Genomic DNA, 57,671 nt, shown 5'->3' with positions numbered 1-57,671 from the left:
CGAGTTCACCTGGGCCAACCTGGACGCCAGCCAGAAGGCCGCGCTGAACCGCACGCTCTCCGGCGACAAGGACACGCTCGGCGAGGCGCGCCTGGGCTTCCTGCGCGGCAAGCGCGACCTGGAGGGCGGGACCTTCCGCACGCGCGGCGCTCTGCTCGGCGACATCGTCAACTCGGCGCCGCTGCTGGTCGCGGCGCCCTCCCGGCCGGCCCACGCGCGGGACAGCCTGGAAGCCCCCGGCGCCTACAGCGAGTTCAAGGCGGCCCGGGCCGCGCGCGAGGCGGTGGTCTACGTCGGCGCCAACGACGGCATGCTGCACGCCTTCGATGCGGAGGCGGGCGAGGAGCTCTTCGCCTTCGTGCCCTCGGCGGTGGTGGGCAACCTGCACCGCCTGGCCGACCCGCGCTACGGCAGCACGGAGCACCGCTACTTCGTCGACGGCCCGCTGGTGGCCGAGGACGTGTTCTTCGACGGCGCCTGGCGCACGGTGCTGGTCGGCGGCCTCGGCGCCGGTGGCCGGGCGCTGTTCGCCCTGGACGTCACCGAGCCGCGGGCGCCGAAACTGCTCTGGGAAATCGAAGGCGGCGCCGGCCCGTTCGCCCGTCTGGGCCACAGCCTGCCGCGCCCGGCCATCGTGCGCCTGGCCAGCGGCCGCTGGGCGGTGCTGGCGGCCAACGGCTACGACAGCGTGCAGGACATGGCGGTGCTCTACCTGATCGACATCGGCAGCGGCGAGCTGATCCGCGAGCTCAACGTGAGCAAGGGCGGCGATGCCGCCAACGGCCTGTCCAGCCCGCGCGCGGCGGACATGGATGGCGACGGCATCGTCGACTATGCCTATGCCGGTGACCTGCTCGGCAACCTCTGGCGCTTCGACTTGCACGGCGCCGGCGGCGAGGCGGTGGGCCTGGCCGGCCGGCCGCTGTTCCAGGCCCGGGATGCCAGGCAGAAGGTGCAGCCGATCAGCGCGACGCCCTGGCTGGTCCGGCACCCGTCCGGCCAGGGGGTGCTGGCGCTGCTGGGGACCGGCAAGTACTTCGAGGTGAACGATGCCCAGGCCGACACCAGCAAGGCCATGAGCCTGTACGGCATCTGGGACCGGCAGGTCGCCGGGGAGCCGGCCGACGGCGCCTCGACGGTGCAGCGCGGCCACCTGCAGGTCCAGCAGATCGAAGATGACGGCGATGGCTACCGGACGCTCAGTGACGAGCCGCTGGCCTGGGCACCCGCCACGCAGAAGCCGGGCGCTTCCGGCACGGGTAGGCATGGCTGGCTGCTGGACCTGCCGATGACCGGCGAACGCGTCGTCGCTGACCCGGCCGGCAGTGGCCGGCTGGCATTGTTCTCCACCCTGACGCCGAACGTCGATCCTTGCAGCGATGGCGTCAGCACCTGGCTGATGGCGCTGAACCCGCTGACCGGCGGGGCGCCGTTGGCCGATGCGCTGGACTACGACCGCAACGGCGTGATCGACGACCGTGACCGCGAGGGCGGCGAGAAGGTCGCCGGCCTGCAGTTCCCCGGCCTGGGCGGCACCACCATCGGTTTCGACCTCGACAGTGGCCTGGGCCTGGCCCATGGCAGCGAGGGTTCGCTGCGCTTCTTCGACGGCATCCGCCCGGGGCGGCAGAGCTGGCGGATGATGAGGGTCGAGCAATGAGGCGGCAGGTTCGGCCAGGCGGCTTCAGCTTGCTGGAGCTGCTGGTCGCGCTGGCGATCGTCGGCATACTCGCCGCCATCGCCTACCCCAGCTACATGGAACACGTCAACCGCGCCAAGCGCGCGGAGGGGCGGGCCTTGCTCCATGAGGTGGCGGCACGCCAGGAGCGCTTCTTCGCGCAGAATTTCCGCTATGTGGTGAGCGACGACCTGGTCGGCCAACTGGGCATGCAGGCCCTGTCACCCAATGGCCACTATCGGTTGGCGCTGGGGGAAGGGCCTGGCGGCTACCAATTGACCGCGGTGCCGCAGTGGAGCGACCCCCGCTGCGGCAACCTGACGCTCGACGCCACCGGGGTTCGCGGCCCGGCGGCGGTGGATTGCTGGCGCTAGGTCGGCGTGCGGTCGACCCACTTGGGCGCGGCCAGGGGCTTCCAGGCCTGCAGGGCGTCGACCAGCTCGGCCGGGGTGGCGCCGCGCTGCAGCATCTGGCGGTGTTCCGCGCGGACGAAGCGTTCCTGCACCAGGTGGTCGAGGAAGGTCAGCAGCGGGGCGTAGAAGCCGTCCACCTCCAGCACGCCCAGCGGCTTGGCGTGGTAGCCCAACTGGCCCCAGGTCCAGACCTCGAACAGCTCCTCCAGGGTACCCAGCCCGCCGGGCAGGGCGATGAAGGCGTCGCTCAGCTCGGCCATGCGCGCCTTGCGCGCGTGCATGCCGTCGACCACTTCCAGGCGGCTCAGGCCCTTGTGGCCGATTTCCGCCTCTTTCAGGCTCTGCGGGATGATCCCCACCACCTCGCCGCCGGCGGCCAGGGCGGCATCGGCCACCATGCCCATCAGGCCCACGGCGCCGCCGCCGTAGACCAGGCGCAGGCCGCGCTCGGCGATATGCCGGCCGAGGCTCTCGGCCGCTTCGCGGTAAATGGGGCTGGCACCGGGGCTGGCGCCGCAGAATACGCAGATGGAACGCAAGGTCATTGCCTGGAACTCCGTGACCGTCAAAACGGTCGTCAGAGTAACTGCTGCGTGTCCGCGCTCCAAGCCGCCATGGCCGACCTAGCCGCCGCAGGCGCCCTGGGCATAGCATGCGAGGACTTGCTGAAAAATTGTATACATGTTTGTATCCGATTTGTCGTGCATGGCGACGCTCTCCGTCAGGCATCCGTGACGGTCTATGCTGGACGGGGCGCGCTAATTTGCCTCGTTGAAAGTTCGTATCAGCCTGATAGAACTGCATGCTGGCAAGACCATGGCGCCGCCCGCACCGAATTGACCTGGATCAGCAGGCGCCGCCCGACTATCGGGCAGTCTGCCGTTCCGGATTCTCCGCCCAACCTGCCCAGGAGGCTCGTATGTTCCACAAACTCGCTGCTGTCACCCTGCTCGGTCTGTTCAGCGCCCCGCTGCTGGCTGCCGAATGCTCGGTGGACATTCAAGGCAACGACCAGATGCAGTTCAACACCAACGCCATCAGCGTGGACAAGAGCTGCAAGACCTTCACCGTGAACCTGTCCCACCCCGGCGCCCTGCCGAAGAACGTCATGGGCCACAACTGGGTGCTGACCACCGCCGCCGACATGCAGGGCGTGGTCGCCGACGGCATGGCCGCGGGCCTGGACAAGAACTACCTGAAGGACGGTGACACCCGCGTGATCGCCCACACCAAGATCATCGGTTCCGGCGAGAAGGATTCGGTGAGCTTCGACGTCTCCAAGCTCAAGGAAGGCGAGCAGTACATGTTCTTCTGCAGCTTCCCGGGCCACTCGGCGATGATGAAGGGCACCCTCGCGCTCAAGTGAGTTCGTCGGCCCGCACGAAAGCCCGGCTTGCAGCCGGGCTTTTTCGTTTTACCTTATCCCTGTACGCGGCGCCTCGTGTTGCGGTCGCCGCCAGGGGGAAGCATGTATCACGGTGAACGTTTCAATGCCTGGACCCACCTGCTCGGCGCCGTGGCGGCGCTGGTGGGCGGCACCTGGCTGGTGGTCGCCAGCAGCCTGCTCGGCGATGCCCTGAAGATAGTCGGCGTCTCGGTCTACAGCGGCAGCCTACTGCTGCTCTACAGCGTCTCCACCAGCTACCACAGCGTGCGCGGGCGGGCCAAGGCGGTCCTGCGCAAGCTCGACCACCTGTCGATCTACCTGCTGATCGCCGGTAGCTACACGCCCTTCTGCCTGGTCAGCCTCAAGGGCGCCTGGGGCTGGACGCTGTTCGGCATCGTCTGGGGCCTGGCCGTGCTGGGCATGCTGCAGGAACTCAAGCCGCGCTCCGAGGCGCGGGTGCTGTCCATCGTCATCTACGCGGTGATGGGCTGGATCGTACTGATCGCCCTGGGCCCGCTGTACCGCGCCCTCGGCCCGGACGGCGTGGCCTGGCTGGTGGCCGGCGGGGCCAGCTACACCATCGGCATCCTGTTCTTCGCCTACGACGAGCGCTTCCGCCACTGGCACGGCATCTGGCACCTGTTCGTGATCGCCGGCAGCCTGCTGCACTTCATCGCGGTGTGGCTCTACGTGCTGCCGGCGCGGGGGGCGTAGGAGCGGATCTCATCCGCGAAGCGCGCCGGTGGTGCCGGCCATCGCGGACAAGGCCCGCTCCTGCAATCGTGTTTCCCGGTGACGTAGGCGTTGGGTTCGAAAGCGCCCTCTCCCCAACCCTCTCCCGCAAGCGGGAGAGGGGGCTGTCCTCTGCTGGGGGAAAGACCGGAGCCACCCTCGTACCTTCGTCATTCCTGTGAACGCGGCAACCTATTAGACAGTTGCCTCTACAGGGGCGCGGGGTGGGTGGGGCGCCAAAGTCACTGGGTTCCCGCGTCCGGGGGAATGACGAGGGTAGCTGGGCGTATCAGGATGATGCCGGGCTCGCCGAGCGCTCCGAACGGCCCCCTCTCCCTTCAGGGAGAGGGTTGGGGAGAGGGGACGGCGTTGATCCAAACACCAACGGTGTCCGGGGTGCGCCATTCGCGAGCAAGCTCGCTCCTACAGGGAACGGCGTCGGGCCGGCTCACGGCGCCTTCGGCAACTGGCGCTTGTGGTGGGTCTTCTCGTAGGTGCGCTTGATGATCTCGAAGGCTTCCGGGCTGACCGGCTGGCCGTGCAGGAAGGCGTCGATCTCCTGGTAGGTCACGCCGTGGGCGTGCTCGTCGGGCTTGCCCGGCGCCAGGTCCTCGAGGTCGGCGGTCGGCACTTTTTCCACCAGGAACTCCGGGGCGCCCAGGCTGCGGGCGATGGCGCGCACCTGGTGCTTCACCAGGCCGGTCAGCGGGGCGATGTCGCAGGCGCCGTCGCCGAACTTGGTGAAGAAGCCCATCACCGCCTCGGCGCTGTGGTCGGTGCCCACCACCAGGCCCTGGCGGGCGTTGGCGATGGTGTACTGGGCGACCATGCGCATGCGCGCCTTGGTGTTGCCCAGGGCGAAGTCCACTGTGCCGGCGGGCAGGCCGTCGAGGGCGCGGGTCTGCTCGGCCAGGGCCTGGACCGCCGGGCCGATGTTCACCGTGTGGCGCTCGTCCGGGGCGATGCAGTCCACCGCCGCCTGGGCGTCGGACTCGTCGCCCTGCACGTTGTACGGCAGGCGCACGGCGATGAAGCGGTAGTCCGGGTTGCCGGTCTGCTCGCGCAGCTCTTCCACCGCGCGCTGGCAGAGCATGCCGGCGGTGAGGGAGTCGACGCCGCCGCTGATGCCCAGCACCAGGGTCCTGGTGCCCGACTCGCGCAGGCAATCCTGGATGAAGCGGACGCGCCGCTGGATTTCGGCCTGCACCTGGGCATCGGACTGGAAGGGCGGCTGCACGTTGAGGTCTTTGGCGATGGTGTCTTGGATGGTCTTCATGGGGCTCCTCGATCCGGCTGTGGACAGGACGCGCCTGTCGGATGCGGAAAAAATACCAGCCCGCGGCGCGCCGGGCGATGCCCGGATGGTCGCGGGACGCTGGGATCAGGTTCTGGCCAGGTGCTCGCCGATCCACTCGACGAAGGCGCGCACCTTGGGCACCGCCGCGGCGTGCTCGGGGTAGGCCAGGTAGTAGGCGCTGCGGCTGTGCAGGGCGTGGGGCCAGGCGACCACCAGCTTGCCTTCATGCAATTCCTCTTCCACCAGGAAGCGCGGCAGCAGGGCCACGCCGCAGCCGGCCTGGGCGGCGCGGATGCACATGTAGAAGGTGTCGAAGCGCGGCCCGTGGAAGCTGTGCTCGCTGCGCCGGTCGAGGCTGGCGAACCACTCGTGCCAGGCTTCCGGACGGGTGGCGTTCTGCAGCAGCACCAGCTCGTCCAGCTGCAGCGGGTCGTCCAGCGGCTGCGCCGGGAGGATCGCCGGCGAGCACACCGGCAGCATCTCCTCGCCGAACAGGTGCAGGCATTCGGCGCCGGGCAGGGTGCCGGGGCCGAAGAAGAAGGCCACGTCGCAGCGCTGCTGCAGCAGGTCGTCGGGCTCCAGTTCCTGGCGCAGGTCCAGGTGGATGTTCGGATGGCGGTGGCGCCAGCCGTTGAGCAGCGGGATCAGCCAGCGCGCACCGAAAGTGGGCGGGGTGGACACGCGCAGCACCTCGGTCTCGCCGCCGTAGGACAGCAGGTAGCGGGTGGACAGCTCCACCTGGCTGAGGATCTTGCGCACCTCCTGCAGGTACAGCTCGCCTGCCGGCGTCAGCTGCAGGCGCCGGCGCACGCGGCGGAACAGCAGGTGCTGGAGCATCTCCTCGAGCTGCGCCACCTGCTTGCTCACCGCGCTCTGGGTCAGCGCCAGCTCCTCCGAGGCGCGGGTGAAGCTCAGGTGCCGGGCCACGGCTTCGAAGCACTGCAGGGCGGTCATGGAGGGCAGGTGGCGTTTGTTGAGCATCGTCGTGATCGGCTCTGTGAAGGCCCCAGGGGCGCGCGAGCTAGAGCGGGGCAAGGCGCAAGCGGCGGTGGATGCGCAGTTTACTGAAGTAAATGAGCAATCCGCCGTCGCTTGCAACGCAGCTCCGCCGACGCGCAGCCGCCCCTGGCATGAATTTACGGAATGATGTGCATAGGAAACGTTGTTTGTTGGCCGCCCGCAAGCCGGTTATTACTGCTTGCATTCCAATGGCTTAACCGACCGGCTCAGGAGACGCGATGATTTCCGCACTGCTCGAGAAACTGGGGGTGGATTCCTCCCTCTACTCCAATGGCGACCATGTCATCCACAGCCCCATCGACGGCAGCCGCCTGGGCGCCGTGCGCCTGGAAAGCGCCGCCGAGGTGGAGCAGAAGATCGGCCGCGCGGCCCAGGCCTTCGGCGCCTGGCGCGCGGTGCCGGCGCCGCGCCGCGGCGAGCTGGTGCGCCTGTTCGGCGAAGAGCTGCGGGCGCACAAGGCCGAGTTGGGCGAGCTGGTGTCCTGGGAGGCCGGCAAGATCACCCAGGAAGGCCAGGGCGAGGTGCAGGAGATGATCGACATCTGCGACTTCGCCGTCGGCCTGTCGCGCCAGCTCTACGGCCTGACCATCGCCTCCGAGCGCCCCGGCCACCACATGCGCGAGACCTGGCAGCCGCTGGGCGTGGTCGGCGTCATCAGCGCCTTCAACTTCCCGGTCGCCGTGTGGTCGTGGAACACCGCGCTGGCCCTGGTGTGTGGCAACCCGGTGGTGTGGAAGCCGTCGGAGAAGACGCCGCTCACCGCGCTGGCCTGCCAGGCCCTGTTCGACAAGGCCCTGGCGCGCTTCGGCGACGCCCCGGCCTGCCTTGGGCAGGTGGTGATCGGCGACCGCGCCGCCGGCGAGGCCCTGGTGGACGACCCGCGCGTGGCCCTGGTCAGCGCCACCGGCAGCACCCGCATGGGCCGCGAAGTGGGCCCGCGCGTCGCCGCCCGCTTCGGCCGCAGCATCCTCGAACTGGGCGGCAACAACGCCATGATCCTGGCCCCCAGCGCCGACCTGGACATGGCCGTGCGGGCCATCCTGTTCAGCGCCGTGGGCACCGCCGGGCAGCGCTGCACCACCCTGCGCCGGCTGATCGCCCACGAATCGGTGAAGGACGAGATAGTCGCGCGCCTGAAGGCCGCGTACTCGAAGGTGCGCATCGGCCACCCGCTGCAGGGCAACCTGGTCGGCCCGCTGATCGACGAGCGCAGCTTCCTGGCCATGCAGGGCGCGCTGGAACAGGCGCGCGGCGAGGGCGGCGTGGTGTTCGGCGGCGAGCGTCAGCTGCAGCAGCAGTTCCCCGACGCCTTCTACGTCTCCCCGGCCATCGTCGAGATGCCCGAGCAGAGCGACGTGGTGCGCAGCGAGACCTTCGCCCCGATCCTCTACGTGATCCCCTACACGGACTTCGACGAGGCGCTGGCGCTGAACAACGCCGTGCCCCAGGGCCTGTCGTCCTGCGTGTTCACCACCGACGTGCGCGAGGCGGAAGCCTTCATGTCGGCCATCGGCAGCGACTGCGGCATCGCTAACGTCAACATCGGTCCCAGCGGCGCGGAGATCGGCGGCGCCTTCGGCGGCGAGAAGGAAACCGGCGGCGGCCGCGAATCCGGCTCCGACGCCTGGAAGGCCTACATGCGCCGGCAGACCAACACCGTGAACTGGTCGCGGGAGTTGCCGCTGGCGCAGGGGATAGTGTTTGACTGAGGCTACAGGCTACAGGCTACAGGCTACAGGCTACAGGCTGCAGGTGGGGGATCGGGCTCTTGCCTGCCGCCTGTAGCCTGCCGCCTGCCGCCCTTCGAAGAAGGATCACCGGATGTCGCTTCGCCAAGAGTGTCTGTGGGAACACCTGACCCCCGAGCGGCCGCAGGCGCCGTCGTTGCTGGGGGAGCACAAGGCCGACGTGTGCGTCGTCGGCGCCGGCTTCACCGGGCTTTCCGCGGCCCTGCACCTGCTGGAGGCGGGGCGCAGCGTCTGCGTGCTGGAGGCTCATCGCACCGGCCATGGCGGCGCCGGGCGCAACGTCGGGCTGGTCAACGCCGGCCTGTGGATTGCGCCGGACGAGATCGAGGCGGGTATGGGCGCGGGGGTCGGCGCGCGGCTCAACCGCATGCTGGGCGCGGCGCCCTCGCTGGTCTTCTCCCTGATCGACAGGTACGCCATCGATTGCCAGGCGCGCCGTGAAGGCACCCTGCACATGGCCCACAACCCGCGCGGCCTGGACGACCTGCGCAGCCGCTGCGAGCAGTGGCAGCGCCGCGGCGCACCGGTCGAGCTGCTGACCGGCGCGGCCTGTGCCCAGGCCTGCGGCACCGAGCGGATCGCCGGCGCGCTGCTCGACCGCCGCGCCGGCACCCTCAACCCCATGGCCTACGTCAGCGGCCTGGCACGCGCCGTGGTGGGCCTGGGCGGCGAGCTGTACCACCACTCGCCAGTGACCTCGCTGGAGCGCGAGGGCGATGCCTGGCGCGTTTCCACCGGCGACGGCAGCGTGCTGGCGCAGAAGGTGGTGATCGCCTCCAGCGCCTACACCGAGGGCGAGTGGACGCAGCTGCGCCGTACCTTCTTCCCCGGCTACTACTACCAGGTCGCCTCGCGCCCGCTGGAGGGCGCGGAGGCCGCGCGCATCCTGCCCGGCGGCCAGGGCTCCTGGGATACCCGCCAGGTGCTCAGCAGCATCCGCCGCGACGCCGACGGCCGCCTGCTGCTCGGCAGCCTGGGCAAGGGCACCGGCAAGCCGGAGTGGTTCATCCGCGGCTGGGCCGACCGCGTCCAGCAGCACTACTTCCCGCGGCTGGGCAAGGTGGACTGGGAATTCACCTGGACCGGCTGCATCGACTTCACCCCCGACCACCTGATGCGCCTGTTCGAGCCGGCGCCGGGGCTGCTCGCCATGAGCGGCTACAACGGCCGCGGGGTGACCACCGGCACGGTGGTCGGCAAGGCCTTCGCCGACTTCCTGCTGCGCGGCGAGGCCAGCGCCCTGCCCATGCCCCTGCGGCCGCTGGAGGAAATCTCCGCGGCGGGCCTGCGCAGCTGCCTGTACGAGGCGGGCTTCTCGCTCTACCACGCCGGCCAGTGCCTGCGCGTGGTGATCTAGCGGCCGCGCCCGGGGCGGGGCGCCCGGCCCCGTCCGCCTCCTCTGGCCCGTTCTGCACTTTGGTCTAGCCTTTTTGGTGCGTTACCTCGAAGGGCGCGCACCGAGAATGTGCAGTTAGGTGACAGTGAAGGTTACCGCTCGGGTTGCGCCCCGTGGCTGCTGGTTGTGCCAGCTCGCGGGATGGATGGTTGCACCCTTGGGATGTTTGGGTTGCACCTTTTGTTTTAGGGGGTTGCACACGCCAAAAGCTGTTTTCTGCCGGCCCTGGCCGGTTCTGCTGTCCGACTTTTCAAATAACAAAAACGGATGGCACGCGGCTTGCTGTTGGCTAGACGCCAACATCTGTTGTTTCGCGCGTCATCACAAAAACCTCAGGAGCAAAACTCCATGTCGCAGAAGATTTTCAGAAAAGGCTTTCTGGCCCTGGCGGTAACCGCCGCGATGGGCATGACTTCTCTCGCCCAGGCCGACGTCGTGATCGGCGTCGCCGGCCCGCACACCGGGGCCAACGCCTCCTTCGGCGAGCAATACTGGCGCGGAGCGACCCAGGCCGCCGAGGACATCAACGCCGCCGGCGGCGTCAACGGCGAGAAGATCAAGCTGGTGAAGGCGGACGACGCCTGCGAGCCGAAACAGGCCGTGGCCGTGGCCAACCGCCTGGTGGACGAAGACAAGGCGGTGGCGGTGGTCGGCCACTTCTGCTCCTCCTCCACCATCCCCGCCTCGGAGGTCTACGACGAGGCCGGCATCATCGCCATCACCCCCGGCTCGACCAACCCGCAGGTCACCGAGCGCGGCCTCTCCGGCATGTTCCGCATGTGCGGCCGCGACGACCAGCAGGGCATCGTCGCCGGCGACTACATCGTCGACGTGCTCAAGGCCAAGAAGGTCGCGGTCATCCACGACAAGGACACCTACGGCCAGGGCCTGGCCGACGCCACCCGCGCGCAGCTGAACAAGCGCGGCGTGAAGGAGGTGCTGTACGAAGGCCTGACCCGCGGCGAGAAGGACTTCAACGCCCTGGTCACCAAGATCCGCGCCTCCGGCGCCGAGGTCGTCTACTTCGGCGGCCTGCACCCCGAGGCCGGCCCGCTGGTACGGCAGATGCGCGAACAGGGCCTGACCGCCAAGTTCATGTCCGACGACGGCATCGTCACCGACGAACTGGTCACCACCGCCGGCGGCCCGCAGTACGTCAAGGGCGTGCTGATGACCTTCGGCGCCGACCCGCGGCTGATCCCCGACGGCAAGGCGGTGGTCGAGAAATTCCGCGCCGGCGGCTTCGAGCCCGAGGGCTACACCCTCTACGCCTACGCCTCGGTGCAGGCCCTGGCGGCCGGCTTCAACGGCGCCGGCAAGACCGACCCGGCGGCTGCCGCCAAGTGGCTGAAGTCGCACCCGGTACAGACTGTGATGGGCAAGAAGGAGTGGGACCAGAAGGGCGACCTGAAGGTCTCCGACTACGTGGTCTACGAGTGGGACGACAAGGGCAAGTACCACCAGCTGGACGCTTTCAAGAAGTGACCCCGGCCTGAAGCGCCGACTGCCGGCGCCGCCACGAGCGGCGCCGGCATCCCCCGCAGGTCGACGTCGCCCGCTGGCGGTCACGAGCCGCACCAGGGCGCCACGTCAGCCTTTTCCTGCCCCGCATGCGTGAGTACCCAATCGTGGACGGCATCTTTCTCCAGCAAATGATCAACGGTCTGACCCTCGGGTCGGTCTACGGCCTGATCGCCATCGGTTACACGATGGTCTACGGCATCATCGGCATGATCAACTTCGCCCACGGCGAGGTTTACATGGTCTCGGCCTACCTTTCCGCCATCGGCCTGGCGCTGCTGGCCTTCTTCGGCCTGCACTCCTTCCCGCTGCTGATCCTCGGCACGCTGATCTTCACCATCTTCGTCACCGGCGTGTACGGCTGGGCGATCGAGCGCATCGCCTACAAGCCGCTGCGCAACTCCACGCGCCTGGCGCCGCTGATCAGCGCCATCGGCATGTCGCTGATCCTGCAGAACTACGTGCAGCTGTCCCAGGGGCCGCGCCAGCAGGGCGTGCCGACGCTGCTCGAAGGCGCCTTCAAACTGCACATCGGCGACGGCTGGGTGCAGCTGACCTACACCAAGCTGTTCATCCTGCTGGCCTCCTTCGCCGGCATGGCCGTGCTCACCTACGTGATCCAGTACACCAAACTCGGGCGCATGTGCCGCGCCACCCAGCAGGACCGCAAGATGGCCTCGATCCTGGGCATCAACACCGACCGGGTGATCTCCTACGTGTTCGTCATCGGCGCCGCCATGGCCGCGCTGGCCGGCGTGCTGATCACCATGAACTACGGCACCTTCGACTTCTACGCCGGCTTCATCATCGGCATCAAGGCGTTCACCGCCGCGGTGCTCGGCGGCATCGGCTCGTTGCCCGGGGCCATGCTCGGCGGCCTGATCCTCGGCGTGGCCGAGGCGCAGTTCTCCGGCATGGTCAACACCGACTACAAGGACGTGTTCGCCTTCGGGCTGCTGGTGACCATCCTCATCTTCCGACCGCAGGGACTCCTGGGCCGGCCCCAGGTATCGAAGGTGTGAGCATGGCTACCGCAACCGCTTCCACCCCGCGCATCGACCTCAAGCAGAGCCTGGTGGACACCATCCTCGCCGGCCTGGTCGCCCTCATCGTGTTCGGCCCCATCGTCGGCATCGTGCTCGACGGCTACAGCTTCAACCTGCAACCCGTGCGCCTGGCCTGGATGGTCGGCGCGGTCATGGCCGGGCGCCTGCTGCTCAGCCTGTTCCTGCAGACCGCCGCCGGCAGCCGCGTCCTCGACCGTTTCGAGGGCTCCGACTCCGGCATCCAGGTGCTGCCGCCGGGCTACAAGACACGCCTGCGCTGGATAGTCCCGCTGCTGGTGGTGGCCGCAGTGGCCCTGCCGTTCTTCGCCAACAAGTACCTGCTCACGGTGGTCATCCTCGGCCTGATCTACGTGCTGCTGGGCCTGGGCCTGAACATAGTGGTGGGCCTGGCCGGGCTGCTCGACCTGGGCTACGTGGCCTTCTACGCCATCGGCGCCTACGGCCTGGCGTTGGGCTACCAGTACCTGGGCCTGGGCTTCTGGACGGTGCTGCCGCTGGCCGCCATCACCGCGGCGATGGCCGGGGCGCTACTGGGCTTCCCGGTGTTGCGCATGCATGGCGACTACCTGGCCATCGTGACCCTGGGCTTCGGCGAGATCATCCGCCTGATCCTCAACAACTGGCTGTCCTTCACCGGTGGCCCGAACGGCATGCAGGTGCCGGCGCCGACCTTCTTCGGCCTGGAGTTCGGCCGCCGGGCCAAGGAGGGTGGCACGCCCATCCACGAGTTCCTCGGCATCGACTACAACCAGAACCTCAAGTTCATCTTCATCTACGCCGTGCTGTTCCTGGTGGTGCTGTTGGTGCTGTACATCAAGCACCGGCTGACGCGCATGCCGGTGGGCCGCGCCTGGGAAGCGCTGCGCGAGGACGAGATCGCCTGCCGCTCGCTGGGCCTGAACCACGTGCTGGTCAAGCTCTCGGCGTTCATGCTGGGCGCCTCCACCGCGGGCCTGGCCGGGGTGTTCTTCGCCAGCTACCAGGGCTTCGTCAACCCGTCGTCGTTCACCTTCTTCGAGTCGGCGCTGATCCTCGCCATCGTGGTGCTCGGCGGTATGGGCTCGACCCTCGGGGTGGTGATCGCCGCCTTCGTGCTGACGGTGACGCCGGAGCTGCTGCGCAGCTTCGCCGACTACCGCGTGCTGCTGTTCGGCATGCTCATGGTGCTGATGATGATCTGGCGCCCGCGCGGGCTGATCCGCATCAACCGCAGGGGCTTCGCCGCACGCAAGGGGGTGGCGCCATGAGCGACAAGATTCTCAGCGTCGAGCACCTGATGATGCACTTCGGCGGCATCAAGGCGCTCAACGACGTCAACCTGGACGTGGAGCGCGGTTCCATCACCGCGCTGATCGGCCCCAACGGCGCCGGCAAGACCACGGTGTTCAACTGCCTGACCGGCTTCTACAAGGCCACCGGCGGGAAGATCCTGCTCAACACCCAGGGCGCCACCACCGACGTCATCAAGATCCTCGGCCAGCCGTTCCAGGGCGGTGACTTCGTCAACCCGGCGCAGTTCGGCAGCCGCCTGTACTACAAGATGTTCGGCGGCACCCACCTGGTGAACCGCGCGGGGCTGGCGCGCACCTTCCAGAACATCCGCCTGTTCCGCGAAATGTCGGTGGTGGAGAACCTGCTGGTGGCGCAGCACATGTACGCCAACCGCAACCTGGTCTCCGGCATCCTCAACACCCCCGGCTACCGCCGCGCCGAAAACGACGCCCTGGACCACGCCTTCTACTGGCTGGAGGTGGTCGACCTGGTGGACTGCGCCAACCGCCTGGCCGGCGAGATGTCCTACGGCCAGCAGCGCCGCCTGGAGATCGCCCGGGCCATGTGCACGCGCCCGGAAATCGTCTGCCTGGACGAACCGGCCGCCGGCCTCAACCCGCAGGAGACCCAGGCGCTGAGCCGCATCGTGCGCTTCCTGCGCGACCACCACGGGATCACCGTGCTGCTCATCGAGCACGACATGGGCATGGTGATGAACATCTCCGACCACATCATCGTGCTCGACCATGGCGATGTGATCGCCCGCGGCCTGCCGGCGGAGATCCGCAGCAACGACAAGGTGATCGCCGCCTACCTGGGCGCAGACGAAGAGGAGGTCGCATGACGGCGCCGATTCTGGAATTCCGTGATGTGGATGTGTTCTACGGGCCGATCCAGGCGCTGAAGAAGGTTTCCCTGACCGTTGGCGAAGGCGAGACGGTGGCGCTGATCGGCGCCAACGGCGCCGGCAAGTCCACCCTGCTGATGTCCATCTTCGGCCAGCCGCGCGCGGCCGCCGGGCAGATCCTCTACCGCGGCCAGGACATCGCCCGGCGCTCGGCGCACTACGTGGCCTCCAACGGCATCGCGCAGTCGCCGGAGGGGCGCCGGGTGTTCCCCGACATGAGCGTGGAGGAGAACCTGCTGATGGGCACCATCCCCGTCGGCATGGACCACGCCCAGGAAGACATGCAGCGCATGTTCGACCTCTTCCCGCGCCTGAAGGAGCGGCGCAACCAGCGCGCCATGACCATGTCCGGCGGCGAGCAGCAGATGCTCGCCATCGCCCGCGCGCTGATGAGCCGGCCCCGGCTATTGCTGCTCGACGAACCCTCCCTGGGCCTGGCGCCCATCGTGGTCAAGCAGATCTTCCAGACCCTGCGCGAACTGGCGCAGACCGGCATGACGCTGTTCCTCGTCGAGCAGAACGCCAACCACGCGCTCAAGCTCTCCGACCGCGGCTACGTGATGGTCAACGGCGAGATCCGCATGAGCGGCACGGGCCAGGAGCTGCTGGGCAACCAGGAGGTGCGGGACGCCTATCTGGGGGGGCACTGACGTGCCGGCGGCAGGCTACAGGCGGCAGGCTGCAGGCAAGAGCCCGCACTGCTTTAGGCCTGCAGCCTGCAGCCTGAAGCCTGCCGCCCGAAGGAGCTTTCATGCCAACTGTTCGTTTTCTGAGTAACGCCGACGTCGCCGAGCGCCTGGCTTATCCACAGCTGATCGAGGCCCTGCGCCAGGGCCTGGCCGGCAGCTGCGAGGCGCCGGTGCGTGGCTGCCATGCGCTGCCCGGCGACGCCACGCTGCTGACCATGCCGGTGTGGCGGCCAGGGCAGGACATCGGCGTCAAGCTGGTCACCGTGTTCCCCGGCAACGGCGCGCGCGGGTTGCCGGCGGTGGCCGCGCTGTTCTGCCTGTTCGACGGTGTCGACGGCCGCCCCCTGGCGCTGCTCGAAGCCTCCGAACTGACCGCCCGGCGTACCGCCTGCACCTCCGCGCTGGCGGCGGACCACCTGGCGCGGCGCGATGCCGAGCGCCTGCTCATCGTCGGCAGCGGCACCCTGGCGCCGCACATGGTGCGGGCCCACTGCACGGTGCGCGGGTACCGTGAGGTCGCCATCTGGGGGCGCCACCCGTCGAAGGTCGCCGCGCTGGTCAAGCGTCTGGCCGCCGAGGGCTACCCGGTGCGGGCCTGCGAAGACCTCGCATCAGGCGTGGCCGCGGCCGACACCGTCAGTTGCGTGACCACCTCCCGCGAGCCGCTGGTGCACGGCGAGTGGCTGAGCCCCGGCACCCACCTCGACCTGGTGGGCGCCTTCCTGCCGAGCATGCGCGAGACCGACAGCGAGGCCGTGCGCCGCGCGCGCATCGTCGTCGACACCCGCGAAGGCGCGCTGGAGGAAGCCGGCGACCTGTTGATTCCCCTGGCCGAGGGCGCCATCGCCGAATCGGCCATCCATACCCAGCTCAGCGACCTGCTGCAGGGCCGCGGGCTGCGCCGCGACGACCAGGAGATCACCCTGTTCAAGTCGGTCGGCTACGCCCTGGAAGACCTGATTGCCGCGCGCCTGCTGGTGGAGCAGGGGGGCTAGCGGGTTATCCAGCGAAACTGTGGAGGACGCTGTGGATAAGGTTGGGGCAGCTGCCGCAAAGCACCGCCCCGACCCGCCTGCGGGGCGTCGCCGGTTTTTTCGCCAGGTGGCGTAAAGCCCTGTATATACAGACAGTTGGGCGGCTTGCGTGGGCGTCGGCGGGCCGTGCGGGTTGTCCACGGAATCTGTTGGGCAATCTGTGGATAAGCTTGGGAAAGCCGGCGCCGGCCCATGCCCTGCGCGGGGTGTGCGGCATTGGCCGGTTTTTCGCCTGGCCCCCGACTGGGGAGTGCCGGCCAGGCCACCGCTGCGCTTGTCCCCGGCTGCTGTTGAAAAACCTGTGGAAAACCTGGGAGCAGACTTCCCTGCGGTCCAGCCCCGGGCGCTTGCCGAACTGTTTGGCCGTTGTTGGCGGCGGCTGTAGCGCAGGTCGGGCGGGGAGGGCTGCTATCCTGCCAGGTCCGACAGAACATCCCGCCAGCAGAGGAATTGGCCCATGACTCCCACCCTGTTCATCACCGGTGCCACATCCGGCTTCGGCGAAGCCTGCGCCCGTCGTTTCGCCCGCGACGGCTGGTCGCTGGTGATCACCGGCCGCCGCGAGGACCGCCTGCAGGCCCTGGCCAAGGAACTGTCCAGCCAGGCCGAAGTACTGCCGATCACCCTCGACGTGCGCGACCGCGCCGCCGTGGCCCATGCCGTGGACAACCTGCCGGCCGGCTTCGACAAGCTGCGCGCGCTGATCAACAACGCCGGCCTGGCCCTGGGCGCCGACCCCGCGCAGGAATGCGACCTGGACGACTGGGACACCATGGTCGACACCAACATCAAGGGCCTGATGTACTGCACCCGCCTGCTGCTGCCCCGGCTGATCGCCCACGGCCGCGGCGCCAGCATCCTCAACCTCGGCTCGGTGGCCGGCCAGTGGCCGTACCCGGGCAGCCACGTCTACGGCGCCACCAAGGCCTTCGTCGAACAGTTCTCCCTGAGCCTGCGCTGCGACCTGCAGGGCACCGGCGTGCGCGTCAGCAACCTGGAGCCGGGCCTGTGCGAAAGCGAGTTCTCCCTGGTGCGCTTCGGCGGCGACCAGGCCCGCTACGACAAGACCTACGCCGGCACCGAGGCGCTGCAGCCCGAGGACATCGCCGAGACCATCCACTGGATCGTCAACCAGCCGCCGCACATCAACATCAACAGCCTGGAGATCATGCCGGTGAGCCAGGCCTGGGCCGGCTTCTCGGTGCATCGCAAGGGGTGAGGGGTGGGTTGGGCCAGGACGTAGGGCGAATAACCGTTCGCGGTTATCCGCCGCTACACCTCGGCTCGAGCCGATCCCGTGACCAACCCTGGGCGACCTCCAGGGGCAGGCCAATCGGCGGATAACGCCGTAGGCGTTATGCGCCCTACGGTCGTCGCCCGCGCGTTATCATCCGCCAACTCCTCCCCGCCACAAGAGCCTCCTGATGAGCAAACCAGGCCAACGCGTGCTGGCTGAACTGCGCAAGATGATCGCCTCCGGCGAGCTGGCCGCCGGCGAGCGCATCGTCGAGATCCCCACCGCCGAGCGCCTGCAGGTGTCGCGCATGCCGGTGCGCATGGCGTTGCGCGTGCTGGAGCAGGAAGGGCTGCTGGTCAAGGCCGGCAACCGCGGCTACACGGTGCGCGAAGTCACCGAGGAGGACATCGCCGGCGCCGTCGAAGTGCGCGGCGTGCTGGAAGGGCTGGCAGCGCGCCAGGCCGCCGAGCGCGGCATCTCCGAGGACACCCGGGCGGTCCTGCAGACCTGCCTGGACGAAGGCGACCGCATCTTCGCCAAGGGCCACGTGCTGCCCGAGGACCTGGAGGCCTACCACAGCCTCAACATGCGCTTCCACCAGGCGATCATCGAGGCCAGCGGCAACCGCGCCATCGACGAGGCCCTGGCGCGCAACGACCACCTGCCGTTCGCCTCGGTCAGCTCGCTGGCGGTGGACCGCGACAACCTCCCGCGCGAATACCAGCGCTTCAACTTCGCCCACATGCAGCACCACGCCGCCTACGACGCCCTGGTCAACGGCCAGGGCGCGCGGGCCGAGGCGATCATGCGCGAGCACGCCAACGCCACCCTGCGCTACGCCGCGTACTTCCATCCGCCGCGGGAGGGGGTGGCGGTGCTGAAGAAATCCACGGCGACGGAAAAGGACCGGTCGTAGGACCAACCAGCTGTGCCGGGATGCTTTCGTAGGAGCGAGCTTGCTCGCGAACGGGCTTCACCATCGTGCCTGGCCCGAAGAGCGCCCTCTCCCTAGCCCTCGGCTGCGCGCCCCGCCCTGAAGGGAGAGGGGACCGTTCGGTGCGTCCAGGCATTCCCGAGTTAGCCGGTAAGCGTGGGGATATTCGGCGAGAACCATGTTTCCAGCCGGCACGGACAAGCCCCCTCTCCCTTCAGGGAGAGGGCTGGGGAGAGGGGACGGAGTCAAACCGAAACACCGAAGCCGCCTGGAAACTCCCTTCGCGAGCAAGCTCGCTCCTACAAATCACGCCTGCCCCCGATGGATCGCCTGGGGCGACATATCGCGGATAAATCCGCTCCTACAGATCCAACACCAACCGCGCACTCCGCGAGCGCGAGCAGCAGGGGGTGAACTGGTCGTTGGCAGCCTGCTCGTCCTCGGTCAGGTACTGGTCACGGTGCTCCGGCACACCTTCCAACACCCGCGTCAGGCAGGTGCCGCAGATGCCCTGCTCGCACGCCACCTGCACCTCCACACCGATGCCGCGCAGCGCTTCCACCACGCTCTGCCCATCCTCCACGCGCACCACCTGGCCGCTGCTCGCCAGCTGCACTTCGAAGGCTTCGCCGCCGACGTCCGGCTCGGCGCCGAAATACTCGCGGTGCAGGCGTGCCTCGTCCCAGCCCAGGGCGCGGGCACTGTCCAGCACGTGCGCCATGAAGCCCGCCGGGCCGCAGGTGTACAGCTGCGCATCGCCCGCCTGGGCGGCCAGCAGCGCGGCCACGTCCAGGTGCCGCGCCGCTTCGCCGCCGTCGAAATGGCAATGCACGCGGGTGGCGAAGGCGGACTGTGCCAGGTACTCGACGAAGGCTGCCTGCCGCGCCGAGCGGGCGCAGTAGTGCAGTTCGAAGTCGGCGCCGCTGCGGGCCAGGTGCTCGGCCATGCTCAGCAGCGGCGTGATGCCGATGCCGCCGGCCAGCAGCAGGCGCCGCCCCGGGCCTTCGGCGAGGGGGAAGAGGTTGCGCGGTTCGCCAATGCGCAGCGGCTGCCCGGCCTGCAACCCGTGCACCGTGCGCGAGCCGCCGCGGGAGTCGGCGCAGCGCAGCACGGCGATGCGGTAGCGGTGGGTTTCGCCCGGCGCATTGAACAGCGAGTACTGGCGCACCAGCCCGCCGGGCAGGTGCAGGTCGATGTGCGAGCCGGCGCTGAAGGCCGGCAGGGGGCCGGCGTCGGTGCGGGCCAGGTCGAGGCTGAGGATGTCCGGGGTTTCCCGCTGCACGCGGGTGATGACGACGTCTAGCACGGTGGTGGTCTCACGCTTGGCCGGCCACGCGGGCCGGCGCTGGAAGGGCGGTCAGGCGCTGGCGATCAGCGCGGCGGCAGGCTGGCGCTCGGCCTCGCAGAGGCGTTCGAGGATGCGCCGCGACTGCACGCCGCCGGCGTCGATGTTCAGCTTCAGCAGTGGCCGCTGCGGGTGGCGCAGCAGGTTCTGCTGCTGCTGTTCGAGCATCTCCAGGTCCTCGCCGAAGATCTTCCCCTGGCCCTCGCGGATGGTCGCGGTCAGCGCTTCGTCCCGGGGCTGGAAGTTGCGCGCCATGCCCCAGAAGTACCAGATGGAGGTCTCGGTCTCCGGGGTGATGAAGTCCACCACTATGCTCGACGCCTTGTGCTGCGCCGGCGCGTGGTAGCCACCGTGGCCGGCGTGGGCCACGCCCACCTCGATCAGCACGTGGCTGGGCGGGGTGAAGCGGCAGATCTGCCAGCGGTCCACCGGCACGTCGTCGGCCAGGCCGTTGCCGCGCAGGGCCATGCGCCAGAAGGGCGGGGCCATGACGTTTTCCATGTGCCGCTCGGTGATCACCTCGTCGCCCTCCACGCGGGTCTTCGGTGCGGCTTCGTCGATCTCCTTCTGGCCGATGCTGCTGGCGTGCACGTAGGTCTCGTGGGTGAGGTCCATGAGGTTGTCGATCATCAGCCGGTAGTCGCACTGGATGTGGTACAGGCCGCCGCCGTAGGCCCAGTCCGGGTTGTCGGCCCATTCCAGGTGGTGGATCAGCGCCGGGTCGGCCTCGGCGGCGTCGCCCGGCCACACCCAGACGAAGCCATAGCGCTCCTCCACGGCGAACCTGCGGATGGCCGGGAAGCCGCGTACGCGCTGGCCGGGCATGGACTCTGTGTGGCCCGAGCAGCCCATGGCCAGGCCGTGGTAGCCGCAGACCAGCTTGCCATCCTCGACGAAGCCCAGCGACAGCGGCGCGCCGCGGTGCGGGCAGAAGTCCTCCAGCGCCGCCACCCGGCCCTCGGGGCCGCGGTAGAAGACCATCTTCTCGCCGCAGACCTGCCGGCCCAGGGGCTTGTCGGCGATCTCGTCGGGGGTGCAGGCGACGTACCAGGCGTTCTTCGGGAACATGGGGTGATCCTCATCTTGTGGTTGTTATTGGATCCAATGGTTCGCTTCGAGGGCGAAGGCTGTCAACCCGCATGGTCGAAAAATAATCAGTTCGTTAATCGAACGATTTTCCGGGGTAGGCGAAAACTCCGATATTTGCTTGGTTTCTCCTGGGGCTGCGGTGCCGGAAAGGGGGGCGGCCAGCGATGCCTTGCCGATATTGGGATCCAATGAGGCTTGTTTTCGGGATCCACTGCTGCCAGGGTGTGCGCCACCGAGCCTCCACAAGAACAACAAGAGGAACCTGCCATGCCGGCCTTGCCTTGCCCGTGCTGCGTCCAGCCCCACGCCCCGTCGACCCAGGGGGTGCGCCCATGAACCGCGACCTGCGCGCCGCCCTCGACCAGGGCCCGATGAACCGCTTCCAGTGGACGGCCATCGGCATCTGCATCCTGCTCAACATGATCGACGGCTTCGACGTGCTGGTGATGGCCTTCACCGCCGCCTCGGTGTCCGCCGAATGGGGCCTGAACGGCGCCCAGGTCGGCCTGCTGCTCAGCGCCGGGCTGTTCGGCATGGCCGCCGGCTCGCTGTTCATCGCCCCGCGCGCCGACCGCTTCGGACGCCGCCCGCTGATCCTCTTCTGCCTGCTGCTGTGCGGCACCGGCATGCTGCTCTCGGCCTTCGCCCAGAGCCCGACGCAACTGGCCCTGCTGCGCGGCTTCACCGGCCTTGGCATCGGCGGCATCCTCGCCAGCAGCAACGTGATCGCTGCCGAGTACGCCAACCGTCGCTGGCGCCCGCTGGCGGTCAGCCTGCAGTCCACCGGCTATGCCCTGGGCGCCACCTTCGGCGGGCTGCTGGCGGTGTGGCTGATCGGCCACTGGGGCTGGCGCTCGGTGTTCCTCGCCGGCGGCGTCGTCTCCCTGGCGGCCATCCCGCTGGTGCTGGCGGGCCTGCCCGAGTCCCTCGACTTCCTGCTCGCCCGGCGCCCGGCCAACGCGCTGGCGCGGGTCAATGCCCTGGCCGCGCGCCTGGACCTGGGGCAGCTGGACGAACTGCCGGCGGCGCGGGTGCGCGGGGCAGGGGGCGTGGCCGCGCTGCAGCTGCTGGCCCCCGCGCTGCGCCGCTCGACCCTGCTGATCTGGCTGCTGTTCTTCCTCGCCATGTTCGGCTTCTACTTCATCATGAGCTGGACGCCCAAGCTGCTGACCGCCGCCGGCCTCACCGCGCAGCAGGGCATCACCGGCGGCGTGCTGCTGAGCTTCGGCGGCATCTTCGGCGCCGCCCTGGTCGGCGCGCTCTCGGCGCGCGTGCCGCTGCCGCGGGTGCTGCAGGGCTTCATGCTGGTCACCGCCGTGCTGCTGGTGCTGTTCCTCGGCTCGGCGTCGTCACTGGCCGCAGCGCTCGGCCTGGGCCTGCTCATCGGGGTGTTCGTCAACGGCTGCATCGCCGGGCTCTACGCGCTGTCGCCGCAGGTCTACCCGGCCGACGTGCGCGCCACCGGCGTGGGCTGGGCGATCGGCGTCGGCCGCCTGGGGGCGATCCTCTCGCCCACCGTGGCCGGGCTGTTGCTGGACGGCGGCTGGCAGCCGCTGCACCTGTACGGGGTGTTCGCCGTGGTCTTCGTCGCCGCCGCCCTGGTGCTGCTGGGCCTGCGCCCGTCGGCGCCGGCCGGTGAACCGCTGGCCGCGCACTGAGGGTGCCTCAATGCTGCCCGTCGATGATCGCCTCGGCGATGCTGTTGCGGAACCACTCCAGCGCCGCCGAGTGCTCGCTGCTGGCGCGCCAGTGCAGGGACACCTCGAACGCCGGCACGGCGAAGGGCAGTTCGAGCATCTTCAGCCCGCCCTCGGCGACGAACATGCGGGCGATCTGCGCCGGCAGGATGGTCAGCAGGTCGGTGCCGGGGATGATCTTCGGCAGCACCGAGAAGTGCGGCACGCGCAGGGCGATGCGGCGCTCCAGCTTCATCGCCTGGAGCACGTCCTCGGCGATGCCGTGGCCGGAGGTGCGCGTCACCACCACGTGGCGCTCGGCCAGGTAGCCGGCCAGCTCCAGGCGCTCGCCGATGCGCGGGTGGTCGGCGCTGAGCAGGCACACGTAGCGCTCCTGGATCAGCACCCGGCTGCGGCTGCCGGGCACCGCCTGGCGGCAGATGGCGGTGTCCACCTTGCCGCTGGCCAGCCAGTCGCCCACCTCGTCCACCTGCAGCGGCAGCACCTCCACCTCGGCCAGCGGCGCCTCGCGGTTCAGCCGCGCCAGGATCAGCGGCAAAAAGCCCAGCTCGCCGAGGTCGGACAGGGCGATGCGGAAGCGCCGCTCGGTGCTCGCCGGGTCGAACTGGCGGGTGCTCTGCACCGCGCCCTCGATGCGCGTCAGCGCCTCGCGCAGGGTGCCGTACAGCTGCTCGGCGACGAAGGTCGGCTGGATGCCGTCGCGGCTGCGGCTGAACAGCGGGTCGTCGAACAGCTCGCGCAGCCGCGCCAGGGCATAGCTCACCGAGGGCTGGGTGACGAACAGGCGCTCGGCGGCGGCGGTCACGCTGCCGGCCTCGTAGAGGGTGACGAAGGTGCGGATCAGGTTGAGGTCGATCTGGGCCATGGTATTCGCATAGATGGTTTTTATTTTAGATAGAAAGACTATCGATTTGATCGATTATCAGGCCGCTGCGACAGTAGCGCAAACCCAAGAACGAGCCTGAAGGGCCAGCATGAAAACCGTCCACTCCGCCTCCTACGACATCCTCCGGCGCCACGGCCTGACCACCGTCTTCGGCAACCCCGGCTCCAACGAGCTGCCGTTCCTCAAGGACTTCCCCGAGGACTTCCGCTACATCCTCGGCCTGCACGAGGGCGCGGTGGTCGGCATGGCCGACGGCTTCGCCCTGGCCAGCGGCCAGCCGGCCTTCGTCAACCTGCATGCCGCCGCCGGCACCGGCAACGGCATGGGCGCGCTGACCAATGCCTGGTACAGCCACAGCCCGCTGGTGATCAGCGCTGGCCAGCAGGTGCGCTCGATGATCGGCGTGGAGGCCATGCTGGCCAACGTCGAGGCGCCGCAACTGCCCAAGCCGCTGGTGAAGTGGAGCGCCGAGCCGGCCTGCGCCCAGGACGTGCCGCGCGCGCTGAGCCAGGCCATCCACATGGCCAACCTGGCGCCCAGGGCCCCGGTGTACCTGTCCATCCCCTACGACGACTGGGCGCAGCCGGCGCCGGCGGGCGTCGAGCACCTGGCCGCGCGCAACGTGGCCAGCGCCGGGCTGCCTTCGCCGGCGCAACTGGGGGAACTGGCCGGGCGCCTGTCGCGGGCGAGCAACCCGGTGCTGGTACTGGGGCCGGACGTCGATGGCGCCCGCGCCAACCCGCTGGCCGTGCAACTGGCGGAGAAGCTGCGCATGCCGGCCTGGGTCGCACCGTCTGCCTCGCGCTGCCCGTTCCCCACCCGCCACCCGTGCTTCCGCGGCGTGTTGCCGGCGGCCATCGCCGGCATCTCGCAACGGCTCGCCGGGCACGACCTGATCCTGGTGGTGGGCGCCCCGGTGTTCCGCTACCACCAGTTCGCCCCGGGCGACTACCTGCCCGCCGGCGCCGAGCTGGTGCACATCACCTGCGACCCCGGCGAGGCCGCCCGCGCGCCCATGGGCGATGCCCTGGTCGGCGATATCTTCCTCACCCTGGAGGCCCTGGTGGAAGCCGTCCGCCCCAGCGCCCGGCCGCTGCCCGAGGCCCTGCCGCGCCCGGCGCCACGCGCCGCCGAAGCCGGCCCGCTGCACCCGGAGACGGTGTTCGACGTGATCGACGAACTGGCCCCGGACGATGCCATCTTCGTCAAGGAATCCACCTCCACCGTGACCGCCTTCTGGCAGCGCGTGCAGATGCGCCAGCCGGGCAGCTACTTCTTCCCGGCCGCCGGCGGCCTGGGCTTCGGCCTGCCGGCGGCGGTCGGCGTGCAGCTGGCGCAGCCGCAGCGGCGGGTGATCGGCATCATCGGCGACGGCTCGGCCAACTACGGCATCACCGCGCTCTGGACCGCCGCGCAATACCGCATCCCGGCGGTGTTCATCATCCTCAAGAACGGCACCTACGGCGCCCTGCGCTGGTTCGCCGGGGTGCTCAACGTGCCCGACGCGCCGGGCCTGGACGTGCCCGGCCTGGACTTCTGCCAGCTCGGCCGCGGCTACGGCGTGCGCTCGGTGCAGGCGGCCGACGCCGCGAGCCTGCGCGAGGAACTGGCCCGCGCCCTGGCTGGCGACGAGCCGGTGCTGATCGAGGTGCCCACCCTGACCATCGAGCCCTGACGCGTGCGCGCCCTGCCTGGGGCGCTCCCCGCTACACCCACAGAAAAATAACAAGAGGTGGTTATGCACAAGACGACAGTCGCGGCGGTGATCGACGCCGCCCGCTTCAACCGCACCCACTGGCTGATCCTGGCCTGGGGCTGCTTCATCATGCTGTTCGACGGCTACGACATGGTGGTCTATGGCTCGGTGGTGCCGCGCCTGATGCACGAGTGGCAGCTGACCCCGGTGCAGGCCGGCACCCTGGGCAGCTGCGCGCTGTTCGGCATGCTCTTCGGCGGCACCCTGCTGGCGCCCCTGGCAGACCGCTTCGGCCGGCGCCGCCTGGTGATCCTGATGACCCTGCTGGCGAGCCTCGCCGCCTTCCTCACCGGGCATGCGCGCAACCCGCTGGAGCTGGGCGTCTGCCGCTTCGGCACCGGCCTGGCGCTGGGCGCCCTGGTGCCCAGCGCGGTCAACCTGATCAGCGAGTTCGCCCCGGCCGGGCGCCGCGCCACGCTGATCACCGTGATGTCCAGCTTCTACTCGGTGGGCGCGGTGCTCTCGGCGCTGGTGGGCATCGCGCTGATCCCGCAGTGGGGCTGGCAGTCGGTGTTCTACGTCGCCGTGCTGCCGGTGCTGGCAGTGCCGCTGATGCTGCGCTACCTGCCGGAGTCGGCGGCCTTCCTCGAACTCAAGGGCCGCCGCGGCGAGCTCGACACGCTGCTGGCCAAGGTTGAGCCGAACTACCGCCCGGGCACCGAACTGGCGATCGCCGAGGTGGATGCCGATGCCGACAAGGCACGCCTGCCGCAGCTGTTCAACGCCGGCCAGGCACTGGGCACCCTGCTGCTGTGGGTGGGCTTCGCCATGTGCATGCTGATGAGCTACGGCCTCAACACCTGGCTGCCGAAGCTGATGGCCAACGGCGGCTACCCGCTGACCTCCAGCCTGGTGTTCCTCGTCACCCTCAACGTCGGCGCCACCCTCGGCGCGCTGTTCGGCGGCTGGCTGGCCGACCGCCTCGGCACCCAGCGCACCCTGGTGCTGTTCTTCGCCCTGGCCGCGGCTTCGCTGGCGGCGCTGGGCGTCAACCCCGGCCCCTGGCTGCTCAACACCCTGCTGGTGATCGCCGGCGCCACCACCATCGGCACCCTGGCGGTGATCCACGCCTACGCCTCGCAGTTCTACCCGGCCCACGTGCGTTCCACCGGCGTCGGCTGGGCCGCGGGCATCGGCCGCCTCGGCGCCATCGCCGGGCCCATGCTTGGCGGCAGCCTGTTGGCCCTGGAGCTGCCGTTCCAGGAGAACTTCCTGGCCTTCGCCCTGCCCGGCGTCATCGGCGCGCTGGCCATCGGCTGCATCCGCGTACGCCCGCGCGCCGTCGGCGCGGCCTTCGCCGCCCCGGAAAAAACCGTTTGATCAGGAGACCGTCCATGACCGCTTACACCGACTTCCACCTGCAACCCCTCGCCGGCGAATGGCGCACCGGCAGCACCGGCAAGCCGCTGCGCGACAGCAACCCCTACGACGGCAGCCTGCTGGCGGAAATCCCCCAGGCCAGCCGCGAGGACCTGGACGCCGCCTACCGCAAGGCCGCCGAGGTGCAGCCGGCCTGGGCCGCGCTGGCGCCGGCTGCGCGCGCCGCGTTGCTCTACCGGGTGGTGGAAGTATTCGACCGGCGCCGCGAGGAAATCATCGACTGGATCATCCGCGAGTCCGGCAGCACCCGCCTGAAGGCCACCCTGGAATGGGGCGCGGCGCGGGGCATCACCCTGGAGTCGGCGTCCTTCCCCAGCCGCGTGCACGGGCGCATCCTCGACTCCAACATCCCCGGCAAGGAAAGCCGCGTATACCGCAGCGCCATCGGCGTGGTCGGCGTCATCAGCCCGTGGAACTTTCCGCTGCACCTCACCCAGCGCTCGCTGGCCCCGGCCCTGGCGCTGGGCAACGCGGTGGTGGTCAAGCCGGCCAGCGACACTCCGGTGTGCGGCGGCCTGCTGCTGGCGCGCATCTTCGAGGAGGCCGGGCTGCCGGCCGGGGTGCTCAGCGTGGTGGTCGGCGCCGGCAGCGAGATCGGCGACGCCTTCGTCGAGCACCCGGTGCCCGGCCTGGTGACCTTCACCGGCTCCACCCCGGTGGGGCGCAACATCGGGCGCATCGCCAGCGGCGGCGCGCACCTCAAGCACGTGGCCCTGGAACTGGGCGGCAACAGCCCCTTCGTGGTGCTGGAGGACGCCGACCTGGAACAGGCGGTGAACGCCGCGGTGTTCGGCAAGTTCCTGCACCAGGGGCAGATCTGCATGGCGATCAACCGCATCATCGTGGTCGACGCGCTGTACGACGCCTTCGCCGCGCGCTTCGTCGAGCGCGTGAAGCAGGTGAAGGTCGGCGACCCGCAAGCGGCCGAAACCGCCATCGGCCCGATCATCAACGCCCGCCAGCTCGAAGGCCTGCTGGAGAAGATCGCCCTGGCCCGCCGCGAAGGCGCCAGGCCGCTCTACGAGGGCGGCGTGCAGGGCCAACTGCTGGCGCCCCACGTCTACGGCGAGGTCGGCCCGGAGATGGAGATCGCCCGCGACGAAATCTTCGGCCCGCTGATCGGCCTGCTGCGCGCCCGCGACGAGGCCCATGCCCTGGAGCTGGCCAACGCCAGCGAATACGGCCTTTCCAGCGCCGTGTTCACCCGCGACCTGGAGCGCGGCGTGGCCTTCGCCCGCCAGGTGCGCGCGGGCATGACCCACGTGAACGACATCCCGGTCAACGACGAGGCCAACGCGCCCTTCGGCGGCGAGAAGAACTCCGGCCTTGGCCGCTTCAACGGCGACTGGGCGATCGACGAGTTCACCCGCGACCACTGGGTGAGCGTGCAACGGGAGGCGCGCCACTACCCGTTCTGATGCTCTAGCCGGTTCTGCCAGTAACCCCACCCACGGTGCGCCCATGCAGGCGCGCCGTGGGCCGCTGCACCCTGAAAAACGGAGAACAATAACAATGCAAAGCCGTCACACCGCCGTATTGCCGTCCCTCGCCTGCGCAGCGCTGCCGCTGTTCGCCTGCCTGCCCGCGCAGGCCGAGGAGGGCGGCTTCTTCGAGGACGCGCGCACCGACCTGGTACTGCGCAACTACGCGTTCAACCGCGACTTCCGCGACCACAGCGCCGGCAAGAGCCTGGTCAACGAATGGGCCCAGGGCTTCATCCTCAAGTTCACCTCCGGCTATACCCGCGGCCCGCTGGGCTTCGGCGTGGATGCCCTGGGCCTGTACGGGGTGAAGCTGAACAGCAGCCGCGACCAGAGCGGCTCCGAACTGCTGCCGGTGCACGACGACGGCAAGGCCGCCGACGAATACGGGCGTGTGGCGGTGGCCGCCAAGCTGCGGCTGTCGGCCAGCGAGCTGAAGCTGGGCGAGATGCTCCCGGACGTGCCGGTGCTGCGCTACGACGACGGCCGCCTGCTGCCGCAGACCTTCCGCGGTGCGGCGCTGGTGTCCCGCGAGTGGGACGGAGTGAGCCTGTATGGCGGGCGCTACGACCAGGTCAGCCTGCGCAACTCGGCGGACCTGCAGGACCTGTCGTCCTGGTCGGCGCCCACGGCGAAATCCGATGCCTTCAACTACGCCGGCGCGGAGTACCGCTTCAACGACCAGCGCACCCTGGTCGGCGCCTGGTACGCGCAACTGGAGGACATCTACACCCAGCGCTACTTCAACCTGCTGCACAAGCAGCCGGTGGGCGACTGGCTGCTGGGCGCCAACCTCGGCCTGTTCTTCGACCGCGACGACGGCCGCGCCCTGGCCGGCGACATCGACAGCCACACCGCCTACGCTCTGCTCTCGGCCAACCATGGCGGGCACACCTTCTACGTCGGCCTGCAGAAGGTCGGCGGCACGGGCATGTGGCAGTCGGTCTACGGCAGCAGCGGCAGGACCATGGGCAACGACATGTTCAACGGCAACTTCACCAACGAGGACGAACGCTCCTGGCAGCTGCGCTACGACTACGACTTCGCCGCGATGGGCGTGCCCGGCCTGGTGAGCATGGTGCGCTACGGCAAGGGCGACAACGCCACCACTGCGGCCGGCAGCGGTGGCAAGGAATGGGAGCGCGACCTGGAGCTGGGCTACACGGTGCAGAGCGGGCCGCTGAAGAAGCTCAACGTGCGCGTCAACCACGCCAGCAACCGGCGCAGCTTCAACAGCGATTTCGACCAGACGCGGGTGATCTTCAACTATCCCATTTCGCTCTGACGACGAGGGGCATTCGCGGGTCGGTGCGTGGGGCGACCCATCGCGGACGGAGTCCGCTCCTACGGTGCAGGTGCGTAGGGCGAATAACCGTTCGCGGTTATCCGCCGCTACACCTCGGCTCGGCCCGGCTCCGCGGCGAACCTTGGCGACCTCCACGGCCGGGCCAATCGGCGGATAACGCCGTAGGCGTTATGCGCCCTACGGGAGGACGGTGCGTAGGGCGAATAACCGTTCGCGGTTATCCGCCGCTACACCTCGGCTCGGCCCGGCTTCGCGGCCAACCTTGGCGACCTCCACGGCCGGGCCAATCGGCGGATAACGCCGTAGGCGTTATGCGCCTTACGGGGGAGCGAAGCGATACCCATCAACCCGCCAGCAACCAAACCCCGGCACCGGCCGAAGCCAGGCCCGCCACACGCACCAGCGGCGCCGCGGCCTGCGGCAGGAAGCGCACTAGCGCATAGCCCGCGGCGTGCAGCGCGGCGGTGGCGCCGACGAAGCCGGCGGCGTAGGCCCAGGGGCTGGACAGTTCCGGCAGCTCCAGGCCGTGGGCGATGCCGTGGGCCAGGGCGAACAGTGCGGTCACCGCCATGGCCAGCGGCAGCGGTGGGCGCACCGCCAGGGCCACGCACAGGCCGAGGGCGAGCACCGAGGCGGCGATGCCGGTCTCGACGAAGGGCAGTTGCACGCCGTCGAAGCCGAGCAGGCCGCCGAGCAACATGGCGCCGACGAAGGTGCAGGGCAGCGCCAGGCGCGCCGCGCCCTGCTGCTGGGCGGCCCAGAGGCCCACGGCGAACATCGCCAGCAGGTGGTCGAGGCCGGTCAGCGGGTGCAGCACGCCGGCGGCCAGGCCGTGGTCGCCGTGGCCGGGGTGGGCGAAGGCGAGAGCCGGGGCGAGGCACAGCGCCAGGGCGAAAAGGCTTTTGCGCAGGGACATGGGAACTCCTGGGTGGGATTGTCTGGGAAACCGCTTCAGGCCGCGCTCAGCAGCCCCTGGCGTTCGATGAAGGCGATGATCTCGTCCAGCCCCTGGCCGGTCTTCTGGTTGCTGAACACGAAGGGCCGCTCGCCGCGCATCTTCTTCGCGTCGCGCTCCATCACCTCCAGCGAGGCGCCGACCATCGGCGCCAGGTCGATCTTGTTGATCACCAGCAGGTCGGACTTGCAGATGCCCGGGCCGCCCTTGCGCGGGATCTTGTCGCCGGCGGAAACGTCGATCACGTACAGCGTCAGGTCCGACAGCTCCGGGCTGAAGGTGGCCGAGAGGTTGTCGCCGCCGGACTCCACCAGGATCAGCTGCAGCCCGGGGAAGCGGCGGTTGAGCTGGTCCACCGCCTCCAGGTTGATCGAGGCGTCCTCGCGGATCGCCGTGTGCGGGCAGCCGCCGGTTTCCACGCCGATGATCCGCTGCGGCTCCAGCGCCTCGTTGCGCACCAGGAACTGCGCGTCCTCCTGGGTGTAGATGTCGTTGGTCACCACGGCCAGGTCGTAGCGCTCGCGCAGGGCGCGGCACAGGGCCAGGGTCAGGGCGGTCTTGCCGGAGCCCACCGGGCCGCCGATGCCGACGCGCAGGGGTTGGGAGTTCATGCAGGGTTCTCCTAGGAACGGAACAGACGGCTGTATTGCGATTCATGGGCCATGCTCGCCAGGGCCAGGCCGAAGGGCGCGCCACCGGGCGCGTCCTCCGCCAGCGCGGCGGCGCAGGCCCGCTCGAGTTCGGGGAGCAGGCGCGAGGTGAGTTTCTGCGCGGCCAGCTGGCCCAGGGGCAGGGCCTTCATCAGCACCGCGAGCTGGTTCTCCGCCCAGCTCCACAACCAGGCGCCCAGGGCCTGCTCCGCATCCAGGCCCCAGGCCCGCGCGGCCAGGGCCCAGGTGGCGGCCAGGGAGGGCTCCGGCTGCGCGGCGAGCCAGGCGCGGGCCGCTTCGTCCAGTTCGGGCAGGGCCGCCAGCAACTGGGCGAGGGAGAAGCCCATCTGCCGGCTTTCCAGGGCCAGCTCGCGGGTCTCGCGGCTGGCGCGGTGGCGCTCGGCGGCGTCGCCCAGGGCCAGCCAGTCGGCGGCCAGCGCGGCGCGCAGCAGCTCGGCCAGCAGCGGGCCCTCGAAGCGCGCCATGTTCAGTTGCAACTGGTCGGCCAGCCAGGCGAAGGCGCTTTCGGCGTCCGTCACCAGGCCGTGTTCCAGCGCCGCTTCCAGGCCCTGGGAATAGCTGTAGCCGCCGATGGGCAGCTGCGGGCTGGCGAGGCGCAGCAGGGGCCAGAGGCCTGTGCCGGTCACTTGCGTACCCCGAACTGGTGCAGCTTCGGCGCGTAGTTGAACTCCGCATCGCCCTGGTGCGAATGGTGGTGCCCGCCGCCGTAGGCGCCATGCTCGGGCTGGAACGGCGCCTCGATGCTTTCCACCGTGGCGCCCAGCTGGTCGAGCATGGCCTTGAGCACGTAGTCGTCCAGCAGGCGCAGCCAGCCCTCCCCAACCTGCAGCGCCACGTGGCGGTTGCCCAGGTGGTAGGCGGCGCGGTTCAGCTCGCGAGGGTTGGCGCAGGTCACGTGCATCAGCTGCTCGGGCGCGGCGCATACGCGCACCACGCGCCCGTCGTTGGCCAGCAGGCAGTCGCCATCGGCCAGCGGCGGCTGGCCGCGTTCGAGGAACAGGCCGACGTCCTCGCCGTCGCGGGCGTAGCAGCGCAGGCGGCTCTTGCTGCGCGCCTCGTAGTTCAGGTGCAGTTCGGCGTCCCAGCGGTCGCGGGGCTCGATGCGTTGGTGGATGACCAGCATGACGGTGTCCGGCAGTAGGCAATGGCCGAGCTACAGCAAGGGCCTTGCCAGGGGCGGGCGCGGCCAGCAACGGCGGGACCTGGGCGGGCTGTCCGAGTGATCAGGAATGGTGCGCGTGCGCGTTGCTGGTGCGCACGCAAATGGTGCGCACCAATGCGGGGCGGAATGGGCTTTTCGTAGGAGCGAGCTTGCTCGCGAACGGAGTTTCCAGACGGTTTCGGTGTTTCGGTTCGGCTCCGTCCCCTCTCCCCAGCCCTCTCCCTGAAGGGAGAGGGGGCTTGTCCGTGCCGAGAGAAGGCAAGTTTTAGCCGGCAACCTCTACGCTAGCCGGCTAACTCAGGAACATCCGAACATACCGAACGGTCCCCTCTCCCTTCAGGGAGAGGGTTAGGGAGAGGGAGCGGAGTCAGGCCAAGGCACCGAAGCCACAGGCCTGCACCGTTCGCGAGCAAGCTCGCTCCTACAAGGAAGCCCCAGCCTCAGCCGCGCGGTTCGATGCCGTGCCAGTGCTTGGCGCCGATCATGATGAAACGCAGCTGCTGGGTGACCTTGGCCTCGGGCGTCAGGTGCGCCGGCAGCGCCTCGGCCGGCGCGTCGATCAGCTCGGGCAGGGTGGCGAACACCGTCTTCACCACCAGGTCGGCGATCACGTCGAGGTCCCGGGCCTGCAGGTGCGGCAGCTTGTTGAGCAGCGCCAGGTCTGCCGCCAGGTCGTCGGTGATGCGCTGGCGCAGGGTGCCGATGGCCTGGCGGATGGGCAGCGAGCCGCCGTACTGCTCGCGGGCCAGGAACAGGAACTGGGTGCGGTTGGCGCTGACCGCGTCGAGGAAGATGCGCACCGAGGCCTCGATCACCCCGCCCAGCTCGAACTCGTTGCGCCGCACCACGCGCAGGGTCTGGCGGAAGGTCTCGTCGACGTCGGCCACCAGGGCCAGGCCGAGGGCGTCCATGTCGGCGAAGTGCCGGTAGAAGCCGGCCGGGACGATGCCGGCGGCGCGCGCCACCTCGCGCAGGCTCAGGCTGCCGAAGCCGCGGCCGCTGTCCATCAGGCCGCGCGCGGCATCCATCAGGGCCTGGCGGGTCTGCTGTTTCTGTTCGGCGCGGGGAGAGGGCATCGGGGCTTCCATGGCGTGGGGCCCCGGCACTCTAGCAAATGGCCGGGGAAATCGGCGACTGCGCCGACGGCTTCAGTGAACGACTGTTGACTGAAAAGTGGCGGCATGCCAGTTTAGTGAACAAGTGTTTACTGTCTGGATGCCGTCCATGTCCCTGCTTCCCCTGGCCTGGCTGCGCGCCTTGCGCCCGCTGCTCGGCCCCCTGCGCGCTTTGGTGCGCCGGCATTGGCTGCGCGAGGCCGACGTCGATGCCGTGCTGGCCGCGTTCAACCCGGCCTGGGCGCTGAACCGGGTGTTCGCCCGCGTCGAAGGCCGCCAGTGGGTGGCCGACGACATGCTCGCCCTGCGCCTGCGGCCCAACGCCAACTGGCGCGGCGCGCGGCCGGGCCAGCACCTGCAGCTGTTCGTCGAGCGCGACGGCGTGCGCCTGGGGCGCAGTTACAGCCTGATCGCCGAGGTGGACGGCTGCCTGGAGATCGCGGTGAAGCTGCAGCCCGGCGGGCGCGTCTCGCCGCTGCTGCTGGGCCGGCTGTGCGTGGGCGACGTGCTGGAGCTGGGCGCGCCGGGCGGCGAGCTGCACTGGCCGCAGGACGAGCGCGGCGTGCTGCTGCTGGCCGCCGGCAGCGGCCTGACGCCCCTGCTCGGCCTGCTGCGCCAGGCCCTGGCCGACGGCTACCGCGGCCCGGTGACGCTGCTGCACTACGTGCGCGAACGCAGCCAGCGCGCCTTCGTCGACGCCCTGCAGGCACTGGCCCGCGAGTACCCCAACTTCAGCCCGCGCTGGGCCATCAGTGGCGGCGCGGCGGCGGCCGGCGAACTGCGGGGCCGCTTCCGCGCCGAGCACCTCGACGGCCTGGCCGGCGAGCACGTGCTGGCCTGCGGCCCGGCCGGCTTCGTCGGCGCCGTGCGCGATACCCTCGCACCCCGCGCCGCCAGCCTGCAGTGGGAAGCCTTCAGCGCGCCGGCGTGGTCCACCGACGAGGCCCGCCGCGAGGTCCGCCTGCACTTCGCCCGCAGCGGCCGCCAGGCTGCCGGCGACAACCAGCGCAGCCTGCTGGAGCAGGCCGAGGCCGCCGGCCTGCGCCCGGCCCACGGCTGCCGCCAGGGCATCTGCGCCAGCTGCACCTGCACCCTGCTCGCCGGCAGCGTGCGCGACCTGCGCAGCGGCGCGCTGCACAGCGAGCCGCAACAGCCCATTCGCCTTTGCGTCAGCGCCCCGCAGGGCGACGTCAGCCTCGACCTCTAGCCTCTTTCGGAACCCCAGCATGCGCGAAGACCGCGACCTCACCCCGGCCGAGCTGGCCGCCTTCGGCGCCGAACTGGACGCCCTGCGCCAACGCACCCTGGACGACCTCGGCGCGGCCGACGCCCGCTACATCCGCCGCGTGCGCAGCGCCGTGCGCGCCTGCTGCTGGAGCGGCCGCGCCTTGCTGCTGCTCGGCTGGTCCGCGCCTACCTGGCTGCTCGGCAGCCTGCTCCTGGGCCTGGGCAAGGTCCTCGAGAACATGGAGCTGGGCCACAACGTCATGCACGGCCAGTACGACTGGATGAACGACCCGGAATTCGCCGGCCGCCAGTACGAATGGGACATTGCCGGCCCGGCCGACTTCTGGCGGCACACCCACAACCACATCCACCACACCTACACCAACGTCCTAGGCAAGGATGACGACGTCGGCTACGGCGTGGTGCGCCTGTTCCCCGAGCAGAAGTGGAAGCCCTTCTACCGCTGGCAGCCGCTGTGGGTGACGCTGCAGGCCGTGCTGTTCCAGTACGCCGTGGCCATCCAGCACCTGCGCCTGGACAAGTACTTCAAGGGCCGCCTGGGCAAGGACGAACTGCGCCCGCTGCTGCGCCAGTTCAATGCCAAGCTCGGCCGCCAGTGGGCCAGGGACTACCTGGCCTTTCCCCTGCTGGGCCTGCTCGGCGGTGGCTTCTGGGCGGTGTTCTGCGGCAACGCCCTGGCCAACCTGCTGCGCAACCTGTGGACCTTCACGGTGATCTTCTGTGGCCACTTCACCGAGAAGGCCGTGGTGTTCCCGGCCAGCGTGCTGCAGGGCGAGAGCCGCGGCCACTGGTACCTGCGCCAGCTGCGCGGCTCCAGCAACCTGGAGGGCGGGCCGCTGCTGCACCTGCTCACCGGCAACCTCAGCCACCAGATCGAGCACCACCTGTTCCCCGACCTGCCGGCGCGCCGCTACGCCGAACTGGCCCGCGAGGTGCGCCGGATCGCCGCGCGCTACGGGCAGACCTACAACAGCGGGCGCCTGTCGCGGCAATTCGCCACGGTGCTGCGGCGGATCTGGGTCTACCGCTTGCCCTCTGCGGTCTGAGGCGAAATCCGGCTTGTAGGAATAGTCCTAAAAGTGACGTCAGTCGCCGAATGACACTCCCTTGGCATCAAGTGGCCATGTTTTAATCAGGTCAGTTTGTAACCGGATGTCGTACTCGAGGGATCGAAGGGATGCAGTCCATTTCCCGTTTCTGGATGCCGGGCCTTGCCCTGGCCGTCGTTCTTGATGTTTCCGCCGCGCCCCTGCCCACCACCCCGGGCGACCGTGACCTGCAGCGCGACCGCCAGGAGCAGCTGCTGCGCGAACAACAGAAGCGCCTGGAGGAACTGCAGCAACTGCCCGGCAAGGCTGCGCCGCAGGCCCCCGCCGCGCAGCCGGCCGACACGCGCTGCTTCGACATCCGCGAGATCACCCTGGAAGGCGCCGGGCACCTCGCCGCCTCCACCCGCGAGCGCCTGCTGGCGCCCTACCGCGGCCAGTGCCTGGGCGTGGCCCAGCTCAACGAGTTGCTCCGGACGATCACCGACCACTACCTGGCCCGCGGCTTCGTCACCACCCGCGCCTACCTGCCGCAGCAGGACCTCTCCGGCGGCACGCTGAAGATCATCGTGGTCGAGGGCCGCCTGGAAGGCTTCGACGACTCCGCCGTGGCCAGCCCGCGGGAACTGGCCATGGGCTTCCCCGGCAAGGCCGGCGAGCTGCTCGACCTGCGCGAGCTGGAACAGCTGGTGGACCAGGTCAACCGCCTGCCCTCGCGCCAGGCGCAGCTGGAGCTGGTGCCCGGCGAGCAGGTCGGCGGCAGCCGCGTGCAGCTGGCCGGCGAGCGCGGCAAACCTTGGCGCGTCTCGGCCTTCCGCGACAACAACGGCGACCGCAGCAGCGGCGAGCAGCAGGCCGGCCTGGGCCTGGACTGGGACAGCCCGCTGGGCCTGGCCGACCAGCTCGGCCTGCGGGTGGCCGAGGACGTGGTCAGCGACCACTGGAAGCACTCCGACAACCAGGGCCTGTTCTACAGCCTGCCCTACGGCTGGTGGACCTTCCGCTACAGCTACAACCAGAGCTACTACCGCACCCGCAACGAAGGCAGCGGCTTCGCCTTCAAGCTCGACGGCGACAGCCGCTCCCACCAGTTCGGCGCCGAGCGCGTGCTGCACCGCGACAGCCTGAGCAAGACCGCGGTCAACTTCGGCCTGGCCCACGTGCGCTCGAACAACTACATCGACGACGAGAGGATCGGCGTCTCCAGCAGCCAGATCACCGAGGGCCAGCTGGGCTTCAACCACGGCCGGCGCATCGGCAGCGCCTTCGTCAACCTCGACGCCGGCTGGCAGCAGGGCATAGGCGCGCTCGGCGCCCAGGGCGAGCACGAGCCGCGGCCGGGCCAGCCCCACGCCCGCTACGACAAGTACACCCTCACCCTCAGCTACCTGCAGCCCTTCCAGCTGTGGGGCGAGCACTTCAGCTTCGACGCCCTGGCCACCGCGCAGCAGAGCGAGGACGTGCTCTACAGCCCGCAGCGCATCAGCCTGGGTGGGCTCAACTCGGTGCGCGGCTTCAAGGACCAGAGCCTGTCCGGCGACAGCGGCTACTACTGGCGCAACCAGCTGCGCTGGCGCCGCCCGGTGACCTGGGTGGCGCTGCAGCCGTGGCTGCAGGAGTACGGCCTGGGCTACGGCTACGACTTCGGCGCCATCGAGAACGGCCGCCACAACCCCGAACTGCACGGCCGCCTGAGCGGCCACGCGCTGGAGTTCAACGCCCGCGGCCAGTACCTGGCCGCGACCCTGAGCTTCGCCCGCTCCCTGGAGCGGCCCGGCGTGATCGACAAGCGCGAACACCCGGTGTACTTCCGCGTCGACCTGTTCTTCTGATATTGCGCCCCGCGCCACGGAGACCAAGATATGGACATCCGCCGCCCCCTCCACCAGGCCATCGCCAGCGCCCTGGCCGGCATCCTGTTCCTCAACCCCATAGTCGCGGCCGCGGCCCAGCTGGCGGTGGATGCGGCCGCCGGCGGCAACACCCAGCTCGGCGCGGCGGGCAACGGCGTGCCCATCGTCAACATCGCCACGCCCAATGGCGCGGGGTTGTCGCACAACAAATTCAGCGACTACTCGGTGGGCCAGCAGGGCCTGATCCTCAACAACGCCACCGGCAAGACCGCCAGCACCCAGCTGGGCGGGATCATCATCGGCAACCCCAACCTCAAGGGGCAGGCGGCGCAGAAGATCCTCAACGAAGTCACCGGCGGCAGCCCCTCGCAGCTCAAGGGCTACACCGAAGTGGCGGGGCAGGGCGCCCACGTCATCGTCGCCAACCCCAATGGCATCACCTGCAACGGCTGCGGCTTCATCAACACCCCGCGCGCCACCCTCGCCACCGGCAAGCCGATCCTGGCCGGCGAGCGCCTGCAGGGCTACGACGTGGACGGCGGCGAGATCGCCGTCGAGGGTGCCGGGCTCAACGCCAGCAACCTCGACCGCTTCGAGCTGATCACCCGCAGCGCCAGGCTCAACGCCGACCTGTACGCCAAGCAACTGACGGTGGTGGCCGGCCGCAACCAGGTGGACGCCGAGACCCTGGCCGCCAGCGCCAAGGCCGACGACGGCCGCGCCAAGCCGCAACTGGCCATCGACAGCGCGGCCCTGGGCGGCATGTACGCCAACACCATCCGCCTGGTGGGCACCGAGCAGGGCGTGGGCGTGAAACTGGCCGGCAACATGGCGGCCAGCGCCGGCGACATCCGCATCGACGCCAACGGCAAGCTGGAACTGGCCCAGGTGGCGGCCAGCGGGAACCTCGCCCTGAAGGGCCAGGACGTGGCCCTGAACGGCCCGGCCTATGCCGGCGGCAGCGCGAGCGTGCAGGCCAGTGGGGCGTTGAGCAATGCGCAGAGCCTGGCCGCCAGGCAGGGCGTGCAACTGCGGGCCGGCGCCCTGAACAACGATGGACAGATCTTCGCCGGCATCGATGGGGAACAGCGTATCCCCGGGCAGGGCCTGGATATCGTCGCCGAAAGCGTCGGCAACCGTGGCCGGCTGGACGCCACCGGCAACCTCAGCGTGGCTGCCGGCACGCTGGACAATACGGGGCAGGCCTATGCCGACCGCATCGGCGTCGACGCCCGCCAGCAACTGGATAACCGCGGAACACTGCAGGGGCGCGAAGTCTCGCTGCGCACCCGCCAGTTCAACAACCTTGGCGCCAGCGCGCAGCTGATCGGCGAGCAGAGCCTGCTGCTCGACGCGCCCGCCATCGTCAACCTGGGCGGGTTGGTCCGCTTCGGCGATGGCCAGGCTGCCGGCCTGAACTTCACCAGCCTGGACAACCGCACCGGTCGCCTGGAAGTGAACGGCGGCAGCCTGACGCTCGCCGGCGGCACGCTGGATAACCAGCAGGGCCGCATCGTCGCTGGCAGCGCCCGTATCGATGCGCAGCGCATCGATAACGCCGGTGGCCTGATCGGTACCAGCAGCGGCGACCTGGTCCTGAACAGCCAGGGCGCGCTGAACAACGCCAGCGGCAAACTCCAGGCCGCGCAAGGCTTGCGGGCGACAGCCGGGGCCGTGGACAACCGGGCGGGAACCCTGGTCGGCGACTCCATCGAACTCGCCGGCAGCAGCCTGGACAACCGCCAGGGTGGCGTGCTCAGCGCGGAGCAGGGTGACCTCGACCTTCGCCTGAGTGGCGCGTTCGACAACGGAGCGGGCCTGGGACAGGCCAGCGGCACCCTGCTGCTGGATGTCGGCAGCGTCGCCAACGCCGCCGGCAAGCTGCTGGCGCAGACGCTTGAACTGACCGCCCGAGGGGCTGTGGACAACAGCAGCGGCAGCCTGGCCGCCGAGCGCCTGAGCCTGAATGCCCAGGCGCTGGCCAACCGCAATGGGCGGGTGCAGGCCGACTCGGCCCTGGTCCTCGGCGCTGGCGATCTCGACAACGCCAACGGCCTGCTGCTGGGTGGCACATTGCAGGCCGACCTCGCCAGCATCAGCAGCAACGCCGGCGGCACGCTGAGCGCCGACGGCTTGCTGAAGCTGACCGTGGCGCAGGCATTGAACAACGCACTGGGGCGCCTGCAATCGGTGCAGGGCAACCTGGATGTCACGGCAGGCAGCCTGGACAATCGCCAGGGAGCCTTGGCCGGCGCCCAGTTGCTGCTGCGCGCCGGCGGGACGCTGGACAACCGCGGCGGCCGTATCGTGGGCGACGGTGTCCAGGCGAATGCCGCCAGCATCGACAACAGCGACCAGGGTCTGCTGGTGGCGGGCGCGGAAGGCCTGGTGCTCACGGCGCAGCAGCGCCTGTCCAACGACCAGGGCCGTATCCAGAGCGATGCGGGCCTGCGGCTCGTAGCGCCGCAGCTGGAAAACCGTGGTGGCGTAGTGCTTGGCCAGCGCGTCGAGCTTGAAGGCGGCAACCTGGACAACAGCCAGGGCGGTGCCGTGGTTGGCAATGGCGACCAGGTGCGCCTCAGCCTCGATGGCGTCCTGAACAATGCTACCGGCCTGATCGACGCAGGCGACCAGGCTCTGCTGTTCACCCAGGCCGTCGACCAGTTGGACAACCGTGGCGGCACCCTGCGTGGCGAGCGGACCGAGGTGCTTGCCGGCAGCGTCGACAACTCCGCGTCCGGCCGGCTGCTGGCGGGCGCCGCGGGCCTTTCCCTGACGGCCGCTTCGCTGAACAACCAAAGGGGCCTGGTCCATGCCCAGGGCGGCGACGTAACCGTCGAGCTGGGGGCGGGCAGCCTGCAGAACCAGGCAGGGACCGTGCAGGGCGACAGCGTCGCCATCACGGCCGCGAACCTGGACAACAGCCAGGTCAATGGCGAGGCCGGCATCATCGCCAGCCTGCTCGGCAAGCTCGAACTGGTGGTTGGCAACCTCGTCAACCGGGGTGGCCAACTGTTCGGCAAAGATGACCTCAGCGTCACCGGCAACACGCTGGACAACGGCGGTGGCCAGCTCAGTGGCAGCCGTGTCGTGCTCGCCAGCAGCGGTACGCTGAACAACCAGGGCGGCCTGATCGAATCGGCCACCACCCTCGAGCTGGACAGTGGGGCGCTGGACAACAGCCAGGGCGGGCGCCTGCGCGCGCTCGGCGGCGACAGCAGCCATATCCGCAGCACCGGCCAGCTGAACAACCAGGGCGGGAACATCGGCGTCGCCAGCCAGGCCTTCGAACTGAACAGCGGCACAACCCTGCTCAATGGCCAGGGGCAGATCCAGCATGCCGGTACCGGCCTGTTCCGCCTGGGGGCGGGCAGCCTGGTCGGCGCGGGTTCGCTCACCGGCCTGGGCAGTGGGCAATGGCAGCTCGGCAGCCTTTCCGGCGTTGGCCAGATGCGCCTGAACGGCGCCCTCGACCTGCGCGTGGACCAGGGGCTGGACCTCGCCGCCGGCGAGCGCATCGCCAGCGCCGGCGGCCTGACCCTGACGGCCGCCTACCTGAACAACCAGGGCGAACTGCTCAGCGACGGCGACCTCGGCCTGACCCTCAGCGGCGACGCCTACAACGCCGGCCTGCTTTCCGCCCAGCGCAACCTCACCCTGAACGCCGGCAACTTCACCCAACTGGGCGGTCGCCTGGCCAGCGGCCTGGATACCCGGCTCAGCCTCGCCGGCAACCTGAACAACCAGGGCTGGCTGATCGCCAACCAGGCCCTGCGCGCCAGCGCCGCGCAAGTGAACAACAATGGCACCCTCGGCGCCCTGGGGACGCTGGAACTCACCAGCCAGGGCATCGCCAACGGCGCCGACAGCCTGCTGTTCAGCGGCGGCGACATGACCCTGCGCGCGGCCAGCCTGAGCAACCGCTACGGCGACCTCTACAGCCAGGGCAACCTCAGCTTCGCCGGCCAGGACGGCGGGCGGGCGCAGAGCCTGAGCAACCGCTCCGGCACCATCGAGGCGCAAGGCGACATCCATCTCGACGTGGCGAACCTGGAAAACACCCGCGACGTCTTCGCCTTCGAACAGACCACCACCTTCGGCGAATTCGACGTGCAGTGCGGCCAGCACTGCGGCGGCCACGACTCCTTCAAGCGCGGCAAGATCGACGTCAGCGAAACCATCGAGGAACGCATCACCCAGAACAGCCCCGCCGCCTGGCTGACCGCCGGGCGCAACCTGACCATCGATGCCGATGCGGTGGAAAACCGCAACAGCACCATTGCCGCCAACGGCGACCTGACCATCAACGCCAACTCGCTGCTCAACCAGGGCAACACCTCGCGCACCGGCAACAAGGTCGTGGTCATCAACGTGGTGCCGGGCGACTACGGCAAGATCCCCACCGGCCAGTGGGACACCATGGAAAACCTGGCCCGCGCCTTCAACAACAAGATGGCCGCGGGCACCTTCGACCAGGACCTGTACGACCAGCTCTGGGCCATCTACAACGGCGACCGCTGGGCGATCGGCACCCCGGTCGTCAGCTGGAGCGAAGACGGCGCCCAGTCCGCGCCGGCCACGCTGCAGGCCGGCAACCGCGTTACCCTGAACGTGGCGCATAACCTGCAGAACGGCACCGTCAGCGAATACAGCCTGGCCCAGCTCACCGGCCAACTGGCTGGCAGCCTGCTGGGCGGGCAGCTCGGCACGGTCAACCTGACACTCAACAAACAGTCCAGCGACGCCCAGGCGCGCGGGCCGCAAACCGTGCAGAGCGTGACGCACACGGCCGCCGACGGCAGCCAGCAGGTCAGCTTCATCCCGGTCGACTACACCGGCGTGCCCTTCGCCGCCGTGGACCCGACGGCGGCCGACACCTTCCGCCTGCCCCAGGGGCAGTACGGGATGTTCATCCGCAGCCCGGACCCGCAGAGCCACTACCTCATCGAAACCAACCCGGCGCTCACCGACCTGGGGCGCTTCCTCAACTCCGACTACCTGCTCGGCAAGCTCGGCTTCGACCCGGACCAGGCCTGGAAGCGCCTGGGCGACGGCGCCTACGAGACCCGCCTGATCCGCGAAGCCATCCAGGCCCAGACCGGCCAGCGCTTCCTCGACGGCCTGACCAGCGACTACGACCAGTTCCAGTACCTGATGGACAACGCCCTGGCCGCCAAGGACGCGCTGCAGCTGAGCGTCGGCGTGGGCCTCTCCGCCGAACAGGTGGCGGCGCTGACCCACGACATCGTCTGGATGGAAACCCGCGTCGTCGACGGCCAGCAGGTGCTGGTCCCGGTGGTCTACCTGGCCCAGACCGACGCGCGCAACCTGCGCGGCGGCAGCCTGATCCAGGGCCGCGACCTCAACCTCATGGCCGGCGGCGACCTGACCAACGTCGGCACCCTGCGCGCCAGCGAGGACCTCACGGCGACGGCGGGCGGCAGTATCCTCCAGGGCGGCCTGGTGGATGCCGGTCAACGCGTCAGCCTGCTGGCCGGCGACAGCATCCGCAATGCCCTGGCCGGGCAGATCCGCGGCGACCAGGTCGACCTCACCGCGCTCAAGGGCGACATCGTCAACGACCGCACCGCTGTTACCGCCGGCATCGGCGGCGACGAATACCGCAGCTTCCTCGACGCCGGCTCGAGCATCACGGCGCGCGGTGACCTCAGCCTGGACGCCGGCCGCGACATCACCAACCGCGGCAGCCTCGCCAGCGGCGGCGACAGCTACCTCGGCGCCGGCCGCGACATCAACCTGCAAGCCGTGACCGACGCCAGCCGCCTGCGCGACATCCAGCAGGGCGGGCACCACGTCACCACCACCACGGTCGCGCAGAACCACGGCTCCAGCCTGACGGCCGGAGGCGACCTGGTACTGGATGCGGGGCGTGACCTGAACGTAGTGGGCAGCCAGGCGAGCGCGAAGGGCGACCTGACCGCCGCCGCCGGTCGCGACATCAACCTGAGCGCTGTCGAAGACGCCGCCAGCGTCGAAGTCCGCAGCAAGACCAGCAGCACCCGCACCGTCGAGCAGACCGGGCAGACCCGCCAGCTCGGCGCGCAACTGACGGCGGGCGGCGACCTGGTGGCCAGCGCCGGGCAGGACCTGAACCTGACCGCCAGCACCATCAGCGCCAGCAACGAGGCCTACCTTTACGCCACCCGTGACGTGAACCTGCAGGCGGCGGCGGAAACCGACAGCCATGCGCTGAGCAAGACCAAGCGCAGCCATGGGCTGCTCTCCAGCTCGGAGAAAAAGACCGAGGACACTTCCCTCTACACCACCCAGCAAGGCTCGCTGGTCAGCGCCGACAAGGTGGCCATCCGCGCCGGCCAGGACATCGGTGTCAGCGGCAGCGACGTGGCTTCCACCAATGGCACCAGCCTGCTGGCCGGGCGCAACGTGCTGATCGACGGCGCCACTGAAACCAGCGAAACCAGCCACGCCGAGTCGAAGAAGAAATCCGGCGTGATGAGCAGCGGCGGGCTCGGCTTCACCCTCGGTTCGGCCAGCACCCAGGCGACCCAGACCAACCACAACGAACAGACCCGTGGCAGCACCATCGGCAGCGTGCTCGGCAACGTCGACATCCAGGCCGGCAAGGACCTGACCATCCGCGGTTCCGACGTGGTCGCCGGCAAGGACATCAACCTCATCGGGCAGAACGTCGACATCCTCGCCGCGCAGAACGAGAACCGCAGCGAGCAGACCTACAAGAGCAAGACCAGCGGCCTCACCCTGGCGCTCTCCGGCAGTGTCGGCAGCGCCATGGATTCGGGCTACCAGACCGCCAAGCAGGCCAAGCACGAGGACGACAGCCGGCTCTCCGCGCTGCAAGGCATCAAGGCCGGGCTGACCGGCGTGCAGGCCTGGCAGGCGGCGCAGCAGGGGAGAGAGGGCGGTGGCGCCAGCCAGTTCTTCGGCATCAGCGCCTCGCTCGGCTCGCAGAAGTCCAGCTCGAAGCAGACCCAGGAGCAGAGCGTCAGCCAGGGCAGCAGCCTGACCGCGGGGAACAACCTCAACATCCTCGCCACCGGCGCAGGCAAGGTGGGCCAGGACGGCGACATCCGCATCCAGGGCAGCCAGCTCAAGGCCGGCAACGACGTGCTGCTGGCGGCCAACCGCGACATCACCCTGGAAGCGGCGGCCAACACCCAGAAGCTCGACGGCAAGAACAAGAGCAGCGGCGGCGCGGTTGGCGTGAGCGTGGGGTACTCCGCGGACAACGGGGTGGGCCTGAGCATCTTCGCCAACGCCAACCAGGGCTCGGGCAAGGAAGTCGGCACCGGCACCACCTGGACGGAAACCACCCTGGACGCCGGCAACCAGGTCAAGCTGGTCAGCGGCCGTGACACCACGCTCAAGGGCGCTCAGGTCAACGGCGAGCAGATCATCGCCAACGTCGGCCGCGACCTGACGCTGCAGAGCCTGCAGGACAGCGACTACTACGACGCCAAGCAGAAGAACGTCTCCGCCGGGGCGAGCGTCGCGATCATCGGCTCCGGCGGCAGCGCCAGCTTCAGTGCCAGCCAGAGCAAGATCGACTCCAACTACAAGAGCGTGCAGGAACAGACCGGCCTCTACGCCGGCAAGGGCGGCTTCCAGATCGACGTGGGCAACCACACGCAACTGGACGGCAGCGTCATCGCCAGCACCGCCGAAGCCGAAAAGAACCGCCTGAGCACCGGCACCCTGGGCTGGAGCAGCATCGACAACAAGGCCGACTACAAGAGCCAGCAACAGAGCGTCAGCCTCAGCAGCGGCAGCGATGGCAGCGGCAAATTCATCAGCAACATGCCCAGCGGCATGCTGGTGGCCTACAACCACGGCGACAGCGCCAGCGGCACCACCGGCTCGGCCATCTCCAGCGGCACCCTCGAAATCCGCGACCCGGCCAGCCAGCAACAGGACGTGGCCAGCCTGAGCCGCGACGTCGAGCACGCCAACGGCAGCATCAGCCCGATCTTCGACAAGGAGAAGGAACAGAACCGGCTGAAGCAGGTGCAGTTGATTGCCGAGATTGGCACCCAGGCGATGGACATCGTTCGGACGCAGGGGGAGATCGAGGCGGCGGAAGAAGGTCGCAAGGAGCTGAAAACACAGGGTAAGGACAACCCCACGCAGAAGGAGCTGGAGGCGACCGTCGCGTACCAGAATGTCATGCGCGAGTACGGCACCGGCAGCGACTATCAGAGAGCCGCGCAGGCTGTGACGGCGGCGCTGCAGTACCTGGCTGGTGGTGATATCGGTGGTGCGATAGCAGGTGCTTCTGCGCCTTACATAGCCCATCTCATTAAGCAGCAGACTGGCGACAATGACACGGCGCGCATCATGGCTCAGGCATTGCTCGGTGCCGTGGTTGCTGGGGTACAAGGCAACTCCAGTGTTGCTGGAGGGATTGGGGCTGCCACTGGGGAGTTGATCGCAGCGAACCTTTACCCAGGTAAGAAGCCTGAAGATCTGACGGAAAACGAACGTCAGATTGTTTCGGCTCTTTCCAGTTTGGCCGCGGGTATGGCTGGAGGTTTAGCCAGTGGTGATACAGCCGGTGCGGTGGCCGCAGCGGGAGCAGGCAAGACCGCTGTGGATAATAATTTCCTGAGCGGAGATCAAGCCAAGGCATTCGATCATGAGATGCAGCAATGTACAAAGGAAGGAGATTGTACGAAAGTAATTAAGAAATATGTTGCATTGAATGACGAGAACAGAGAGCTTCTGAAAGCTACTTGTTCAGAGAAGCCGTGGGTTTGCTATGGGAACAGCAGGGATTTTGTTCTTACAGGCCTGAACTCGGCTGACCCTTCTAGGCCGGTTTCTTCTGGAGGGATTGAAAATGATAATGTTAGATTGTTTGTGCAGTATGAAAATTCTCTCGATTTGCAGTATATAAATAAAAACACTGATACTTTGTACAAGGCTTTGGTGTTTGCCTCAGAGCCTGAGAATTTCATGCTTATGTTTGGTGGCCTAGCGAACCTAACGAACGCCTCCGGGACGTCCATTGCCACTGGTGCTGGGCTGAGCATGGCCGCGAATGGAGGAGTGCAGTTGGCAACGGGGAGCACGGGAGATAAATTCGATTGGATTGGATTCATGACCTCAGGAGTCACTGGTGGTATGTCTGCGGGCCAGACTTTGACACCCACTCTCCAAACTAATATTGGTGGTGCATACATTTCTAGCCAGCTGAATGGGCAGAGTTCTTTAGACGCTATGATGGGGGCTATGATTGGAGCGAGTCTAGGTTATGGCGCTGGTGCTACGATAACGAGTCAGATGGAAAAGAACTATGTAAATAAAATTTTTGGACTTTCCAGAAATAGTGTTAATGCATTGAAGTACTCTGAGGCTGCAAACTTTCCAGGCTCTTATTTGCTCAAAGAGACTCCTATGAGTCCGATTCCTGGTATTCTGGGTGGAGCAACAGGAAGTGTTGTCTCTGAATCCTCAAATAATGCAGTTCTGAATGGTGCGAATAATGGGAAATAGCTTGAGACGCCTGTTGTTTTTGATTGTTTTGTTTATTGTGGTCTTCTTTGCAATATTTACATCGATTTCTATTATATATTTTGTAAATTCGGCAAGCTATAACAATGGTGTTGTTTTTAGTTATCCGAATTCTGTGTTTGTGTATTCTCTAAAAGTAAGTGTTACTGGTTCGTTGATTATTTCAGTAGGTTTATGGTTGTTTATTGTTTGTGGGGTTAAACGGTAGAAGGTGATAGCAAAATAGGTGGATTTTTTACTCTAAAACTGATCTTTCAGGCCGGCTAATGGGTGTCCCCTTTTTCTCCTTTTTCTTGAGAAGCTAAATTCGGTGAGGAAATGAGAATAGGTCAACCAAGGTTAATCTTGAATCTCTATGATTGGCTGCCAGGTTATGGTGAGTCGAAGGTATCTTTCCGCTCCGCTGGAGTGGATGTAGTGCTAGATATTGAGTATGAGCGGGAAGAGCCGGGTGTCAGTGGGGGGCTTTAATAAAGTTGAGAAGGGAAATGACCTTCAGGTGGGTAAGTAACTTTATTAAAGTGCCATTCCCTGGGGCAGATATTTTCGAATTTCACGGCGCTTCGGATGGGTTCAGGTTAGGCGGGCTTACAGAATTTATTGAGTCTGACATGCTGAAAAGAAACCTAGAGTTGAGGAACTCATTTTCTAGTGGTAATCCGCCAAAATTAAGACATTTCAGTGTTCAATTTTTATCGGAGAACATGGCCTTTCATGTGTTGTCGGAGGATGTGCGTTTGTCCGATGAAATCATTATTAATTAGTTATTCGGTGAGGATGAAGTTGGCGGGAATTTTGTCAGCCAGCCAAACGCCATTTTCTGCCTGAAAGAACTTGAAGCCCTGCCGATGCATTCGCAGGGCTTCAATTTTTAAAATAACCGGTTTCCCGTAGCGCTTCCCTACTTCAACCGCCGTTTGTTCATCTTGGGACAGATGAACGTAGTGGCGTGCCCCTGGAATCAACCCTTGCGTTTTGATCGAGTCCAGAAAACGACTGGCTGTGCCGTGATACAAGAGCTCTGGCGGTTCTTTCTCTGTGTGTTGGAGGGTGACGGTTGGCGTCGAATGGCCTTGCACGGCTCGGATTCGCTGACCGTCGCTCGATATGCTGAAGCGCTTTTTATCGCTACTAGCGACAACCTTTTGGATAATTTCCGAATCTAAATTTTTCCCCTTTTTTGCCGCGCCTGCGATCAAAGCGTTTATGTTGGCCCAACCTTCGCTGTCTAATTGCAGCCCGATGGCTTGTGGCTCATGTCTGAGTACATAACTTAGGAACTTGCTGGTTTCATTAAGAAGTTTAGTATCCATTGCTTTGACTCCTTCCAAATTGAAACCCCAGTTCAAGTGCTGGGGTTTTTTACTGCTATTACCGTTCCTGCCTCTGCTTGTGGTCGGCTTGGTACAACGACCAGGTATCGGAGACCAGCAGCAACAGCGAGCGGCTGACCGTGCAGAACGGATTCTCCTCCGGGCCGCCCAGGTGCAGCGCCAAGAGCAATTCGATCACTGACTTCAATCGATACTCCGCCGCATCATACAACGCATCGGCAGGCGCAGGCTGGCAAGAATGCAGTGGAGAACAATCACCTTTCCACTGACGAGAAAATCAGCCTGAACCTGAAGGAGGTGCAGTACCAGCGCGATTGCCAGGGAGGTGCGTCTAACAGTGGCCTTTGCCAGCAACTGCGCAAGGACATCCAGGCCCTGCGGGAAAAAGGTCGTAGTGTGTTGGAGACTGAGCTACTCGCTCCCGCGTCAGATATGGGGCCAGAGAATACGGTCAAGACCACGCCTGGGAATATCATTCGTTGCGTGGGTTCGTCGAATGGCTTCTGCCAGGTAACAGACCAAGTGCTGACTACCGATCAGGGCAAGGAGTGGCAACTGGTCCCGGCTTCGGACGAACAGGCTCAGATAGAGGCAGCACGCCAGCAGAGTGTTAGTGCTCAAGCAGATGCTTCTCTTAAGCAATGGACTGCGGATGCATTCGATGTTGGCTGCGGTGGTTTTGGCGTAGCAGCGGTAGCTTGTCAGATTTACCGTGCAGCGGGGGGAGCGAATCCTATATCCGGTGCGGTGCCTAGCACTGGTGAGCAGGTGTTGTGGGGAGCTACGGCTATCCTCAACGGGTTGGGGATTTATGGGACGGTAGCTGATGGTGTCGTAGTAAGCTCGGGGCGACCAAAGACTGAGAAGTATTTCAGGGTTGAAGGTGGTGGTTCGGGAGTGGCCTCAAGTCAGAATCGTATTACAGTTAATGCTGATGGTAGTATAAGAATCAATCCTGGGTGTTCCGGGCAGCTTTGTGTAAGTGTCGGGAACTCTGATCATGCTACCTATTTTTTAAGTAACAAACGTCCGGACGGAACAGTGGTGGTGTTTGAAGTAGATGCCGAGCTTCATAATCAAATAATGTCCAGCGCGATACCTCAACGACCTGTCCCGGGGATCCCGCGAGACCCATCGGCTCCTAAAATTGTGGATCCAAATCAACCGGGCGTTGCATTAGAGCTCCCCAAGGTATGGGAAGCAGTTCTTGAAAAACACTCAAGTAATGCACGTGTGTACTCTCATGATGAATTCTTGCGGGAGTTTGGCAATTGATGAATTGGAAAAAGTTACATGAGGAGTTGTGGAATGGGGAAAAAAGCATTTGCTTTTTTGTTCATTCAGGTAAGTGTTTCTGGGTCGTTGATGAGAAGTTTAATTTTAGCTTGGATGCTGAGAAAGAGTATCGTGCGTATCTAGAAAAGGGTTATATAACTAATGAGCAGTATTCTGAGGCATGTGTGAATTTTAGAGGGGGAATTCTTAAGCTTACTGCTGATAATTTTCTGAGTTACCTGATGGGAAAGGATCGACAGGTGTTATCCTTGGAGGATATTGGGAACTTGTTTCTTCAAAGCGGGTTGAGTAAAGATCTGCATAGAAGGGTTGAGGGCTATCTCTTGTCTGGTGTTGAATTAAGTCAAAAAGATTTTTCTAGTGTGAACTCTGTTGCAGTCGCCCTTCCGAGTTTCTATGTGAATTTTGATAGAGAGATATTTTTCCATATGGATTATGGTAGAGTTCATGAGGACTTGGCTCATTCTGGTTGGAGTGCGAAGTATATAGATTTTTGCTATTTGATCCCTGATGGCGAGAGGTACTGGATGGTTGATGGGAGTGATTACTGGAAGTTTCGCTTCATGCAATAGTTTCTTGGTCAAAACGAAAATGGCCGAAAAGAGGCAGATTTGAATGGCGCTTACTTAGCCCGCCTTGGGTGACCGCTTCGCCTGATTTTGGCGCGCTCAGATTGGCGTGTATGGGTCAGCAATGGATAAGGTTTCGACCTTCGCTTGAGAGCTCGTGGCTCAACCCGCCCAGGCCGCCTGCCAACGCGCTGCTGGGCGATTAAAATGAGTAACCTCTGAAGGCTTTCGTCCATATCCGGACCATCGAACTGTCGCCATGCCAGCCATAGCTGCAGGCTGTGCTTGAAGCTCAGTTCACGCGGCAAATAGTCCGCCATTAATGCCGATTGCACCATGAGTAGCCGGATCAGGTTGTGTGCCAGCAGGTAAACCCAGATTTTAATGGTGCTTACTTAAGCATTAATTGATTGATCCTGAAGAAGAAAAGCTGCTCTTAGTCTACTGTGATAGTTGAAAGAACATACCGAGCCCAAGTAGGAAAGCTGTAGGAGCTGAATGCAACAGGGGGCATCGAGTTGAGCTTTCAAATAGGCACTGCTCTTTAAAAACAACTCAGAGATAAAGACAAAGCCAACTGACTGATCCAGGGCCGTGATGTCAGCCTCACCCTGGCGCTCTTCGGTAGTTCGGGCTACCAGACCGCCAAGCAGGCCAAGCACGAGGACGACAACCGGCTCTCCGCGCTGCAAGGCATCAAGGCCGGCAACGACATGCTACTGGCCGCCAACCGCGACATCACCCTGGAAGTGGCGGCCAACACCCAGAAGCTCGACGGCAAGAACAAGGTAAGCGCTCCACAAACCCCACCTTCATTTGAACTGTCCGCTTGCGGATGCTGGGCTCCCATTTTCCCAGTGAAGCTCCGTCATGATGCGTCCGGACGCCAAGGTCAAAGCTGTCTATCTCTATCCGAAGCCAGTGGACCTCCGTAAGTCCATTGATGGTCTGGCGGCCCTGGTGGAGTTGGATATCAAGGTGGCCGTGTTTGACCCGGTGTTGTTCGTCTTCCTGGAAAGGGGGCCGCTTTATTTTTCCTACTCTAAAGCTGATCACTCAGGCAGGATTAGAGTGCTTAAATAAATCTGTCCCCTTTTCTCGTCCCCTTTTCTCTGGTGGGTGACTTAGAGAAGGTGCTAACTGGTAAAGCCGTTATTGTGAAGGGTAAATAACTCCATGGTTTCTGAAATTTGTGACTTGTATGTTGGACCAGTAGTCGGATCAAAGACTATGTCGCTTGTTAAGCTATTTGACAGGGAATTCATTTTTGACTCTCAGAAATGCTACTCTGGTTACTTGGGGGTGAATGTTGAGAGATTTAGATTGGTGCGAGTGGTTGTTGATCTGCGCAATGAGGGGGTTCGAGTGCTTAGTGTCCCTGTACGATACCGAGATAGCTTGAATATTGATAGGAGGGAGGCATTGGTTTTGGCTAAGGAGTATGCAGAGGCTAAGGGCTTTAAGGTGGCGGGGAATGACTTGAGAGTAGGTAATTTCACTCCGTTGTATTGGAGTTTTTCTATCTCGGATCCTACAGGGGAGAGGGCCGGGGGAAAAATTAGGGTGGATAGAGTGGACGGCCATGTTTGGAGTATGGACGAGTACGACAAGTATATGTATGACTATAATTGTATTTTTGCGTGAGTATGAGCGGAAAGAGGGCGGGTTTATTTTCCATGCTCTAAAGTCAACTGGTTGGGCTGGATTAGAGTGTGAAAAATAAATCTGTCCCATTTTAAAATATTATTGAGCGTGGCTATGACCCTGGACAGGTTGAAGAGGCAATAAAGCAGATCATTGATAGGAGCCGTCAGGCTGGAGTTGTAAAGTGATAAGTGTATGGGATAAATCTATAGCTGCTATTGGTAAGGTTGAGAGATCATCCGATTTTTTAGAGTTGGAGAAAGTTATTGGGGAGGTTCCATGTATTTCGTCTGATCCTGATGAGTATAATGACCCGATAGGGGCGACAAAGTACTATAAATTTACTCGCTCGGGAGTTGAGGTGGGTTTCAGAAGAAAATTACTAAATCATATAAATTTTTATGTTGAGGCTAGTGATGGATACTCTGCCTTCAATGGAGAGTTGTATGGGGGGTTGAATGGTCTATCTACTTGTCAGAGTGTTTTGAGTTTTCTTGGCCAGCCTGCAATGGCAGGTGGTGGAAAAAAAGATTTATTAATTGGCTATGTAGGGAAGTGGCTAAGGTATCAGAAGTGGGGGGTTGTGGTTAATTTTCAGTTTAATGAGAGTGATCTTTTGTGCCGGGTTACAGTCGCTCAGGGGTAAGTGGAGAAGGATAGCGAAAAGAGGATAGATTTATTTCTTCTACTCTAAAACTGATCGGTCAGGCAGAATTAGAGCGCTTAAATAATTTTCTCCTTTTCTCGTCCCCTTCTCTCCCGAAAGGCACCGTGATATCAGGCATACGCCGTTTTTGCATTCCCATAAGCTTCATGGCATAAAACGCCATAGTCGCTTTCCTTGGAGAGTGCCATGGCCACACACAACGTCGTTCTGCCTCAGTCCATGGAGAAATCCATTGATGACCTCGTGAGCGAAGGCCGTTACCAGAATTTCAGTGAGGTCGTGCGTGCCGGCCTACGTCTGCTCCTCGAGCGCGAGGCCGAAGAGTCCGCCAAGCTCGTCGCTCTCCGTAACGCAACATCAAGCGGCATCATGCAGCTCGAGACAGGTCGGTTCGTCGAGATTGCCTCCGAAGCACAGCTCGAGGAATACCTGGAAGAGTTGGGCCAGTTGGCGAGCTCCAGGCAGTGAGCGCCACCAGATTCCGCCTGTCCCTGGATGCGCAGACTGACCTCATCGATATCCTTCGCTTCACCCAGGTGAAGTTTGGCGAGGACGTGCGCCGTCGTTACCAGGGGCTTCTACGGGCGGCCTTCGTGTCGCTGCCAGCAGAGTCCGAGAGGGCCGGGAGTATCGCTCGGGAGCAGTTGGAGACCGGGCTGCGCAGCCTGCACCTGCTCTACTGCCGCTCCGAGGCTCCAAACGGCCGCGTAGACCGTCCCCGCCACGTCGTTTTCTACAGGCTGGGCCACGACCAGGTCATCGAGATCGTTCGTATCCTTCACGATGCCATGGAGGTCGAAAGGCACCTGCAGAAAGTCCCCGCAGGCTGAATGGCCAAATGGCAAATGGGTTGGATGGTTCTCAAGGATAAAGAGAGCCGCAGACACCGGCCCGCTATCGGCTGATCACGCCCGGAAGTGCTCGGTCCGGCTCTGCCCCGGCTGTGGATAACGGGTGCTACCGAGCTGCATTCGCTTGTGCGGCTGGGGATGGCCAGACGCTCCTGCCGGTACCGGTCCTGCTTTGGCAGGTTCTCGCCAGCCCCCTTCGAAGGCCGCCATTACCCGCCCTATCCCGGGCATGCCGGGAATTTCTTGAGACACTTCTGATTTCAGGCACCTGGCATGGATGATGGCGTAATGATTGTGCTCTAATCGCCCACCTCAGGTAACACGATGTTTTCGAAGGATCGACGGGATACGGTTCGTTCCCACAGGCTGGATGCCAGGTCTTGTTTCGCCGCTTCCCGCCCCTCCTGCCGCTACGCCCTGTAACGGCGCCGTTTTCCATCCTCGAGCTTTCCCTTCCTGCGTGTCTTTCGAGCGCGGCTGTGCCGTGCGCAGGAGCTTCGAATCCGTCGTGGCCTTTGACTGGAGGGCGCCGGTGTTTGCCGGCGGCCCGGTTTGGTGGATTTGCGAGGGGAGTGCAACGTGAAGATGAAGATGTCCCAGGGGTTGTTGCTGGGTGTGGCGTCCGCCGCCCTGCTGATGGTCGGCGGTTGTGCCACGGAGAGTTCCAGGGCGCTGCCGGTGCAGCAGGTGGAGAGCGTCGGCAAGCCCTATTCGGGTGTGCGTTCGCCCATTGCGGTGGGCAAGTTCGACAACCGCTCCAGCTACATGCGCGGCATTTTCTCCGATGGCGTCGATCGCCTTGGCGGCCAGGCCAAGACCATCCTGATCACCCATCTGCAGCAGACCAACCGCTTCAACGTGCTGGACCGCGACAACATGAGCGAGATCCAGCAGGAAGCCGCCATCAAGGGGCAGGCCCAGCGGCTCAAGGGGGCGGACTACGTGGTGACCGGCGACGTCACCGAGTTCGGCCGCAAGGAAGTCGGCGACCGCCAGCTGTTCGGCATCCTCGGCCGCGGCAAGACCCAGGTGGCCTATGCCAAGGTGGCGCTGAACATCGTCAACATCAGCACCTCCGAGGTCGTCTATTCCACCCAGGGGGCGGGCGAGTACGAGTTGTCGAACCGGGAGATCATCGGCTTCGGCGGCACCGCCAGCTACGACTCCACGCTCAACGGCAAGGTCCTGGACCTGGCCATGCGCGAGGCGGTGAACAAGCTGGTGAATGCGGTGGACAGCGGCAGCTGGAACCCCGCGCATTAACCCGAGACAGAACAGGGAGTGATGATGTTCATGGGTAGGACCTTTGTTTCCAGGGGCTGCCTCGCGGCCCTGACTTGTGCCGGCCTGGCGCTGCTTTCCGGGTGTTCCTCGCCGAAGACCCTGTACCAGTGGGAAAGCTACCAGTCGCAGGTGCACGACTATTTCACCAGCGATGCCAAGCAAGCGCAGGCCGAGGCGCTGGAGCGCGACCTGCAGAAGATCGCATCCACCGACGGCAAGGTGCCGCCGGGCTACCACGCGCAACTGGGCCTGCTGTATTCGAGCCTGGGCAAGGACGACCAGATGGTCCAGCAGTTCAACACCGAGAAGGCATTGTTCCCGGAATCCGCGGCCTATATGGATTTTCTGCTGAAGAACGCCCGGCAGGGAGGTAGCCAGTGATGTCGAACCCGTTCAAGGCCTTGCTGGCCCTGTTTGCCCTGGTGCTGCTGGCCGGCTGCGCGCCGCAGAAGACCGTCGACTATTCCGCGTACAAGCAGGCCCGGCCGCGCTCGATCCTGGTGCTGCCGCCGCTGAACGATTCGCCGGACGTGAAGGCGACCTACAGCATGCTCTCGCAGGTTACCTTCCCGCTCGCCGAGGCCGGCTACTACGTGCTGCCGGTGGCGCTGGTGGCCGAGACCTTCCGCCAGAACGGCCTGGGCACGCCGGCGGACATCCATGCGGTGTCGCCGGCGAAGCTGCAGGAGATCTTCGGCGCGGATGCGGCCCTGTACATCACCGTGACCCAGTACGGCACCAGCTACATGGTGCTGAGCAGCGCCACCGTGGTGACCGCCGGGGCCAAGCTGGTGGACCTGAAGACCGGCACCACCCTGTGGACGGGCAGCGCCAGCGCCTCCAGCGAAGAGGGCAGCAGCAACAACGGCGGCCTGCTGGGCATGCTGATCACGGCGGCGGTCAAGCAGATCATCAGCAGCGCCCAGGAGGATGCGGGCTACCCCATCGCCGGCGTCACCAGCCAGCGCCTGCTCTCCGCCGGGCAGCCGGGCGCGCTGCTGTACGGCCCGCGTTCGCCGAAGTACGGCACCGACTGAGTGATTGCGGGCGTGGCGGCCGCCGCGCCCGCATGATCTGTCGGGGCCTCGCGGGGCCTGGAATTCAGGGCCTTGCGGCTTCGCTGCGGTGGGTAAGGACCGGTCCGGCGTCCCTGCCATGGCCGATCCGCTCTCAGCAAGAGCCTGCCCACTTTCGGCCGGGCGGGCTCGTTGGGCAATCAGACGTTTCCGAAGCGCTGCGAAATGGTTGCACGGCCTCTGCGGCAGCTCCGACTGAAGGGCTTGCCGCCCCATTCCTCTCATGGGCTCGCTTCGATCCCCAGGGCCAGCCGTCTCAAGCCGAAACAGGGCGCCTCCGCGCCGTTGCCCGTGCTTGCGCCGAGCAGGGCGAGGTAGCGGTCCGCCCCGTCCTCCACCCGCAACTTCTTGCCGCTGGCCAGCGGCAGGCTGGGGCAGAGGATGCGTTTCGCGCCGGCGTCGTCCAGCAGCAGGGCGTTGTGGGTGGCGCTTTCCTGCAGCTTGCCGAGCAGGGTGATGCGGCAGGCGCGGGGCTGTTTCGATAGCCAGGCGAGGCTCAGCGTGGCTTGTCCGTTACCCGCCGGGGCCATCTGTTCGACGCGGGCCAGGCGCCAGTCCGCCGTGGGCGCGGTGCGGATGCCGAGCAGGTCGCCGGCCGCGGGCCGGGAGGCCGCCTCGCCGCTCCATGTCGCGCAAACGCCCCGGGGACTCTTCGTCATCCCGCTCAGCAGGCCGGGCGGCGGCAGCTCGGGAGTGGTTGGCGTCGATGGGGTGAACCCGATGAGGTCCTCGTGGGGCACCATTTCGTCGAGATCGGCCCGCGCGTTGCCATGGATCGCCCAGACGTCCTGGGGCATGGCCTGGCGGGCGAAATGGCGGGCATCCAGGGCGGCTTCTTCGCGGGGGGCGCCCAGCTGCGCCAGGATGGCGGCGAAGCCGTGGCAGGCCTCCCAGGTGGGGCCGGGTGCCTCTTCGCTCCAGCAGCGCTGCAGGTGGGCCTTGAGGTCGAAGCCCTGGCCGGCGCCGCCGAAACCCTTGAAATGGCCTATCGCCTCGAGCGCTTCGTCCAGCCGCAGCGCCAGGCGGCCCTCGGGGTTGGCGGGGATGTCGAGGAACGGGCGATCCTGGTCGCTGGCGATGATCCAGCGGTCCGTGCCGCGGGCGCCCTCCAGGCGCGCCGCCGTGGCCAGGGCATCCAGGGATTCGATCAGCAGCCGCAGGCTTTCCCGCGGCATCTCCAGCGGGCCCGAGCCGGCCAGCAGCAGCGCCGCCAGGTAGCCGCGGGCGAGGCTCTGGCTTTGCGCGCCCGGGGCTTGCGGGTCGTCCACCTCGATGGCCTGCAGCGACAGCTGGCGGGCCCTGGCGTGCAGGCGGTGGAGCAGGCGCCAGAGGCCGGCGGGCGCCTGCTGGCCGTCGAGCAGGGCGCAGCAGTGGATTTCCTGGGCGCTGCGCAGCGCGCGTTGCAGCAGCAATGCGCGCACTTGCGGCTTGGCCCGCTCTTCCTGGGCCAGGCCACAGTAGCCCTGGATCAAGCGGCGGTGCAGGGCGGTGATCAGCTTTGCCGCCTTGTCCGCCCGGCGTTGCTCGCCGGCGCCCTGGCGGTGCCGGAGCAAGCCGGCGAGGCCGCGGCCCAGTTCGAAGACTTCCGGCCGCGCACGCTCCAGCTGCTTGAGGCGCGCGGCTGCCGGAACGGGCGCGGTACACAGGTCGACCAGGTGCTGGTAGAGGGCGCGGGTCCGGCCGGCCAGGTGCTGCCCGTTGCAGGGCGCGGGGTGTCGTTCGGCTGCGTTTTCGTCCATGCGAAGCTCTTGGAATGCGGTTCTCCGGATGCCTTGGGAGACTGCTCGCTTCGTCATGGGCTGGAGTTAGGACGAGTCCGAAAAACGCCTGGGAAAGACTCCTTTGTGCTGTGCGTCACGGAACCGCCGGCCGAAGGCGCCACGAGCCCCGGGGCTCGTGGCTTCCCTGGCCAGCGTTACACGCGGAAGTGGCTGACCAGCGTCTGCAGCTGCCCGCCCAGGCGCGCCAGCTCCACGCTGGAGGCGGCGACTTCCTCGCTGGCTGCGGCGGTCTGCTCGGAGACGTCGCGCACGCTCACCACGCTGCGGCTGATTTCCTCGGCCACGGCGCTCTGCTGTTCGGCGGCGGTGGCGATCTGCTGGTTCATCGCCTGGATGT

The 57,671-nt window shown here is 66.5% G+C and carries 47 protein-coding genes and 3 pseudogenes (1 of these 50 only partly in view); 34 read left to right on the top strand and 16 right to left on the bottom strand.

Going from position 1 to position 57,671, the window contains the following annotated elements:
* Together DK254_RS25030 and DK254_RS25025 are read left to right on the top strand one after the other, a co-directional pair.
* On the top strand, positions 1-1,660 hold the 3' portion of the coding sequence (locus tag DK254_RS25030; RefSeq protein WP_109935987.1) for a pilus assembly protein. The gene continues 1,847 nt to the left of window position 1, outside the view; 1,660 of the gene's 3,507 nt are visible here — the last part of the coding sequence; its start codon lies off the left edge, out of view; it ends in the stop codon at positions 1,658-1,660.
* Positions 1,657-2,052 (top strand): type IV pilin protein, encoded by a 396-nt coding sequence (locus DK254_RS25025; RefSeq protein ID WP_109935986.1) that lies wholly within the window; start codon positions 1,657-1,659, stop codon positions 2,050-2,052. Before DK254_RS25030 ends, DK254_RS25025 begins: the two co-directional genes overlap by 4 nt.
* On the opposite strand, the gene DK254_RS25020 is transcribed toward DK254_RS25025, so the two are convergent.
* Positions 2,049-2,636 (bottom strand): TIGR00730 family Rossman fold protein, encoded by a 588-nt coding sequence (locus tag DK254_RS25020; RefSeq protein ID WP_109935985.1) that lies wholly within the window; start codon positions 2,634-2,636, stop codon positions 2,049-2,051. The two genes, DK254_RS25025 and DK254_RS25020, sit on opposite strands and share 4 nt — an antisense overlap.
* A 374-nt stretch (positions 2,637-3,010) precedes the next feature.
* Here DK254_RS25020 and azu point away from each other — a divergent pair, with 374 nt between their 5' ends.
* Positions 3,011-3,457 (top strand): azurin, encoded by a 447-nt coding sequence (azu, locus tag DK254_RS25015; RefSeq protein ID WP_009613416.1) that lies wholly within the window; start codon positions 3,011-3,013, stop codon positions 3,455-3,457.
* 102 nt (positions 3,458-3,559) lie between these two features.
* Positions 3,560-4,192 carry a hemolysin III family protein gene (locus tag DK254_RS25010; RefSeq protein WP_109935984.1) on the top strand — a complete coding sequence of 211 codons (633 nt, stop codon included), beginning with the start codon at positions 3,560-3,562 and terminating at the stop codon, positions 4,190-4,192.
* Positions 4,193-4,658: 466 nt separating this feature from the next.
* Here the strand turns inward: DK254_RS25010 and nadE are convergent, their stop codons facing one another.
* A complete protein-coding gene (nadE, locus tag DK254_RS25005; protein ID WP_109935983.1) occupies positions 4,659-5,486 on the bottom strand; it encodes an ammonia-dependent NAD(+) synthetase in 828 nt (275 codons plus the stop codon).
* 68 nt (positions 5,487-5,554) lie between these two features.
* Positions 5,555-6,488 (bottom strand): annotated as a pseudogene (locus DK254_RS25000) (LysR family transcriptional regulator); the annotation flags it as partial.
* On the opposite strand from DK254_RS25000, the gene DK254_RS34210 reads away from it, so the two are divergent.
* From DK254_RS34210 to DK254_RS24950, 11 genes are all read left to right on the top strand, one after another.
* The gene (locus DK254_RS34210; RefSeq protein WP_158546441.1) at positions 6,481-6,654 is read left to right on the top strand and encodes a hypothetical protein; all 174 of its coding nucleotides are present in this window, start codon (positions 6,481-6,483) and stop codon (positions 6,652-6,654) included. The pseudogene DK254_RS25000 and the gene DK254_RS34210 overlap by 8 nt on opposite strands.
* A 91-nt stretch (positions 6,655-6,745) precedes the next feature.
* The gene (locus tag DK254_RS24995; protein ID WP_109935981.1) at positions 6,746-8,236 is read left to right on the top strand and encodes an aldehyde dehydrogenase family protein; all 1,491 of its coding nucleotides are present in this window, start codon (positions 6,746-6,748) and stop codon (positions 8,234-8,236) included.
* A gap of 112 nt (positions 8,237-8,348) precedes the next feature.
* On the top strand, positions 8,349-9,632 hold the full coding sequence (locus DK254_RS24990; RefSeq protein WP_109935980.1) for an FAD-binding oxidoreductase: 1,284 nt from the start codon (positions 8,349-8,351) through the stop codon (positions 9,630-9,632).
* Positions 9,633-10,019: 387 nt separating this feature from the next.
* The gene (locus DK254_RS24985; protein WP_009613410.1) at positions 10,020-11,156 is read left to right on the top strand and encodes a branched-chain amino acid ABC transporter substrate-binding protein; all 1,137 of its coding nucleotides are present in this window, start codon (positions 10,020-10,022) and stop codon (positions 11,154-11,156) included.
* Positions 11,157-11,299: 143 nt separating this feature from the next.
* Positions 11,300-12,214, top strand: coding sequence for a branched-chain amino acid ABC transporter permease LivH (locus DK254_RS24980; protein ID WP_089390024.1), 915 nt, complete (start codon positions 11,300-11,302; stop codon positions 12,212-12,214).
* A gap of 2 nt (positions 12,215-12,216) precedes the next feature.
* Positions 12,217-13,506 carry a high-affinity branched-chain amino acid ABC transporter permease LivM gene (livM, locus tag DK254_RS24975; RefSeq protein WP_109935979.1) on the top strand — a complete coding sequence of 430 codons (1,290 nt, stop codon included), beginning with the start codon at positions 12,217-12,219 and terminating at the stop codon, positions 13,504-13,506.
* The gene (locus DK254_RS24970; RefSeq protein WP_109935978.1) at positions 13,503-14,375 is read left to right on the top strand and encodes an ATP-binding cassette domain-containing protein; all 873 of its coding nucleotides are present in this window, start codon (positions 13,503-13,505) and stop codon (positions 14,373-14,375) included. The genes livM and DK254_RS24970 overlap by 4 nt, the downstream gene beginning before the upstream one ends.
* A complete protein-coding gene (locus DK254_RS24965) occupies positions 14,372-15,088 on the top strand; it encodes an ABC transporter ATP-binding protein (RefSeq protein ID WP_109935977.1) in 717 nt (238 codons plus the stop codon). The genes DK254_RS24970 and DK254_RS24965 overlap by 4 nt, the downstream gene beginning before the upstream one ends.
* A gap of 101 nt (positions 15,089-15,189) precedes the next feature.
* Positions 15,190-16,122, top strand: a complete 933-nt coding sequence (locus tag DK254_RS24960) for an ornithine cyclodeaminase family protein (protein WP_109935976.1) — start codon at positions 15,190-15,192, stop codon at positions 16,120-16,122.
* A gap of 496 nt (positions 16,123-16,618) precedes the next feature.
* A complete protein-coding gene (locus tag DK254_RS24955) occupies positions 16,619-17,380 on the top strand; it encodes an SDR family oxidoreductase (RefSeq protein ID WP_089390029.1) in 762 nt (253 codons plus the stop codon).
* A gap of 205 nt (positions 17,381-17,585) precedes the next feature.
* Positions 17,586-18,314, top strand: a complete 729-nt coding sequence (locus DK254_RS24950; protein ID WP_109935975.1) for a GntR family transcriptional regulator — start codon at positions 17,586-17,588, stop codon at positions 18,312-18,314.
* Positions 18,315-18,693: 379 nt separating this feature from the next.
* On the opposite strand, the gene DK254_RS24945 is transcribed toward DK254_RS24950, so the two are convergent.
* Positions 18,694-19,638 (bottom strand): PDR/VanB family oxidoreductase, encoded by a 945-nt coding sequence (locus tag DK254_RS24945; RefSeq protein ID WP_109935974.1) that lies wholly within the window; start codon positions 19,636-19,638, stop codon positions 18,694-18,696.
* A 51-nt stretch (positions 19,639-19,689) separates the two neighbouring features.
* Entirely contained in the window at positions 19,690-20,745 is a 1,056-nt protein-coding gene (locus DK254_RS24940) for an aromatic ring-hydroxylating dioxygenase subunit alpha (RefSeq protein ID WP_109935973.1), read from the bottom strand.
* A gap of 353 nt (positions 20,746-21,098) precedes the next feature.
* Here DK254_RS24940 and DK254_RS24935 point away from each other — a divergent pair, with 353 nt between their 5' ends.
* Positions 21,099-22,424 (top strand): MFS transporter, encoded by a 1,326-nt coding sequence (locus DK254_RS24935; protein WP_109935972.1) that lies wholly within the window; start codon positions 21,099-21,101, stop codon positions 22,422-22,424.
* Positions 22,425-22,431: 7 nt separating this feature from the next.
* Here DK254_RS24935 and DK254_RS24930 read toward each other — a convergent pair whose 3' ends face one another.
* Complete coding sequence (locus DK254_RS24930) at positions 22,432-23,328, bottom strand: LysR family transcriptional regulator (RefSeq protein WP_109935971.1); 897 nt, start codon at positions 23,326-23,328, stop codon at positions 22,432-22,434.
* Between the two features lie 109 nt (positions 23,329-23,437).
* Between DK254_RS24930 and mdlC the strand changes: the two genes are divergently transcribed.
* From mdlC to DK254_RS24910, 4 genes are all read left to right on the top strand, one after another.
* Positions 23,438-25,024, top strand: coding sequence for a benzoylformate decarboxylase (mdlC, locus tag DK254_RS24925; RefSeq protein ID WP_109935970.1), 1,587 nt, complete (start codon positions 23,438-23,440; stop codon positions 25,022-25,024).
* A 63-nt stretch (positions 25,025-25,087) separates the two neighbouring features.
* Entirely contained in the window at positions 25,088-26,425 is a 1,338-nt protein-coding gene (locus tag DK254_RS24920; protein ID WP_109935969.1) for an aromatic acid/H+ symport family MFS transporter, read from the top strand.
* Between the two features lie 14 nt (positions 26,426-26,439).
* The gene (locus DK254_RS24915; RefSeq protein WP_109935968.1) at positions 26,440-27,903 is read left to right on the top strand and encodes an aldehyde dehydrogenase family protein; all 1,464 of its coding nucleotides are present in this window, start codon (positions 26,440-26,442) and stop codon (positions 27,901-27,903) included.
* Positions 27,904-27,997: 94 nt separating this feature from the next.
* On the top strand, positions 27,998-29,251 hold the full coding sequence (locus DK254_RS24910; protein ID WP_109935967.1) for an OprD family porin: 1,254 nt from the start codon (positions 27,998-28,000) through the stop codon (positions 29,249-29,251).
* Between the two features lie 364 nt (positions 29,252-29,615).
* Here DK254_RS24910 and DK254_RS24905 read toward each other — a convergent pair whose 3' ends face one another.
* From DK254_RS24905 to DK254_RS24885, 5 genes are all read right to left on the bottom strand, one after another.
* Positions 29,616-30,188, bottom strand: coding sequence for a HupE/UreJ family protein (locus DK254_RS24905; protein ID WP_109935966.1), 573 nt, complete (start codon positions 30,186-30,188; stop codon positions 29,616-29,618).
* Positions 30,189-30,223: 35 nt separating this feature from the next.
* Entirely contained in the window at positions 30,224-30,838 is a 615-nt protein-coding gene (gene ureG, locus DK254_RS24900; RefSeq protein ID WP_109935965.1) for an urease accessory protein UreG, read from the bottom strand.
* Positions 30,839-30,849: 11 nt separating this feature from the next.
* A complete protein-coding gene (locus DK254_RS24895; RefSeq protein ID WP_109935964.1) occupies positions 30,850-31,524 on the bottom strand; it encodes an urease accessory protein UreF in 675 nt (224 codons plus the stop codon).
* Complete coding sequence (gene ureE / locus DK254_RS24890; protein ID WP_109935963.1) at positions 31,521-32,021, bottom strand: urease accessory protein UreE; 501 nt, start codon at positions 32,019-32,021, stop codon at positions 31,521-31,523. The genes DK254_RS24895 and ureE overlap by 4 nt, the downstream gene beginning before the upstream one ends.
* A gap of 479 nt (positions 32,022-32,500) precedes the next feature.
* Positions 32,501-33,136, bottom strand: a complete 636-nt coding sequence (locus DK254_RS24885) for a TetR family transcriptional regulator (RefSeq protein ID WP_109935962.1) — start codon at positions 33,134-33,136, stop codon at positions 32,501-32,503.
* 148 nt (positions 33,137-33,284) lie between these two features.
* On the opposite strand from DK254_RS24885, the gene DK254_RS24880 reads away from it, so the two are divergent.
* The 4 genes from DK254_RS24880 to DK254_RS34205 all read left to right on the top strand — a co-directional run bounded on the left by DK254_RS24880 (position 33,285) and on the right by DK254_RS34205 (position 46,814).
* Positions 33,285-34,382, top strand: coding sequence for a flavin reductase family protein (locus tag DK254_RS24880; protein ID WP_109935961.1), 1,098 nt, complete (start codon positions 33,285-33,287; stop codon positions 34,380-34,382).
* A 19-nt stretch (positions 34,383-34,401) separates the two neighbouring features.
* A complete protein-coding gene (locus tag DK254_RS24875) occupies positions 34,402-35,469 on the top strand; it encodes a fatty acid desaturase (RefSeq protein ID WP_109935960.1) in 1,068 nt (355 codons plus the stop codon).
* Between the two features lie 131 nt (positions 35,470-35,600).
* Positions 35,601-37,301, top strand: coding sequence for a ShlB/FhaC/HecB family hemolysin secretion/activation protein (locus DK254_RS24870; protein WP_109935959.1), 1,701 nt, complete (start codon positions 35,601-35,603; stop codon positions 37,299-37,301).
* Positions 37,302-37,331: 30 nt separating this feature from the next.
* Complete coding sequence (locus DK254_RS34205; protein ID WP_158546440.1) at positions 37,332-46,814, top strand: hemagglutinin repeat-containing protein; 9,483 nt, start codon at positions 37,332-37,334, stop codon at positions 46,812-46,814.
* A gap of 782 nt (positions 46,815-47,596) precedes the next feature.
* Here DK254_RS34205 and DK254_RS24830 read toward each other — a convergent pair.
* Positions 47,597-48,145, bottom strand: coding sequence for an RNA 2'-phosphotransferase (locus tag DK254_RS24830; protein ID WP_109935958.1), 549 nt, complete (start codon positions 48,143-48,145; stop codon positions 47,597-47,599).
* Positions 48,146-48,203: 58 nt separating this feature from the next.
* Complete coding sequence (locus DK254_RS34200) at positions 48,204-48,353, bottom strand: hypothetical protein (RefSeq protein ID WP_158546439.1); 150 nt, start codon at positions 48,351-48,353, stop codon at positions 48,204-48,206.
* Between the two features lie 56 nt (positions 48,354-48,409).
* Between DK254_RS34200 and DK254_RS33905 the strand changes: the two genes are divergently transcribed.
* On the top strand, positions 48,410-49,441 hold the full coding sequence (locus tag DK254_RS33905) for a hypothetical protein (RefSeq protein WP_146219645.1): 1,032 nt from the start codon (positions 48,410-48,412) through the stop codon (positions 49,439-49,441).
* A complete protein-coding gene (locus tag DK254_RS24820; protein WP_089390057.1) occupies positions 49,438-50,034 on the top strand; it encodes a hypothetical protein in 597 nt (198 codons plus the stop codon). Before DK254_RS33905 ends, DK254_RS24820 begins: the two co-directional genes overlap by 4 nt.
* A gap of 50 nt (positions 50,035-50,084) precedes the next feature.
* Here DK254_RS24820 and DK254_RS34905 read toward each other — a convergent pair.
* Positions 50,085-50,414 (bottom strand): annotated as a pseudogene (locus tag DK254_RS34905) (IS4 family transposase); the annotation flags it as partial.
* Positions 50,415-50,901: 487 nt separating this feature from the next.
* On the opposite strand from DK254_RS34905, the gene tnpB reads away from it, so the two are divergent.
* The 8 genes from tnpB to DK254_RS24780 all read left to right on the top strand — a co-directional run bounded on the left by tnpB (position 50,902) and on the right by DK254_RS24780 (position 55,514).
* Complete coding sequence (gene tnpB / locus DK254_RS24805; RefSeq protein WP_244906817.1) at positions 50,902-51,114, top strand: IS66 family insertion sequence element accessory protein TnpB; 213 nt, start codon at positions 50,902-50,904, stop codon at positions 51,112-51,114.
* A 93-nt stretch (positions 51,115-51,207) separates the two neighbouring features.
* Positions 51,208-51,675, top strand: a complete 468-nt coding sequence (locus DK254_RS33900; RefSeq protein ID WP_139210169.1) for a hypothetical protein — start codon at positions 51,208-51,210, stop codon at positions 51,673-51,675.
* 184 nt (positions 51,676-51,859) lie between these two features.
* The gene (locus tag DK254_RS33895) at positions 51,860-52,321 is read left to right on the top strand and encodes a hypothetical protein (RefSeq protein ID WP_139210168.1); all 462 of its coding nucleotides are present in this window, start codon (positions 51,860-51,862) and stop codon (positions 52,319-52,321) included.
* A gap of 207 nt (positions 52,322-52,528) precedes the next feature.
* Positions 52,529-52,810 carry a type II toxin-antitoxin system ParD family antitoxin gene (locus DK254_RS24800; RefSeq protein ID WP_109935957.1) on the top strand — a complete coding sequence of 94 codons (282 nt, stop codon included), beginning with the start codon at positions 52,529-52,531 and terminating at the stop codon, positions 52,808-52,810.
* Positions 52,807-53,172 carry a type II toxin-antitoxin system RelE/ParE family toxin gene (locus DK254_RS24795; protein ID WP_109935956.1) on the top strand — a complete coding sequence of 122 codons (366 nt, stop codon included), beginning with the start codon at positions 52,807-52,809 and terminating at the stop codon, positions 53,170-53,172. The genes DK254_RS24800 and DK254_RS24795 overlap by 4 nt, the downstream gene beginning before the upstream one ends.
* Before the next feature lie 606 nt (positions 53,173-53,778).
* Positions 53,779-54,456 carry a CsgG/HfaB family protein gene (locus DK254_RS24790; RefSeq protein WP_089390279.1) on the top strand — a complete coding sequence of 226 codons (678 nt, stop codon included), beginning with the start codon at positions 53,779-53,781 and terminating at the stop codon, positions 54,454-54,456.
* A gap of 30 nt (positions 54,457-54,486) precedes the next feature.
* A complete protein-coding gene (locus DK254_RS24785) occupies positions 54,487-54,858 on the top strand; it encodes a DUF4810 domain-containing protein (RefSeq protein WP_109937292.1) in 372 nt (123 codons plus the stop codon).
* A complete protein-coding gene (locus DK254_RS24780) occupies positions 54,858-55,514 on the top strand; it encodes a DUF799 domain-containing protein (RefSeq protein ID WP_109935955.1) in 657 nt (218 codons plus the stop codon). Before DK254_RS24785 ends, DK254_RS24780 begins: the two co-directional genes overlap by 1 nt.
* Before the next feature lie 260 nt (positions 55,515-55,774).
* Here DK254_RS24780 and DK254_RS24775 read toward each other — a convergent pair whose 3' ends face one another.
* Together DK254_RS24775 and DK254_RS24770 are read right to left on the bottom strand one after the other, a co-directional pair.
* On the bottom strand, positions 55,775-57,292 hold the full coding sequence (locus DK254_RS24775; protein WP_109935954.1) for a hypothetical protein: 1,518 nt from the start codon (positions 57,290-57,292) through the stop codon (positions 55,775-55,777).
* A 176-nt stretch (positions 57,293-57,468) separates the two neighbouring features.
* Positions 57,469-57,671, bottom strand: a pseudogene (locus DK254_RS24770) (methyl-accepting chemotaxis protein); the annotation flags it as partial.

The organism is Pseudomonas sp. RW407 (genome assembly GCF_003176655.1).
Classification (GTDB): Bacteria; Pseudomonadota; Gammaproteobacteria; order Pseudomonadales; family Pseudomonadaceae; genus Pseudomonas; species Pseudomonas delhiensis.
This window is presented reverse-complemented; position numbering and strand designations above follow the sequence as displayed.

Excerpts from the sequence above, each read along its gene's own strand:
- DK254_RS34205 (WP_158546440.1), top strand. The coding sequence starts at position 37,332 with ATGGACATCCGCCGCCCCCTCCACCAGGCCATCGCCAGCGCCCTGGCC.
- DK254_RS24870 (WP_109935959.1), top strand. The coding sequence starts at position 35,601 with ATGCAGTCCATTTCCCGTTTCTGGATGCCGGGCCTTGCCCTGGCCGTC.
- DK254_RS24965 (WP_109935977.1), top strand. The coding sequence starts at position 14,372 with ATGACGGCGCCGATTCTGGAATTCCGTGATGTGGATGTGTTCTACGGG.
- DK254_RS24780 (WP_109935955.1), top strand. The coding sequence starts at position 54,858 with ATGTCGAACCCGTTCAAGGCCTTGCTGGCCCTGTTTGCCCTGGTGCTG.
- DK254_RS24915 (WP_109935968.1), top strand. The coding sequence starts at position 26,440 with ATGACCGCTTACACCGACTTCCACCTGCAACCCCTCGCCGGCGAATGG.
- DK254_RS24960 (WP_109935976.1), top strand. The coding sequence starts at position 15,190 with ATGCCAACTGTTCGTTTTCTGAGTAACGCCGACGTCGCCGAGCGCCTG.
- DK254_RS24875 (WP_109935960.1), top strand. The coding sequence starts at position 34,402 with ATGCGCGAAGACCGCGACCTCACCCCGGCCGAGCTGGCCGCCTTCGGC.
- DK254_RS24940 (WP_109935973.1), bottom strand. The coding sequence starts at position 20,745 with ATGTTCCCGAAGAACGCCTGGTACGTCGCCTGCACCCCCGACGAGATC.
- DK254_RS24775 (WP_109935954.1), bottom strand. The coding sequence starts at position 57,292 with ATGGACGAAAACGCAGCCGAACGACACCCCGCGCCCTGCAACGGGCAG.
- mdlC (WP_109935970.1), top strand. The coding sequence starts at position 23,438 with ATGAAAACCGTCCACTCCGCCTCCTACGACATCCTCCGGCGCCACGGC.
- DK254_RS24905 (WP_109935966.1), bottom strand. The coding sequence starts at position 30,188 with ATGTCCCTGCGCAAAAGCCTTTTCGCCCTGGCGCTGTGCCTCGCCCCG.
- DK254_RS24785 (WP_109937292.1), top strand. The coding sequence starts at position 54,487 with ATGGGTAGGACCTTTGTTTCCAGGGGCTGCCTCGCGGCCCTGACTTGT.
- DK254_RS24880 (WP_109935961.1), top strand. The coding sequence starts at position 33,285 with ATGTCCCTGCTTCCCCTGGCCTGGCTGCGCGCCTTGCGCCCGCTGCTC.
- DK254_RS24935 (WP_109935972.1), top strand. The coding sequence starts at position 21,099 with ATGAACCGCGACCTGCGCGCCGCCCTCGACCAGGGCCCGATGAACCGC.
- DK254_RS33900 (WP_139210169.1), top strand. The coding sequence starts at position 51,208 with ATGGTTTCTGAAATTTGTGACTTGTATGTTGGACCAGTAGTCGGATCA.
- ureE (WP_109935963.1), bottom strand. The coding sequence starts at position 32,021 with ATGCTGGTCATCCACCAACGCATCGAGCCCCGCGACCGCTGGGACGCC.
- DK254_RS24885 (WP_109935962.1), bottom strand. The coding sequence starts at position 33,136 with ATGCCCTCTCCCCGCGCCGAACAGAAACAGCAGACCCGCCAGGCCCTG.
- DK254_RS24920 (WP_109935969.1), top strand. The coding sequence starts at position 25,088 with ATGCACAAGACGACAGTCGCGGCGGTGATCGACGCCGCCCGCTTCAAC.
- DK254_RS24910 (WP_109935967.1), top strand. The coding sequence starts at position 27,998 with ATGCAAAGCCGTCACACCGCCGTATTGCCGTCCCTCGCCTGCGCAGCG.
- DK254_RS24800 (WP_109935957.1), top strand. The coding sequence starts at position 52,529 with ATGGCCACACACAACGTCGTTCTGCCTCAGTCCATGGAGAAATCCATT.
- DK254_RS24790 (WP_089390279.1), top strand. The coding sequence starts at position 53,779 with ATGAAGATGTCCCAGGGGTTGTTGCTGGGTGTGGCGTCCGCCGCCCTG.
- DK254_RS24970 (WP_109935978.1), top strand. The coding sequence starts at position 13,503 with ATGAGCGACAAGATTCTCAGCGTCGAGCACCTGATGATGCACTTCGGC.
- DK254_RS24955 (WP_089390029.1), top strand. The coding sequence starts at position 16,619 with ATGACTCCCACCCTGTTCATCACCGGTGCCACATCCGGCTTCGGCGAA.
- DK254_RS25020 (WP_109935985.1), bottom strand. The coding sequence starts at position 2,636 with ATGACCTTGCGTTCCATCTGCGTATTCTGCGGCGCCAGCCCCGGTGCC.
- DK254_RS24950 (WP_109935975.1), top strand. The coding sequence starts at position 17,586 with ATGAGCAAACCAGGCCAACGCGTGCTGGCTGAACTGCGCAAGATGATC.
- ureG (WP_109935965.1), bottom strand. The coding sequence starts at position 30,838 with ATGAACTCCCAACCCCTGCGCGTCGGCATCGGCGGCCCGGTGGGCTCC.
- tnpB (WP_244906817.1), top strand. The coding sequence starts at position 50,902 with ATGATGCGTCCGGACGCCAAGGTCAAAGCTGTCTATCTCTATCCGAAG.
- nadE (WP_109935983.1), bottom strand. The coding sequence starts at position 5,486 with ATGAAGACCATCCAAGACACCATCGCCAAAGACCTCAACGTGCAGCCG.
- livM (WP_109935979.1), top strand. The coding sequence starts at position 12,217 with ATGGCTACCGCAACCGCTTCCACCCCGCGCATCGACCTCAAGCAGAGC.
- DK254_RS24995 (WP_109935981.1), top strand. The coding sequence starts at position 6,746 with ATGATTTCCGCACTGCTCGAGAAACTGGGGGTGGATTCCTCCCTCTAC.
- DK254_RS25025 (WP_109935986.1), top strand. The coding sequence starts at position 1,657 with ATGAGGCGGCAGGTTCGGCCAGGCGGCTTCAGCTTGCTGGAGCTGCTG.
- DK254_RS24985 (WP_009613410.1), top strand. The coding sequence starts at position 10,020 with ATGTCGCAGAAGATTTTCAGAAAAGGCTTTCTGGCCCTGGCGGTAACC.
- DK254_RS24830 (WP_109935958.1), bottom strand. The coding sequence starts at position 48,145 with ATGGATACTAAACTTCTTAATGAAACCAGCAAGTTCCTAAGTTATGTA.
- azu (WP_009613416.1), top strand. The coding sequence starts at position 3,011 with ATGTTCCACAAACTCGCTGCTGTCACCCTGCTCGGTCTGTTCAGCGCC.
- DK254_RS25010 (WP_109935984.1), top strand. The coding sequence starts at position 3,560 with ATGTATCACGGTGAACGTTTCAATGCCTGGACCCACCTGCTCGGCGCC.
- DK254_RS24930 (WP_109935971.1), bottom strand. The coding sequence starts at position 23,328 with ATGGCCCAGATCGACCTCAACCTGATCCGCACCTTCGTCACCCTCTAC.
- DK254_RS24990 (WP_109935980.1), top strand. The coding sequence starts at position 8,349 with ATGTCGCTTCGCCAAGAGTGTCTGTGGGAACACCTGACCCCCGAGCGG.